The organism is Meiothermus hypogaeus, from assembly GCF_003574035.1.
In the GTDB taxonomy this organism is placed as follows: domain Bacteria; phylum Deinococcota; class Deinococci; order Deinococcales; family Thermaceae; genus Meiothermus; species Meiothermus hypogaeus.
In genome coordinates this window covers 1-53,191 of record NZ_QWKY01000010.1, presented here as the reverse complement: position 1 = coordinate 53,191, position 53,191 = coordinate 1, and the positions used below count along the sequence as shown (strand labels likewise).

Genomic DNA, 53,191 nt, shown 5'->3' with positions numbered 1-53,191 from the left:
GATGTGGTGGTTCAGCACCTCTTTGCGCGCTCAGATGCCTGCTGTCGGCAGCGACGAGGTTTTCGCGCATGGGAGCTTCAGGGAAGTGAGTGGGGTGCGGCTCGAGACCTGGCTCTACAACACTCCCCTAGCCTCTTTGGTCTTTGGGGCCGAGCTGGTGGGCTTGTTTTTGCTGGGGATGTACCTGGCCCCGCGCTGGCAGACCTTTGGCCCGGCCACGCTATGGCGGGTGGTGGCTGTGGGGCTTTTGGTGGGTATTCCGGTAAATCTCTACAACGCCCAGCACCCCGACCTCCAACCCTTGCGCGGACTGGGCGGGCTGGCCTTTGCCCTCGTGTACGTGGCCCTCTTTCGTTTGTTCTGGCCCCGGCTGGGCTGGCTGCATAACTTGCAGTACGCAGGCCGGATGCCCCTCAGCAACTACCTGCTCCAGTCTGCCGTGATGAGTACAGTCTTCTATGGTTATGGGCTGGGGCTATACGGGCAGGTACACCCTCTGTGGTTTCCGCTGATAGCAGTAGGGTTTGTGGCCTTACAGGTAATCCTTAGCCGGTGGTGGCTGGGGCGTTTTGGCCGGGGGCCCCTCGAGGCCCTCTGGCGCAGTTTTACCTATCGCGTTGGGCCTCGGGCGTAGGAAAAGCCCGCCAGCAGTGAAAATCGTTGCAGAGCGAGAGGCGGTCTACGTCTTTTTGCTGCCGCTCACACCAGCCATACCCGTCCATTGCGTCTTCGTCGTCGTAAATCGGCTTGAAATATAGGCAGTGGTCGCAGATGGGCCGGCAATCATCCCCACAAAGAACCATGTTCAGTACCGTTTGCTTGCTTTTACCGCCGTCCCCGAGGCCGTCACCATCAGCATATTGCCCTGTCCCACGGTCTCGTAGTCCACGTCAATGCCAATAACGGCATCGGCCCCACGGGCCATGGCCGCCTGCTCGAGCTCCCCCAGGGCTATCTCGCGGGCTTTGCGCAGCTCGGCCTCGTAGGCCCCGCTCCGCCCGCCCACAATATCGCGCACCGAGGCCAGTAGGTCGCGGAAGATGTTGGCCCCCACAATGGCCTCGCCAAAGACCACGTCCAGGTACTCGGTGATCTGGTAGCCCTCGAGCTGGCTCGAGGTGCTCAGGATGAGTTTCCGCTGCATCTGTGAACCTCCAGTCTTGAGCATAGCGCACCCAGGGCCTCGACCCTTTCAGAAAGCCTTTGCCTGGTTATGTCCTGGCTTGCGCCCGGCCTCAAAATGCGCACCGCGTTTTTGGATATAATCCACTCAACATGAAAGTAGCCCTCTTCGTCACCTGCCTGGCCGATCAGTTCTTCGCCGAGGCCGGGGTGGCCGCCGTAAAGCTTCTTCGTCACCTAGGCTGCACCGTCGAGTTTCCCCAGGGTCAGACCTGCTGCGGCCAGCCCGCCTACAACGCCGGCTACTGGGCCGAGGCCCGCCAGGTGGCCGAATACACCCTGGGGGTGTTCGAAAACGCCCAGTACGTGGTGCTGCCCTCGGGCTCCTGCACCACCATGCTGCGGGCTTTCTACCCCGAGCTTTACCGCGAGCAGCCCCGCATGTTCGCCAGGGCCGAGGCCCTGAGCCACAAGACCTTTGAGCTTGCGGAGTTCATCGTGAAGGTGCTGGGGGTCAGCCATCTGGGCCAGGGCCTGCAAGGCCGGCGCATCGCCTACCACCACGGCTGTCATGCCCTGCGCGAACTCGGCGTCAAGCAAGAGCCTCTCACGCTCTTGCGCAATGCCGGGGCCGAAATTGTGGACTGGGCCGCCACCGAAGAGTGCTGCGGCTTTGGCGGGTTGTTCTCGGTTAAGCTGCCCGAGGTGGCCCTGAGCATGGCCGACCGCAAGCTTTCCACCCTGCCAGCCCAAAGCCAGATTGATTTCCTTACCAGCGCCGATGGAGGCTGCATGCTTCATCTATCGGGCCGCATCGCAAACCGGGGTCTGGCCCTAGCGGTCAGGCCCCTGGCTTCGGTTCTGTGGGAGGCCACGCAATGAAAGTCACCGCCAACCAGTACCCCCAGGAAGCCGCTCGAGTGTTGCGCGAGGAGCCCCACGTGCGCGACTCGGTCACGGGGGCCACCCTGAACTTCGACAACAAAAGACGACAGGCCTATGCCGAGGTGGATGCCGAAACCTGGCGGCACTGGGCCGAAGGCGTCAAGAACCACGTGCTCTCCAACCTGGACAGGTACCTGTTGGAAGCCGAGGCCAAACTCCAGAAAAACGGCGTGCAGGTGCACTGGGCCGAGGACGCCGACGACGCCCGGCGCATTGTGGCCGACATTGCCCGCACAGGCCAGGTCAGGAAGGTGGTCAAGGCCAAGACCATGGTTTCGGAGGAACTGGGCATCAACCCCTTGCTCGAGGGGATGGGGGTGGAAGTACTCGAGACCGACCTCGGCGAGTACATCATCCAACTGCTGAAGCAGCCCCCTTCACACATCGTGGGCCCGGCCATTCACCTGAACCTGGAGCAAATCCGCCAGCTCTTCCACGAGCGCTTCCAAACCCCTCTGGACGCCAGCCCCGACCACCTGGCCGCCGTGGCCCGCAAGCTCCTGCGCGAAGGGTTCCTGAGGGCCGATATGGGCATCTCGGGGGGCAATTTTGTGGTCGCCGAGACCGGCACCCTGGCCCTGATTGAAAACGAGGGCAACATCCGGCTCTCCACCTCGGCCCCACGCATCCACGTGGCCTTGGTGGGCCTGGAAAAACTCCTGCCCCGCTTCTCCGATCTTTCGGTCTTCCTTTCGCTCACCGCCCGTGCTGCTACCGGACAGCGGCTCGGCACCTTTGTCTCGCTCATCCAGGGGCCGCGCCAGCCCGGTGAACCCGACGGCCCCGAAGAGGTGCACGTGGTCTTTGTGGACAATGGGCGCAGCAGCGTGCTGGCCGACCCCGAAGCCTGGGAGACCCTGCGCTGTCTGCGCTGCGCCGCCTGCCTGAACGCCTGCCCGGTCTACCGCCAGACCGGCGGCCACGCCTACGGCTACGTCTACAGCGGGCCCATTGGGGCCATCCTGTCCCCAGGGCTGCTGGGCCTGGAAGAGACCAAACCCCTCCCCTACGCCTCCTCGCTGTGCGGGGCCTGTTTCCAGGCCTGCCCGGTGCGGATTCCCATCCCCAAGCTGCTGCTCACCTGGCGCAACCGGGCGGTGGAAGAAGGGCTGACCCCTCGGTTTGAGGCCGCCGCCATCAAGGGCTATGCCCTGGCCATGACTCAGCCCTGGGCCTACCGCCTGGCCTCCAGAGCCGTGCGCTTCTTGCCCGAAAAAGCCCTGGATAACACAGTGGTGCCGGTGCTCAAAGCCTGGACGGAAGGCCGGGCAGGTTTGAAGCCCAGCCCCAAGAGCTTTCGGCAGATGTGGGAGGATGGGGAAGTGTAGTTAGGAGTCGATGGTCTACGGCCTATGGTCTAGTGCCTGTAGTGATACCAAAAGAGCCCTAGGCTTCACATTTCCCGGAAAAACCTCCGCCCCGAGACCCCTATGACCCGCGCCAAAATCTGTGGTATCACCCGCCTCGAGGACGCCCTCCTGGCCGAAGAGCTGGGGGCCTGGGCCCTGGGCTTCATCCTGGCCCCTGGCACCAAGCGCTATGTGGAGCCCGAGCATATCCGCCCCATTGCGGAGGCGCTGGGGCCTTTTGTGGTGCGGGTGGGGGTGTTTGTCGACACCCCCCCGGAGGTGGTTCTCGAGCAGATGCAGACGGCCCGGCTCCAGGTGGCCCAGCTTCACGGGAGCGAACCCCCCGAGTGGGCCGAGCATATCCGCCGGTTCCTTCCGGTCATCAAAGCCTTCAAGCTCTCCGGCCCGGCTCAACCCGAGTGGCTTTCCTATCCTGCCGACGCACTCTTGCTGGATGGGGTCAGTCCTGGGAGCGGGCAAAGCTATCCCCTCGACTGGGTTGTACCCCTGAAGCCACACCCCCGGCTCATCATTGCCGGAGGCCTGACCCCCCACAACCTGCAACCCATACTCGACTTGAAGCCGTATGCGGTGGACGTAAGCAGCGGGGTGGAAGCAGCGCCCCGCCTCAAAGACCCCTTCAAGCTGCGGCGGTTTTTGGCTCAGGTAGCGGCGAGCGGCACCAGCCGGAACCAGTAGACATAGCGGCGCTCGAGCTCCTCCCATCGGTATTCAACACTTTCCACCACAAATAGGCCCCGATCCTGCCAGCAATTGGGATTCTTGCGCTCATAAACGCGCATCGGGGTCTGGGTGGCGAGGGCCTCGAGCAAAATCCGGTTCCCCCGGGTGGGCTGCTGGTGGCCCGCAAGCCCCTCGCCCGGGTACAGAATGGCGCCGTCGGGCAAGAAGCGGTTGCGGTAGCCCGACTCACCCCGGTCTACCAGCAGGCTATGCTGCCCAATGCCCCGCAGGGTTTTGTGTTGGGCAAGCACCTCTTTCCAGGTCATCATGCTTGACACCCAGTAGGCCAGCCGCTATTATCCTATGTGCCCGTTCGGACGACTCCGACGCTGCGCAACAATCTGCTCCGGTGGTGTAGTTGGTTAACATACCCGCCTGTCACGTGGGAGATCGCGGGTTCAAGTCCCGTCCGGAGCGCCACCAAGCCGCCTGCGGGCGGCCTCTTGCCAAGGTAGCTCAGTCGGTAGAGCATGCGACTGAAAATCGCAGTGTCGGCGGTTCGATTCCGCCCCTTGGCACCAATCCAGGACGAGAAAAACCGGAGTCGCTCAGACTCCGGTTTTCTCTTTGACCCTACGGTTTGACCCAAATAAACTTCAGGCCTTGGCGCGGGGGCCCAGCAAGTCCTCGGGGTCAAGGATCCAGCCCCGGCGTTCGTGCTCGAGCACATGCCGGTACACCCCCAGGGTGATATTGGGGTTAGCGTGGCCCATCCGCTCAGCCACAAGCTCGAGGGGCGCACCGTTGGCCAGCATGTGTGAGCCGTACGAGTGCCGGAGGTCATGGACTCTGAGGGGTGGGATGCCCAGCCGCTCGGTGAGGCGCTTCAAGGCCCAGTTGGGCGCATGGGGATTGAGCGGTTTACTGGGGTCATTGCCGGGCAGCAACCAGCTACCCGGCTTGGGCTCTCCCAGCCGCTCGGTGTACCAGAGGTGGTAGGTCTTCAGCCGCTCCAGGGTGGCGTGAGGAATCGGCACGGTGCGGGCGGAGGTGAGGGTTTTGGGTAGGGTCAACACCCCGCGCTTGCCGTCATCCGTCCAGGCCCGCGTGACGGTCAGGGTTCCCCCCTCGAGGTCGAGGTCACCCCACTGCAAGCCCAAGCACTCACCCCGGCGCAGCCCACAGGCCAGCATCAGCCGGAGGGCCAGGGCGGTTCGGGGGTCTTTGTGCTGGTCGAGAGCCGATAGCAGGGCGGCTATCTCGTGGGGCTCGAGGGCTCTACCGGCCTTGCTCTGACCTCGGGGGGTCTTGATCCGCACCGGGTCCACCGGATTCCTGAACACCAGTTCCATATCCAGGGCATCCCGGAACACCTGCCACAGCCGTTGCCGCACCATCTTCACGGTGCGCAGGCTGTAGCGCCCCATGAGCCCATCCAGCACCTCCCGGATGTGGGCGGGCTTCACCTCTTGTAAGGGCCTCGAGCCCAGGGGGTCAGGGGCCTCGGGGTCTTGGAGTGAGGGGAGGGCATAGCCCAGTTCGAGCCGGTAGAGTTCAGCGGTGCGCGGGCGTACCTCTTTGCCCTTGCGCTCCAGCCACAGCCGGGCGTAGCCTGCGGTGGTGCTCCGGTCGCGGGTGAACTGGCCCCGCTCGGCCCTGGTCTTGAGGTCACGCGCCTTGCGTTCGGCCTCGGCGGCGGTCTTGCCGTAGACACTGACCTGCACCGGTACGCCGTTCTCTCGCAGGGTCAGGCGCACCTCGAAGCGTCCATCCTTGCGCCTACGGGGTTTGTTCGTCAGTCGTGGCATCCTCCACCTCCAGGAGTCCCAGAACCCGTAAGCCAGCCGCTACTACCTCCCCACGGCGGCGGGTGTCGAGGGACAGAAAAGCCTTAGCCACAGCGGGGGTGCTCCTGAAGCGTCCCTGACTCGTGACTTCTCCCGGCCCCAGGGGAGTCAGGCCACCTAATGCTTTCAAGCGAACCTCGAGCGGGGGGATTCTACCTCTTGGCATAGGGGTATTATAGCATGTGGACACATGTAAAAGCGTACTTATCTTTATAAGCGCGTATTTGTTTCAGGGTTTCCTAGCGGTATAGGCCTCGAGGGGGATACTTCAAGCGCCTATCTTCCCGAAACAGCGTGCACGTTCTGTGTAAAAACAAGGGTTTTTGTCGTTCTGTACGCTAAAAACCATCGTGCACGCTGTGTGCACGAACGTGCACGCATAGGGGAGAAACACCGTTCTGGACGTACAAAAAAAACGTGCACGTTTTTACGAAAGTTGTGCACGCTCGGATACCCAATCGAAGAGAGGGCCAGGGGTCGCACGGGTCGGTTCTTTTTAAGCCCGACAAATTGCAACATTATGCCAGGGGCCACACGGTGGATACCTCCACCTCTCCCCGGTAGATGCGCACCTCGCGCGGGGTTGGGTATTGTGCCGCCCAGCGCTCCACCACCTGGTATAGCCACCCTGTGGGGACGGTCTGGCTGGTTCGGCTCACCCCCAGGTCGAAGCTCAAGGTGTAGTAGGCCTCCCCCACCTCGAGCAGAGCGGGCAGGGCCTCGAGCAGAGCAGCCCAGGTGGGGAAGCTCCAAAACGCGCCGGTTTGCGTCGATTTCATTCCGCTATGTTGCGATATACCCCCACCCCCCAACCCGTTAACTGCCCGTCCCAGCCGCAAGACCCGGCGCGCTCCGGTGTGCCAGGCTTCCACCTGGATGCCGTGCTCTAGGGCGTGGTGCTTCAGCCACAGGGATAGACTCACCGGGTTAGCGGGCCAGGGGTCCACCCGGTGGGGCTCGAGGTCGGAGTATAGCGAGGTGGGGGTTCCTTCCCAGGGGCCAGCCTCGAGCAGCCCCAGCAGGGCGCGGGATAGGCGGGGATACCTAGGCGGCATGGCCCACCCCCTCCCTGCGGCGCACCACTGCCAGGGGTTGGCTTCCTGCATACAGGGCCACCCGCTCTCGTGGCTCGGGGTAGTAGCGGCGCACCTTGCTCAGGGCCTCGAGCAGCCACCCTTCAGCGGTGTGGGTGGGCATACCGGGCCAGCGGGCGTGGGCCTCGAGGTCGGCCCGGCCAGGGCGTACCAGCCGGGCCACCACCTCCCCGTCTATCTCCACAGTCAGCAAGGGGTGGCCTATCGCCTCGAGCCGGTCTACCAGTTGGGGCAGCCGGGCGAAGAGGGCGGGCCAGGGGTTCATAGAATCTCCACCTCCCAGTCACCGCCCTCTTCCTCTCCCAGGTCTTGCGCTAAGGGGTCGTCCTCCCCCCAAGCCGGACGTGCGCGAACCTCTGGGTTTTGCGATGAGGAAGAGCTTTCTGGATGTGCACGGGGTTTTTTCGCTTCAGGAGCGGGTTTTTTGGGGGTGTGTGCACGTTCGTGCACATAGCGTGCACGATGGCTTTCATCGTCCTGGACGTTATTTATTGGGGTTTTTGAGGGAAACGTGCACGCTGTTTCGGGAAGATAGAGCGTGCAAATTTCTCCGGTGATGGGGTGGATGTAGCTACCCCCTTCCCGTAACTCCTGAGCCAGCTTTTCGGGCTCAGGGAGAAGGCGGAAGGATTCTTCTTCCAGGCGGGCCCCTTCCAGGGGTCGGATGGCCAGCCGGTTACCGTCCTTGTTTATGTCTATTAGCTCAGCCGCCTCGGCCTGGTCCAGCCACTTGTGTACCGTCCGTTTCGCCCAGCGTAGGTGTTTAGCCAGTTCTTTGGCGTAAACTACCACCGACTCCTGGGAAACGCCTTTGTCTTGCGCTTTTTCCACCTTCAGGGCGTGCACTTCGGCTACAGCCCGTGCCAACGCCAGAGCTTGAGGACTGATGGTGTGCACACTCCGGGCCATCGGGCGAGCAGCCAGGTGGTAGGCCAAGGCGTAGTCCTCGAGGGTAGCCACCAGGCAACCCCCCTGGGTCTCCCTCCGGGCGTGGTGTAGCCGGGTTATCACTTTTACCAGCGTCAGGTAGCGTACAAAATCCCTACGAAGCCGGGTCAGGTCCTCGGGCAGGTCTTTAGACTCAAGCAGCCGGGTGATGTGGGGGGCAAAGGGCACTATCACCTCGGCTTGGGGCAGGGCCTCGTAGAGGGCGTGCCAGGGGCGCACGTCTACCTCGGAGCGGGTACCCAGGGCTTCCCGCTCGGCCAGGGCGGCCACCACCGATAAGGTGTGCTCTTTGCTGTCGTCCATGTAGAGGGAGAAGGTGCGGGTCTCGTTGTCCTCTTTCGTCAGCCCTTGGGTCATCGTTGTGATGAGTCCTGTAGGGCCCGGTCGGTCTATTTCTCGGGCTACGAGTTTCCCGCTACCGTTTTTCTCCACGGTGAGATAGCGGATTCGCCCTTCCGACAGCAGGCTCCGAATCAGGTAGAGCACTTCTTCGGACTGCAAGCCGTCCTCCTCGTACAGCACCAGGTGGCGGTGGGAAAAGTCGAGGTCGGTGTACACCAGGGCCTTGCTGCTCATGGACGAGAGCTCGTAGTAACCCCTGGGGGGGATTAGCTTCAGTGCGTTTGAGACGAGAAAAGACTTACCCGACGAGCTTCGGCCTTTGACCAGCACCGAGATGGGAGTCTGAGACTTAGCGGATAGCAGGGCCAGATAAAGCAGACCCCGGTTTTCCTGCTCCCCCACCACCCCTAACGCCCCTATGGTCTCAATCGCTTTGTGGAGTAACGCGCGGTCTGCCGAGAGCTCCTGTGCGGCCTCGAGGGCCTCGGGGGTGAGGCTAGGGGCGGCCTCTTGCCGGGCCTCCTCCTCCCGCGTGGTGCGGTAGCGGGTCCAGTCTTTACGCAGCGCACCGACACTAACCCCGGTCTTCTTCTTGACGGCCTGGAACAGGGCTTCCGTTTCGGTATCCAGCAGCGCGGCCTCGTACATGCCCTTGAACAGTTCGGGCAGCAGCGCGGGCAGGGTCTCCGCTCGAGCCCCTTCCACCTTCTTGAGTAGGTCGGCAAAGGTCATACCCACCCCCTCAGCCGCTTATACACACGGCCCCGGTACGTGGGGGTCTGGTAAGCGTAGGAGTCTCCCAGGTTGATAGGGCGGGAGCGGCCCACCTCGAGCCCCCACCGCACAGCCGCTCGGGCCTCGGCCTCGGGTAGTCCGGCCTCGAGGGCAGCGGCTACTAGGGCCTCCTCCGCTTCCTGGGGGGCTAATCCGTGCGGCACCAATCCGCCAGCGGCGCGAGCGTAGCCAATCAGGGTGTTGTGCCGGGTACCCGGTTGAGCCGTTCTCACTCCCTCTGCGTAAGCGCCTAGCAGCGCGGTGAGCCTCCTGGGAGAGGCCCCTACCCCGACCTCCCTGGGTGGGGGGGGTGGGGGCTCGGGAAGGAGCCGGAGCAGCAGCCCCTCGGGGGCCAGGGGCAGTTCAGCCGGGGGCAGTAAGGGGACTTCCCAGCTATAGGCCCCGGTCGGTAGCTCGGTAGGGGCAGCCGCCAGATACGCTTTACCCATACCGCGCAAGTCCAGCCCCGGCAGCTTCCGGGCGCTGGTGCTGAGGCTTCCGATAACGCCCTGGGGCAGCTTCAGGAAGACATGCACCCCGCCCCGAGGGGTTCTCTGCCTCGGAGCCTCGGCTAGCTCGGGGTGTTCAGCCCGCAGCTCGTCCCAGGCCTGGGGGTCGTCGAAGTCCAGCACCAGCACCTCGGGCGGGGGCAGGATGCCCACCCCAGCCCCAGGCGCGGCCTGCCACCAGCGGTGCAGCGCCTCGGGGTCGTGAGTGGCATTCTTCAACCCGCTAGGCACTAAACGCCCGTAGGGGCGCTTCTCGCCCGGTTGCAAGGGCAGGACGGGGTAGCCCAGGCGGGCGTATTCGAGGGCGTACTCGAGTGTGCTATACTTTACGTAGCGCAGCACAGCCCACCCCCTACCGCTCCCCGCCCTGCCCGGCGGGGTTCTGTCCATCCTTCCCCTCAAGCCAGGCGCGTAAAGCGCTAGCGGGAATCAACCAGCGAGAGCCGAGTCTACGGGCGGGAAGTGCACCTTGTTTGATGTAGCGGTCAACAGAGTTGAGGTGGATACCAAGAAGCTCTGCCACTTCCTTGCGGGAGTAGGCGAGTTTTTTGCTGTCCTGCATGAGAAAACCTCCGCGTTCACGGAGGCCGGAATATCCGGCCTAGAGCCTGTAGCCGTGACGGGATGAACCCGTCGCCTACAGTCCTAGGCCGAGGGTGCGTTAGGTTGGATCGAGGGTATTAACTCGAGAGGGTTAGCCGAGGATACCGAGGAGCTATCCTCACGCGGGGGGTGGGTTGCGCCCAGCGCCAGGGCTCGAGCCTCGAGCTCCAAGGTCTGTGCATCATATGCTTCGGAAATTAGGTACTCAGCACGGTCAAGATATGTACCCAAAGCGTAGTCGAGGTTGATGCCAAGCCAGGCAAGTTCTTCTACATACGGATCAGGCGAGTTGATCAACTCATCCAGGGGGCCAGTCGCCCCACATCGCAGCAGAGCGGCAGCCACCAGCCCGTGCAGCAGCAGCAATTGTAGGCGGCCCCGATCTCTAGCGCGAAACAAATTGCGCACAGCCCAGGGGGTACGAATCGAGCGGGCCAGGTTAGCCGCCCGAGTAATGTTGTGGGTAGCTGTGGAGAAAACCCCTCTATACCCCTCTGAACCCATGAGCACATCATACCACATGTTGTAGGTGATTCAAAGTGAAAACCACTAGCTGTAGTATCCTATGATTCACTCTTGACCCAAAACCTGACCCAAATTGACCCTAAAAAATGACCCAAAACCGGAAGTGTTCTATTGTGTATGAAAGTGTGGAGAATCGGCTTCAGGGCGGCGCTTTTGTGGGTCGAAGTGTGGCATTGTGTTAGCCCGAAGCCACCTGAAAATCGCAGTGTCGGCGGTTCGATTCCGCCCCTTGGCACCAAGTCCAGCCAAAAAAAGCCGGGGTGAGGTCACCCGGGCTTTTTTTTCAGAACTCATATACAACCCCCCTCACACCCACCCCATCACCACTACCAACCCCAACCCCACCAAAATCACCCCGGCCACGCCATGCAACCGGCGGATATTGCGCTCGCGCCATTCGCCCGTGGCCTCCACCCCGATGCGGCCCCAGTAGACGCCCAGGGTAAGCAGTACCAGGGGGGCTACAAACACCAGGTTGTACAGCAGCAAATAGGGCAGGGCCTGAAGCTGGGTTGCGCGTTCGGCCATCAGGCCCAGCACAAACAGATAAGGCCCACCTGTGCAGGGTAACTCGAACAGGGTCACGGCCAGCCCGGTCACAAAGGCCATCGGGGGCGAGGTGGCCCTGCGAATCAGGCCAAACAGGGCGGGTCGCCAGCGGCGGGGAATCTCCATCACAAAACCAGCCCCGCCGTACCAGAAATAGTCCTTAAGGTTGGCTAGGCCAATCAGAATGGCCAGCACGCCCACCGCCGTCTTGAACCAGAGTGCCGCACTGGTCAGACGCAGGGCGGAGAAAAGGCCCAGACCAAAAAGCAGGTAGGCCAGAAACAAACCTCCGGTAAAGGCCAGGCCCGTGCGCAGCACCCGCCGTCGGTCTTCGGCATCCTCGAAGATCATCAGGCCGCCAAAAAGGAGCAGGATCACCGCTATGGCACAGGGGTTGATGGAGTCCACCAGGGCGGCCCCCAGCAGGGTCAAGAGGAAAGGGAAGCCCAGCGCGGGCGGGGCTTGGGCGGCAGCGGCGGTGAGGGTGGGGCAGGTTGCGCCTTGCTGGGTGAGCACGAGGCTCTCGAGGTGTTGCAACAGGGGCGTGTCCCCTACCAGGTAGCGCTCTCCAATGAAGGCCGCCGGTATGCCCTGCTCTCCCGGAGGAACCCCATAGCGCTCGAACAGTTCGTTCAGGCGTTGCAGGTTGGTTCGGTCGTGGTAGACCTCGAAACGTCGGATGTCCAACCAGACGTAGCGCTGCTCGAGGGCCCGCAGGTGGCCTTCGACCCGGGCACAGTGGGGGCAGCCTTCGCCCCAGAAGTAGTACAGACAGGTACGGGCCTGCGCAAAACCCAAAACCGCCACACCCAGAACCAGCCAGGCCACTGCACGCAGGTTGCGCATGGTATGCCTCCCCCATGTTCTACCCCCAAGGCCCCCTGGCTTGTGTCCCGCTTGACCGTTTGATAGAACCCCTGAAATTACCGCTCCATTACAGGTTTTCCGGGGCATTCGCACCTGGACAAATGGCGGTCAAGTAGTAGGCTTGAATCGTCAGGGTTACATACTTCTTTCTGTTGAGTGCAGGTCGCCTTGCGCACCTGGGAAAGGGGGTTTGCGTGGAGAGAGCACAAAGGGCTTCAAACGGCATTTCGCACGCTTTTGCCCCAGATGCTTGTGGTAGGGGTGTGAACTAGTAGAAAACCTGTGTAGTTCAATCTTTTTCCCTTCATCGCTGTGAAGGTCAAACCGCAAGTGTCTGGACAGCCTCTTCGGGAGGTCTGTATGAGAACCAGAAACTGGCTTTTGCTCGCACTGGGTAGTTTGTTGCTGATGGCCGGTCAGTGCGGCCAGCAGGTCAACAACCCACCCGAAAAGCCCACTGGCCTCGTCGCCATTCCGGGCGATAGGCAGGTGGTACTCAACTGGAACGCCAATACCGAGCCCGATCTCAAGGGCTACAACGTCTACTGGGGAACCGCTTCCGGCGCCTTGACCAACGTGGAGTATGTACCCAAGCCCGCCACCAGCAAGACCGTCACCGGCCTGACCAATGGCACCACGTACTACTTTGCCCTGGACGCTGAGGATACCGGCGGCCTCAAATCGGCCAGAACCGATGAAGTGGCTACCGCTCCAGTTGCGCCCGACACCACTGCACCCACCATCACCTCTACGGTACCCGCAAACGGGGCCACGCTGGTGGCACTGGACAGCAACCTCGAGGTCAACTTCAGCGAGGATATGGACGTGGGTACAGTCACGGTGAGTATCAGCCCTAGTTTCGACCTGGGCGACCCCACCTGGAACCCCGAGAACACCAGGGTCAGCTTCGACCCCGCCACCAACCTGAGCAGCGAAACCACCTATACCGTAACGGTGGAAGGCAAAGACCACGCGGGCAACGCCCTGGCGGGCAGCAAGACCTTTAACTTCACCACCGTGGGCAGCCCTCCAAGTGTGTTGAGCACCGCGCCGGCCAATGGCGACACCAACATTCCCGTTAACACCGATATCACCTTTAGCTTCTCCGAAGCCATGGATCGAACCACGGTAGAGGGGGCTTTCAGTAGCAGTCCGTCCATCACCTGTACCTGGAGCTGGACGCCCGACAGCAAGCTGGCCACCTGCAACCCCCCCACCGATCTGAGCTTCAACACCAACTACAGCGTTACGCTGGGTACGGGGGCCAAAGACCTGGCCGGCAACCCCATGGCTACCGCGTACAACTTTAGCTTCAGAACGGCCAGTGCGCCCGATACTACCAAGCCCACCGTTACCGTGTATTTTCCAGCGGACGGGGCTACCGGGATTGCCCGCAACATCAACATCGAGATCACCTTCTCCGAGCCCATGGACAAAGCCTCTACCCAGACCGCCTTCCAGATCACCAGCCCAGCGGGCGTGACTGGAACCTTTAGCTGGCCCAGCAGCAACCGCATGGTCTTCAACCCCAGCAGCGATTTCGCCTATGGCACCAACGTGACCTGGCAGGTAACCAACGCTGCCAAAGACCTGGCTGGCAACACCCTAGCCTCTACGGTAACCCACTCCTTCCGGGTGATTCGGCAGAAGACCGTGAACCTCGAGAGCCAGGCCGCGCTGGACGGTTTCGTTTACAATACCGGATCCGTGTACACTACCTCGATTGGCTTAGCGGTAGGCGATACCAGTGCCAACACCTCCATGCGGGGCTTCTTAAGCTTTGATCTCAGCCCGCTGGTGACCGATAGCGCTACCAACATTACCTCGGCAACCCTGTACGCCTATCAGTATCTGGTTATGGGAGCTCCGTACACCGACCTAGGTGGCAGTTTACGCGCTGAAAGTGTTAACTATGGCCCCAGCCTGGATGCCACCGACTTCGAGACGTCCGTACTTTCCTACACCTACACCCTCAGCACCAACGACACCGCTGGCTGGAAGAGCGTTTCGGTCCTCTCGAAGGTACGTGACGACTACACCAACCGGGTAGCCAGGGGCAACCGCTCGCAGTTCCGCCTGCGCTTCCCTACCACCACCAACGTGGATGGCGGAAGCGACTATGCTTATTTCTACACTGGCGATGCTTCGAGCTACAAACCGTATCTTCAAGTCACCTACGAGTACCCATAAGTTTGGTTCGGCGTTCGAACCAGAACCCCAATTCAACGGGGTTCTGGTTTTTTATCAAACTTTCAAAGGCCCCTGGGCTGTGCTGAGCGAGCGCCATAACTGCCCCAGCAGTTCGCGGGTCGCAATGCCCAGCGAGGCTTCGGGGTGGGTAATCCAGTGCACCCCCAGCGAGAAGCCGGGGTCTTCGATGAACAAAGCCCGCAAGGTGCCGGCCTCTACCTCGGGCTGGACAAAGGAGCGGGCGGCAACCCCCACCCCCAGCCCAGCAGCGGCAGCAGCCTTGACCCCAAACAAACTGCCGCACTCCACCAGACTTGCGGGCACAATGCCGTAGCGCTCGAGGAACTGCTCGAGGCGCAAGCGCAAACGCGAGTTGCGCTGGGGGACCAGCACCGGCATATCTTCCAGTAGCCCCAGGGCAACCCCCCCCATATCTGCCCAGGGATGCGAAGGGGCTACCACCAGCACGGCTTCATCGGTGGTCAGGCGGCGGGCCTCCAGGGGCTCCGGCAAGGCTTCGCTGCCGCCCAGCACCAGCGCGCCATCCAGGTCGCGCTGGTACACCTGGGCAATGAGCTCGAGGGTTGTGCCGTGCGTCAGTTGAAGCTCACTGCGGCCCTTTTGCGCCCTGGCCCAGTCCAAAAACGTCACCTGGTAACGCGGAATCAGACTCCAGGCCAGACCCACCTCGAGGCTGGGGATACGCTGATGCCGCTTTTCTTCGATAAAGCGGGTGGCCTGGGCCAGGCTCCTGTTGACCGCACAGGCGTAGGGCAGTAAGGCCTTTCCGGCTTCGGTCAGGGCAATGCCCTGGGGCGTGCGCTCATAAAGAGGCTGTCGCACGGCATCCTCGAGGGCCTTCAGGGTTTTGCTTACGGCGGGCTGGCTCAGGTTCAATACCTCGGCGGCGCGGCTCAGGCTGCGCAGTTCGGCCACCACGCAAAATACCACCAGATACCTAGGGTTCAGACGCATAGCTGATAGGGACAATCATACCCCGATGTGATGGAAAATATAACCAAAAGCTATTTGCTTCAACCAAAAGTTATACCTACCCTGGTCTGAAAGATGCCAAGTTCCAGGAGAGGTAGGTTTTCATGATTATAAGGGAGGAAAAAACAATTACGGTACGGAGCCAGGTCAAGGAGCAGCTCCATCACAAAATCCTGATTGTCGGCGGCGGGACGGCAGGCCTGACCGTGGCTGCCCAGCTAAGGCGCAAAGGGGTAGAGGATGTGGGCGTGCTCGAGCCCTCCGACAAACACTACTACCAGGCTGCCTGGACGCTGGTGGGCGCGGGAGCCTATCGCCCCGAGGCCACGGTGCGACCTGAAGAACACCAGATTCCCCAGGGGATTCGCTGGATTCAGGACGCTGCCGAGGAAATTGACCCTATCAAGCAGGTGGTACGCACCCGTGAGGGGCGTGAGGTTGGCTACGACTTTCTGGTAGTTGCAGCAGGTATCCAGCTCGACTGGCATAAGATCGAGGGCCTGGAAGAAACCCTTGGGCAAAATGGGGTGAGCAGCAACTACCGCTTCGACCTCGCACCCAAAACCTGGGCCTTCATGCAGCAGCTAAAAGGGGGCGTGGCCCTTTTCAGTGCCCCCAGTACACCGGTCAAGTGCGGTGGAGCCCCCCAAAAAATCATGTACCTGACCGCCGACTACGCCCGACGTCGTGGTTTTGCCAGGGGCCTCGAGGTGGTCTTCGGTTCGGCAGGAACGACCATTTTTGCCGTACCAGAAATAAAGGCGGTGCTGGATCGGGTGATCGAGCGCTATGGCATCGATACCCGCTTTCATCACGAACTCGTAGCGGTTGATGGTCATAAAAAAGAGGCCACCTTCGAGCTGACCGCCAACCATCCCAAGGTCAAAGCAGCACCAGAAGCCCCCAAGCCTCGCATCACGATTCCTTTTGATTTCCTCCATGTGGTCCCCCCCCAAAGCGCCCCCGATTTCATCAAACAAAGCCCACTGGCCGACCCCAGCACCCCACTAGGCTGGGTAGAGGTGAATAAGCACACCCTTCAACATGCCCGTTTTCCCAACGTCTTTAGCCTGGGCGATGCCAGTAGCCTGCCCACCTCCAAAACCGGTGCGGCCGTGCGCAAGCAGGCCCCAGTGCTGGTTGAAAATCTCCTTTCGGTTATGAAAGGTCAAGAACCCTCCCGGCAGTATGACGGCTACACCTCCTGCCCGCTGGTTACCGCCTACGGCAAAATGTTTTTGGCCGAGTTCCTTTACGATAACAAGTGGCACCCCACCCTGCCCATCAACACCCAGAAGGAGCGCTACGACATGTGGCTCCTGAAGAAGCATGGCCTGCCTTTCATGTACTGGAATCTGATGCTAAAGGGGCAGGCCTGAATATCGTGGGGGGGTATTTGACAAAATACCCCCCAGGGATATATTCTACGAGCCAGGAGGTTCGTGCATGCTTTTCAAGCAAATCTACGAGGAAGGACTGGCGCAGGGTAGCTACTTTATCGGTTGTCAGTCGGCCGGTACTGCGGTGGTGGTCGACCCCCGGCGCGATATCCAGGTGTACCTGGACGAAGCCCAGAAGAACGGTATGCGAATCGTGGCCATCACCGAGACCCACATCCACGCCGACTACCTTTCGGGAGCCCGCGAGCTGGCCAGGGCCACCGGGGCCAAGCTCTACCTGAGTGACGAAGGCGACGAAAACTGGAAGTACAAGGGCCTCGAGGGCTTCGATTACCAGCTCGTGAAGGATGGCGACCAGATCAAGCTGGGCAACATCACCCTCACCGTGGTACACACCCCCGGCCATACCCCCGAGCACATCAGCTTCCTGGTGCAAGATGGTGCTGCTGCCACAGAACCCGGCTTCTTCCTGACCGGCGACTTTGTGTTTGTGGGCGATATTGGCCGCCCCGACCTGCTGGAAGAGGCCGCCGGCATTATGGGCACTGCCGAGCCCGGCGCACGCCGCATGTTCAAGAGCCTCAAGGAAAAATTCCTCACCCTGCCCGACTACGTGCAGGTCTGGCCCGGCCACGGTGCGGGCAGCGCCTGCGGCAAGGGGCTGGGGGCCGTGGCCAGCACCACCGTGGGCTATGAACGCCGCTTTGCCTGGTGGGCCGACTACCTGCGCAACAATGATGAAGAAGGCTTTGTGAAGGCCCTGCTTTCGGGCCAGCCCGAGGCCCCCTACTACTTCGCCCAGATGAAGCGGCTCAACCGCGACGGCATGCCAATTCTGGGCGACCTCAAAGAGCCGCACCTCTTCACCTTAGAGCAGTTCCAGCAAAAGCTGTCCGAAGGCGCTTTGCTGGTAGACACCCGCGACAAGCTGGCCTTTGCCGGGGGGCACCTCAAAGGGGCCATCAACATCCCGGCGGGCAAGAGCTTCTCGACCTGGGCCGGCTGGCTGCTGCCCTACGACCGCGACCTGATTCTGCTGGCCGGCCCCGAGCGGGTGCCCGAGCTGGTCAAGCAGCTCATCCGTATCGGGCTGGACCGGGTGGTGGGCTATATTCCCAGCCTCGAGGGTTACGTGCAGGGTGAGCTCGAGACCGTGCCGCAGATCACCGCCGCCGAGACCAAGGCCCGCTGGGAAAAAGGCGAGGTAGCCATCCTGGACGTGCGCGGAGCCGACGAGTACCTGGCCGGTCACATCCCTGGTGCCCTGAATATCCACGCTGGACGGGTGATGAACAACCTGAACCGCATTCCCAAGGACAAGCCGGTGGTGGTGCATTGCCTGGGCGGCGACCGCTCCTCCACCGCCATCAGCGCCCTGCTCTCGGCAGGCTTCAGCAACCTGATCAACCTCACCGGTGGCATCCGGGCCTGGCAGCAGGAAGGCTTCCCGGTAGAGAAAGGCCCGGCCCGCGAGCTGGTGGAGGCCTAGTACAGGACTGAACCCTACAAACGAGCCCCTGGCTCTGGCTGGGGGCTCCCCCACGAAACCGAGAATATGAACCTGAGCGTCAAAACTGCCTATCAAACCCTGGAGCGCTTTCAAGTGGTGGACATCCGCGAACCCGAAGAATGGGCCAGCGGCCTCCTGCCGGGGGCCCTGCGCCTGCCGATGTCCCGGCTCGAGGCCCTGGCCCCTTTGTACCTGGGGCACGACAAGCCGGTGTTGCTCTACTGCCGCAGCGGCAACCGCTCACAAGAAGCGCTCAAAACACTACAAAACCTGGGCCACAAAAAGGTCTGGCACCTCGAGGGGGGTATCAAGGCCTGGTGCGAAGCCGGCATCCCCTGCGCAAGCCCCGTCTAGGGAGGAAAACCATGCTCACCGTTCCATACAAAGACATCAACCCACAAGAAGCCCGTCGGTTGCAGGAGCAAAAGGTGCTGTTTGTGGATGTGCGCGAACCTGAAGAGTTTGCCCAGGTGCGCATCGAAGGCGCCGAGCTGATTCCGCTATCCGAGTTCGCCGGGCGCTTCTCGGAGATTCCCAAAGATCAACCGGTGGTGCTCTACTGCCGCAGCGGCAACCGCAGCGCCCAGGCGGCAGGCTGGCTCTCGGCTAAGGGGTACAGCAACCTGCTGAACCTGGATGGGGGCATCATGGCCTGGTACCAGGCCGGGCTGCCGCTGGATACAGAGCCCCTGGAAGCAACCTACCACGACACCGCCTTCACCGAGCTGACCCCCCACGAGGCCCAGCAGTGGATTCAGGAGGGTGCGTATGTGGTAGATGTGCGCGAACCCTACGAGTACGCCATGGGGCACGTACCCGGCGCCGTGAACATTCCCCTGGGGCGCTTTACCGCAGAGGTGGGCAAGCTGCCTAAAGACCGCAAGCTGGTTGTGGTCTGCGCCTCGGGGGGCCGTTCGTCCCAGGCCTCGGAGTACCTGGTGGGGCACGGCTTTGCCAAAGAAAAGGTGGGCAACCTGGAAGGCGGCACCTACGGCTGGATGAGCGCCGGGTTTGAGGTGGAACGTTGATCGGCTGGCTCAAAAACCTGTTGGGCGGCGGGGCGGCGGTGGGCCGCCTCAGCCCTGCGGAGGCCTACGAAAAGGCCAAAACCGGGGCCCTCATCCTGGATGTACGCACCCCCCTGGAGCGCAAGGAAGCCAAAATCCCCGGCTCACAGAGCCTGCCGCTGGATAAGCTGGCCCTCGAGTGGGAGAAACTGCCCAGGAACAAAGAGATTATCTGCCAGTGCCGAAGCGGAAGCCGCAGTGCCAGCGCGGCCCGCTTTCTGGCCGGCAAAGGCTTCCAGGTCTACAATCTGGTGGGCGGCCTCGAGGCCTGGAAGCGGCACAAGCTACCGGTGAAGTGATGCACGACGTATTCCCCAACGAGCTTTCCCTCTGGCAAAAACGAGGGGCCTTGCTGATAGATGTGCGCTCGCCGGAAGAGTATGCCAGCGGGCACATCCCGGGCTCGCGCAACCTCCCCCTGGAACAGCTCCTGGACGGTCTGGCTACCTTGCAGAGTCCTATCGTAACCATCTGCGCTACCGGCAGCCGGGCCGGGTTGGCAGCGGAGGTGTTGGAATACGAGGGTTTTGAGGTAGGTAAGCTGGTGAGCGGTATTCAAGGGTATGCGGCCCAGGGATATGGGCTCGAGCACTCCACATCCCCTACTCCCAACAGCACAGCAGTTGAGGCCCCATTCAAGCCCGAGGAGGCCCCATGCTCCTAGCCTGGTTTGGCGCGATTCTGATTGGCCTGGCCCTGGGCATGCTGGGCTCGGGGGGCTCCATCCTGACGGTGCCCATTCTGGTCTACCTGGTGGGTGAACCCGACAAGCTGGCCATTGCCGAGTCGCTGGCCATTGTGGGCCTGATTGCCCTGGTGGGGGCCCTGCCCTATGCCATCAGGGGCCTTATTGACTGGCGCAACGTGCTGTTTTTTGGCCTGCCCGGTATGGCCGGCACCTACCTGGGGGCCTATTTTTCCCAGTGGGTGCCGGGGGTCTGGCAACTGGGGCTGTTTGCGGTGGTGATGCTGCTGGCCGCTTACATGATGTTCCGCCCGCCCCGGCTCGAGGTCAGCCCCCAAAAGCGCTCCTATATCAAAATCATTCTGGATGGTCTGGCGGTGGGCGTCCTGACCGGGCTGGTGGGGGTGGGTGGGGGTTTCCTGATCGTACCCGCGCTGGTGTTGTTGGGCGGACTCCCCATGCACCTGGCGGTGGGCACCAGCCTGCTGGTGGTGGCCATGAAGTCGGCCAGCGGCTTCTACAAATACTTGCACCTGCTGCCAGCGCAGGGCTATACGGTTCACTGGGACATTGTGCTGATCTTCGCGGCGCTCGGCATTGTGGGTAGCCTCCTGGGGGGGCGCCTCGCCGCCTCCATACCCCAGCTAACCCTGCGGCGCGGCTTTGCTGGGTTTCTGGTGGTAATGGGGGTCTTTATTCTCTGGCAGAACCTGCCCAGGGTGCTGCACGGGTAGACCGCTGTCAAACACCCCCTTTACTTCCACACCATCGCTGGGTGGGGGCTTTCCATTAAAAAGCCACTGAAAAGCTACGGTTTCGACCGGCGTAACGGTTATAACGCGTTGCTAAAGGCTATTTTGCACACCTGTTCCACAATTGAATCATAATATACCACTTATGAACCTTTTGGACTGGCTCCGGAGTTGGGGCCGCAAACAACCCCAGGAAGCCCCCAAACTAGATGAAGGCGAGCAGCATTTTCTGGGCCTGGATGTGCAGGCCGTCATCAATGCCCACCTGGCCTGGCGCAAGCGGCTCGAGGACTGCATTCTGGGCCGTTCCAACGAAGAGCTCGACATTGGTGTAATCATGCAGGACAACCAGTGCCTCCTGGGTCAGTGGCTCTATGGCCAGGCAGCCCGTAGCACCCTGGCCCTGCACCCCGAGTTTGCCACGTTACGCGAAGCGCACCGCTCGTTTCACCTCTATGCAGCCCGGGTGGTACAAACCCTACGTATGCGCGGGGTGGAGGCGGCTCAAGCCATGCTCGAGGCCGACTTCGACCGGCTATCCAAAGACATCGTGTTCAACCTTGCCGCCCTCGTGCACAAAGAGCGTACTCTGAACTAAACCCGCTCGCAAAAGCAGCGCATCCAGGCTGGCGCTGTTTGCTTTACCCCGTCCCCCAGGTTGCGGGACGGGGAACAACCGCCCGGCTAACCACGCCAGATTCACTCGTACCCGGCCAAGGCCAGGTCATCCTTTAGGGACTCCACCTCCACCTTGCCGGCATACAGGTTGACGATTTTTCCCTCGCCGTCCAAAACAAAAGTCCAGGGCTGGCCCAGTACCTTGTAACGGTTGGCAACGGCCACCGGGTTATCCCCCCCAGGCTGGGCCAGCAGGGGAAGGAAGCGGGGGTAGTTTTTCATGTAATCCCGCACCACCTGTTCGGTATCGCGCGGCTCGCGGCTGATCACCACAAAGGGCACCTTGTATTCCTGGGCAAGCTGGTGCAGTTTGGGAAACTCGGCCCGGCAGACAGGGCACCAGCTGGCCCAAAAGGTAATCACCACCGGCCGGCCTTTGAAGCTGGCCAGGGAGTATGCCTTCCCCGACGCATCGCGCAAGCGAAAGTCCGGGGCTACCTGTCCCGGCGAGGCTGCCAGAACAATTGCGAGCAAAGCTAAGATTGCCAACCAACGGTTCATGTTTTCCCCCTGATCAATCGATACCTATAGCGGGTATTTAGCTATAAATTAAATAGCATATAGACCGCACTGACAAGGGATGGGGATTCAATCTTGAAAGGAGCATCGCAGCAAGCCTGCAAAATGCGCTTTCCTGCACCGTCACCAAAGCACCCCACTCCTGCAGGTTCGGGCCTCAAATGGTAATAAGGATTATATCCTAAAGCAATAAGCCCTTGTATCATAAATAAAAAGGCCTCAAACACTGTAATCAGCTTTCTGTGCAGTATTTCTTTGATTCAAGACCGCTTAGCGCAGAGTTGACGTCCATACCCCCAGGTAGTATTAATATGTAATCGAAACCTACGGTGCACGTATGAGATACATGCTGTTGGTACTGGTTGGATCTTTACTTATGGTCAGCGCCCAGGAAGTGGACTTTGACCGCTGGTATCCCTATGGCCAGGCCAGCCAGTATGCCCAGTCACAGGGGCGCATTTTGATGGTCTATTTTTGGAGCCATGCCTGCCCGTATTGTGATCAGATGAATACATTTGTGCTCTCTGACGAGGCGGTCTCCAAAGCCTTACGCCAGCGTTTTGTGGTAGCCAGCGTGGACAGCCAGAGCCCTGAAGGGCGTGCCCTTAGCACACAAATGCGGGCTTTTGGTACCCCTAGTTTTGTCTTCTTCGTACCCCAGGGGGGTACGTGGAAAGAGGCGGGCCGGCTATTCGGTAGCCGCACCCGTGCGCAGTTTCTGAGCGAACTTCGGCAGATCTGTGCGAAAGTGGGAGGTGAAGGTTGTGGATAGAAGGACATTTCTAAAGGCGTCGGCCGGTGCGGTCGCCGGAAGCATGTTGGCCAACCAACTGACTTCGGCGCTGGCCCAGGGGGGCCTCGAGGGCGAAGACATTGCCAACCTCGAGAAAGGCTTGCAACAGGTGCTGGGCAAGAGCTTTAAGGATCTAACCCCCTCGCAGCAGGTTAAGCTGGTCGCGCCTACCATCGCTGAGTCGGGTGCGAACGTACCGGTAGAAATTGAGGCCAGCCTGCCGGCTGATCAGGTCAAGGCCATTCACTGCTTCAGCGATAAGAACGCCAATCCCCTGCTCTTCACTGTTGTGTTGAACGGGGTCTTGCCCTATTACGCAACCCGTGTGCGGGTAGCCGAAACAGCTCCGGTTCGGGCAGTGGTCGAGACCAAGGACGGTAAGTTCTTGATGGCTTCGCAGTCGGTGCGGGTCACGGTAGGTGGTTGCGGTTAAGGAGGCGTGCAATGGCGATCAACATTTTGGTTCGTTTCAACCCGGCCAAACCCAAAGCCGGCGATGAGGTTCGCGTACAGATTGTGGTTCAGCACCCCATGGAACCCGGTACCCGCCGGGACGCCAGCGGTAAGCAAATTCCTGCCGATTACATCAACGAAGTCAACGTGCTGATGGACAACCAGCTCATTGCTCAGGTCAAGCCTGGCCCCGGCACCAGCGCCAACCCGCTGTTTGCCTTCAAGATGAAGGCCACCAAGGCCGGCCAGCTCAAGGTCACCTGCAAAGACCTCAACGGCCAAACCGGTGAAAAGACCGCAGACCTGACGCTGGCCTAGGAGGTTCGGATGGGTCGCTTCTGGCGTTTGGTAGGGGCGGCAGTTCTGGCCCTCTTCAGCCTGTTTGTGTTGGCCCAGGAAGAAGACGATCCGGTCAAGGAGGCCGAAAAACAAAAGAAGCAACTTCTGGAGCAGAGCGGAGGCATCCTGCCCAGCGACCTGTACGTTGAACAGGGCGAACAACTGTTCAAGGCCAAGCGTGGACCCAAGCAGGCCAGCCTCGAGGCCTGCGACTTTGGCCGGGGACCGGGGAAGCTTGAAGGTGTGGTGGGGCGGCTGCCCCGCTACTTCTTCGACACCCGCCGGGTGGAAGACCTCGACTCGCGCATCCGCACCTGCATGATCCGGCTCCAGGGCTTCCAGCCTCAGGAAATTAAGCGCAGCGAGGTGGTGGCGATTGCCTTTTACCTGGCCTCCCTTTCCCACGAGCAGCCGGTGACGGTGCGCCCCCTGATGCCTCAGGAAAAGAAGCTCTACGAGCTAGGGGAGCGGCTTTTCTACCTGCGGGCCGGCCCACGCGACATGGGCTGCGCAACCTGCCACGTCACCTATGTGGGCAAGCGGGCCGGCGTTCTCCCTTATTCCGATATCCTCAAAGATAAACGCGCAGCCAGCCACTGGCCAGCCTTCCGTTACTCCAACGACCAGGCCTGGACCATGGCCGACCGCATCCGGGCTTGCTACAGCAACCTGAGCATGCCTGCGCCCGACTTCTACTCCGAACCCATCATCGCCCTGACCCTCTTCATGAACGTGCAGGCCAACGGGGCGCGGATGGATCTGCCCGGTTTCATACGCTAGGGAGGTCTTGTGCGGCGATTCTATCTACCTACCCTGCTTCTCTTGCTCCTGGGCCTAGCCAGTGGTCAAACCGGCCAATCCTACATCGACACCGAACTCCAGCGGCTGATCCAGGCCGGGGGTCAGAACTACTCCAACACCCTGCTGCGGCAGGCCCCCGACCAGGCCCTTTGCTCCATCCACCGCAACAAGCTACCGGCCGAGGTGCTCGGCCCCTTCATCGAAGAGCAGCGCAAGAACATCAAATACCCCGCCGATGGCAAACTGATGGGCGACTGGAAACAGGGCGAACCCATCTTTAACACCCTGGCTCGAGGCAACTGCTTCTCCTGCCACGTGGGCTCCCCCCTTAACATTGGGGGTAATGTGGGGCCCAGCCTGGAAAAGTATGGTCAGCGGGGCACTTCCGAAGCCGTTCAGAAGTACACCTATGAGGTGATCTACAACACCTGGGCTTATTTCCCCTGCACCGTGATGTACCGTTTCGGGCACGGCGGTCTGCTCAAGCCGGAGGAGATTGCCCACGTGGTGGCCTACCTGCTCGACCCGGCCTCAGACTTCAACACCAAACCGGCGCTGAAGCGCTAACTTCTCGAATCTCATCGCTCCCCGGCGGACACCTGGGCCTGGGAAAGGAGGCGCTATGACCCGACGTGAACTGGTACAACTCTTACTGGCCCTGGGCATGACCTCCCCTAAAGCCTTTGCCCAGGCCATGGAACGCCCCGAGCAGCTGTACGACCTGCCCCCCTTCGGCAACGTCACCCTCCTCTTCAACACCGACATGCACGGCCAGCTGCGCCCCCACTACTTCATGGAGCCGCCCAACCTGCTGGCCGCCAAAGCCCTGGAGGGTAAGCCCGGCTACCTGACCGGCGAGGCCTTTTTGCGCTACTACGGCCTTCGGCGGGGAAGCCTCGAGGCCTACGCCTTCTCCTCGGTAGACTTCGCGGCGCTGGCCCAGCGCTTTGGGCCCATGGGGGGCGGGGCTTATATCGGTGCCCTTATCAAGCAGCAGAAAGCCCAGGCAGGCGAAAAACGCACCCTGGTACTGGACGGCGGCGATACCTGGACCAACTCCGGCATCTCCTTGCGCACCAAAGGGCAGGTGATGGTGGACTGGATGAACCGGGTGGGCTTCGACCACATGGTTTTTCACTGGGAGTACACCCTGGGCCGTGAGCGAGTGGAGGAGCTGGTCAAGGCGCTCAAAGCCCAGATTATCAGCTTTAACATTGTGGATGACCTCTTTGGCGACCCCATTTACCCGCCCTATGCCATCCACGAAATCGGGGGCTACAGCCTGGGCATCATCGGCTCCACCTTCCCGTATGTAAAGGTTTCGCACCCGGAGGAGTTTTCCGAGGGGCTTTCCTTTGGGGTTCGGGAAAACGAACTGCAGAAATATGTGGACGAGCTGCGCAGCAAGGGCGTAGACGCGGTGGTGCTGCTCTCCCACAACGGCGTGCCGCTGGACCTGGCGCTGGCCGGGCGCATCAAGGGCCTTGACCTGATCCTCACCGGCCATACCCACGACTTCACCCCCGCCCCCATCCGGGTGGGCAATACCTGGTTGGTAGCCGGTGGTTCGGCGGGCAAGGCGGTTATACGCATAGATCTGCAAATGAGGAAAGGCGGCATTGCAGACCTGCGCGCTAAAACCTTGCCGGTGGCCACCCAACTGATCAAGCCCGACCCAGAGCTCGAGGCCTTCATCCGCGAAGCCTACGCCCCGCACCTGGACTACCTGGATCAGATACTGGGCACTACCGAAACCCTTTTGTATAAGCGCGACTCCACCTATTCCACCCTCGACGAGCTGGCCGGTAGAGCGGTACAGGCCGCCTACCCGGAGGTGGATGTGGCTTTCAGCACCGGCACCCGCTGGGGTACGGCCATCCTGCCGGGCCAGCCCATCACCATGGACAAAATTCTGGCCTACACCGGCTTCACCTACCCCGAGGTCTACATATTTAAGCTCAAGGGCGACCGCTTGCAGGCAGTGCTGGAGGATGTGGCGGCCAACACCTTCAACCCCGACCCCTTCTACCAGCAAGGCGGCGACATGAGTCGGGTCTTCGGGCTCTCCTACGACCTGGCGGTCAATGCCCCCACCGGCCAGCGCGTCCGCAACGTGGCCATTCGGGGCCGCCGCCTCGACCCCAACCGGGAGTACACCCTGGCTTCCTTTGGTGGACGCCTGCAGCGCAGCGGCTCCCTGGTGGAAAAATATACCCCCCGCCCCATCTACGACCTGATAGCCGAGTACCTCAAACAGGTCAAAACCGTCCGCATCCCCCCGCGCCCCAGCATGCGGGTACTGGATCAGCGCTATGTGTTACCAGGATAAAAAGAAGGAGGCTTATAGGTGAAAACCAGATATTTTGTTGGGTTACTGGCCATGCTGCTCGTGGGGCTCACCCTGTCTCAGCAGGGACCCTTCCAGCAGCGCGTTCAGCAGGCCATCAACAGCGGCGGCAGCAAGTTTGCCGAAACAATGAAGCAAGACCGCGACCAGGCGCTGTGTTCGCAATACCGCGACAAACTGCCACCGGAGGAAGTGGGGGCCTTCCTCGAGCGCCAGCGGGCCCTCATCAAATACCCCGCCGACGGCAAACTGATGGGCGACTGGAAGCAGGGTGAGGCCCTGTTCACCAACCCCCGCAAGGGCAACTGCTACGCCTGCCACACCGGCGACCCCAAAGAGGCCGGGGCCGGGCGCATGGGGCCAGGACTGGTGGGCTATGGGCAGCGCGGCACCAGCGAAGCGGTGGTCAAGTACACCTATGACAAGATTTACAACGCCTGGGCCTCCATGCCCTGCTCGCTGATGTACCGGGCCGGCCACCACGGCATCCTGACGCCGGAAGAAACCGCCCACGTAACCGCGTTCCTGCTCGACCCGGCTTCGCCGGTAAACGCCAAGAGGTGATGCCATGCGCAACCGCAGCCTGTGGATTGGATTTTTGTTGGCGCTGGGGTTGGGCCTAAGCATCGCCCTCACCCAGCAGCAAGAGGTAGACCCCTACAAGGAAGCCGAACGGCAACGGGAGCTGTTCCGCCAGACCGCTGGCATTCTGCCCGGCGAACTGTATGCCGCCCAGGGCGAAGAACTCTTTGGCCAGAAGCGAGGCTCAAAAAACGTGAGCCTCGAGGCCTGCGACTTTGGCCTGGGGCCGGGGAAGCTCGAGGGCGCCCTGACCCAACTGCCCCGCTACTTTGCCGACACCCGGCGGGTAGAAGACCTCGAGACCCGCATCGTGAGCTGCATGGTGAACCTTCAGGGCTTCAAGCCCGAAGAAATCAAGCGCGACGACGTGAAGGCCCTCACCGCTTTCGTGGCCTCCAAGTCCAGCGAGATGCCCATCAACGTGGTGCCCAAAACTTCGCAGGAGATCGCCATGTACAACCTGGGCCGGGAGCTCTGGTACCACCGGGCCGGCGACCGCGACATGAACTGCGCCATCTGCCACGATAGCTACGCCGGCGGTAAAGTACGGCTCTCCCCGGTGCGCAGCCCGCGCCAGGGCCTCTCCAACGAGTGGCCGGCCTACCGCTTCGAGGCCGATAAACTCTATACCCTGCAAGACCGGATTGCCTTCTGCTACGAGTCGGTAAGCATTCACCCACCCGACCATTACTCCGAGCCCATGATTGCCCTTTCTATCTACATGCTGACCGAAGCCACCAAGGGCAAAAACAAGTTCACCGAGCTGCCGGGCTTTACCCGTTAGGAGGTGTATATGCGTAGAGGTTGGATACTGCTGGTGCTTCTGGGAAGCCTGGGCCTGGCCCAGGAGATGGCCCCTTCCTCGCTGCAGGAAATGGGTAATTTCATCAAGAAGATCAACCCGGCCAGCTACCTGCTCTACGCCGCCGAGGCCAAAGATTTTGTGGAGGTCTTTGAGCCTTTTATCCTGGACGTTCGCACCGCCGAGGAACGCTCGAGGGGCTTTTTGCCCGGCTCGGTGCATATCCACATCAGCCAGCTCCCCGACCGCCTGAGCGAACTACCCAAAGAAAAGGACAAACCCATCCTGGTCTACTGCGGCACCGGGCACGTGAGCGCGGTAGCCGCCGCCTATCTGCGGGCATTGGGTTACAAAGAGGTAAAAAACCTCAACGGTGGGTTTCGTAGCTGGCTCGAGCAGAATCTGCCTGTCCAAAAGCCATAGAGGAGGCATATGAAAATCAAGTGGTTTTTGCTATTCGGTTTTATCCTGTCCCTGTCGGCTCTGGCCCAATCACTGGAAACCACCCTGCGTGGGGTAAGTGTAGCCGATACCCAGGCCCGTGTCGAAGCGGCTGTGAGTGCCCAGGGGCTCAAGGTCGCCCGTACCCTGAACCTGGGCGGCCAGGTCAAAAACTTCAAGGCCGACTTCCCGGATTATCTGCTGATGGTTCTCGAACCCGAAGCCGGGGCGCTGGCTGCCGTGCAGGAAAACGTTATGACCGCCATCATCCTGCCGCCTACCATCTACGTGCACGCGGCCAGGCCGGGTGTGGTAACGGTGGGTACCTTCGACCCCGACCTGATGTTTGCCATGCTGGGGGTTAAGAACACAAAAAGCCGTCTGCTGGGGGCCAAGCTCAAAGCGGTGATTGCCAGCCTGGGCCTGCCCCGCAAGGTGGCCCCTGCCATGATGCCCGACCCCAGCTCGGGCATGATGCCGGCCCTTTTGTACATGGTGGAGGGCGGCAATGTGGATGAACTCACCCTGCTCATCGAGAGCGAGCTGGGCAACAATGGCCTCAACGTGTTGCCCTCGGTCAAGATGGGCAATGTGGTGGGCATCCAGCCTTGTAAAAGCGAGTGGGCCTACCACATGTTCATGACCCAGCCCGCCGGTGGCTTTGCCGCGCCTTGCCGTTTCTTCGTGGCGCCCATGCCCGGCGGAGCCCTGGTCGGGGCCATTGAACCCATGCTGATGGGCATCATGCCAGGGGTGGCCCAGAGCCAGACCACGATGGGGATGCTCCAGGAGGCCCGGCGGGTTATGAGCCAGATTCTGGAGGGTGTGGGTGGCCAACCCTATCGCCCCCAGCAATAAGTGATATAACCGCCCGTTATAGCTTTCGCAGGTCTGGACTGTATCTGATAAACTGAAGGCTAAGCCCAAGCTTGCGAAAGTTTCCGGAGGTGCAGTCTCCGGGATGGCTCGGGTTATGGGAGGAAGCATGAGCAAGGTAACACGTCGGAAGGTTCTCAAGGCAGGTGCGGTAGCGGGAGCCGCTGCAGCCAGCAGCGCTTTTGCCCAGGAGTTCTTCAGCAAGCCCAGCAGCGTGTTGGGGCCCGCCCGGGGCAACCGGGTGGTGATTATCGGCGGGGGCTGGGGGGGCGTCAGCACGGCCCGTCACCTGCGCCGTAAAAACCCCAACATCGAGGTGGTGTTGATCGAGAAAAACCCCGCCTTCATGTCCTGCCCCATGAGCAACCTTTACCTTGGGGGGGTCAAGGACCTCGACTTCATCGTCTTCGATTACGCCAATGTGGCCAAAGCCGGGGTCACCATCGTTAACGAACGGGCCATCGAGGTCAACCGGGCCGGCCGCTACGTGCGCACCACCAGCGGTATCATCTTTTACAACTACCTGGTGGTCTCGCCGGGCATCGACTACATGTACGAGGCCATCCAGGGCTACAACGAAGTCAAGCAGTTCATGCCAGTGGGCTTCAAACCCTGGGAGCACATCGCCCTCAAGCGCCAGCTCGACAACTTTGAAGGGGGCGACCTGGTGCTGGCCATTCCCAAGCCCCCCTACCGCTGCCCCCCTGGCCCCTACGAGCGGGCGGCCATGCTGGCGTACTACCTCAAGACCAACCAGATCAAGGGTAAGGTGATCGTGCTGGACGCCAACCCGGGTCCCATCTCCAAGGGCCCAGGCTTCACCGCGGCCTACAACGACCTGTACAAAGACTACATCCAGTACATCCCCCAGGCCGAGGTTACGGCCATTGACTACGCCAAGAAGGAGGTTAAAACCCCCCTGGGCGAGTTCAAGTTCGCACTGGCCAACATCATCCCGCCCATGAAGGCCGGAGAAATTGTGCGCACGGCCGGGCTGGGGGACCGCTGGGCCAACGTACGGCTGCCCTCGTTCCTCTCCGAGCGGGACGACCGGGTCTACATCATTGGCGACGTAATCGGCAACGTGCCCTACCCCAAGAGCGGGCAGGTGGCCTACAACGACGGCAAGATCATTGCCGACCACATCGCCCAGCGCATTGCGGGCAAGCAGGTAGCCGAGATTCCCAACCCGCTCCCCGACAACATCTGCTACAGCTTTGTGAGCAGCGAGGAGTCCATCTGGGTCTCGCACAAGCACAACTGGGACGAAGCCGCACGCCAGGTTCGGCAACAATCCACCGTAGACAACAACCGCTCTAAGCCCAACGGGGCCCTGGCGTTGGAATGGGCCAGGGGCCTGTGGGGCGATATGTTTGGCCCAGGCGCCTAAGCCTGCAATCCGGGGTGGAACGGGCCTCGTCCCCGTCCCACCCCTGCCATAGGAGAACTCACCGGATGAATCGTCGTAAACTGTTGCAACTCTTGAGCAAAGGGGCGGCTGCCGGAGCTTTCGTTAAGCTCTCTGGGGGCCTGGCCCAGAGCAAAATTCCCCAGGGCGCCACCGAGAGCATGAAGGTGCTGGGAGCTACCCTGCGCGAGTATGGTGAGCGCAGTGAGTTCGAGAAGGATGTTATTCGCTACATCTCGCCCAACCTGCGCAGCCGCCACACCGGCGCCGACTTTGCCCCATTGGAGAAGCTCGAGGGCGTCATCACCCCCAGCTCGCTGCATTTCGAGCGGCACCACGGCGGGGTGCCCAACGTGAACCCCGCCGACTACCGGCTGGTGATTCACGGAATGGTCGAGCGACCTTTAATGTTCACCCTGCAAGACCTCAAGCGCTTCCCCTCGGTGACCCGCACCTACTTCATCGAGTGTGCAGGCAACGGGCAAAACGGCTACCGCAACCCCCCCGACATGACCCTCACCGCCACCCGCAGCCGGGGGCTGGTCTCGAACTCTTCCTGGACGGGGGTACCCCTGTCAATTCTGCTCAAGGAGGCCGGCCTCAAGGAAGGAGCCCGCTGGTTGATTCCCGAAGGCCAGGACGCCGCCGCCTACACCCGCAGCCTGCCGCTGGAAAAGGCCCTGGACGACGTGTTGGTGGCCTATGCCCAGAACGGCGAGGCCATCCGGCCCGAGCAGGGCTACCCGGTGCGGCTGGTGGTGCCGGGCTGGGAAGGGAGCATCCAGGTCAAGTGGCTGCGGCGCATCCAGGTGACCGATACCCCGGTCATGAGCAAGGACGAGACCTCGGAGTACACCGATGTAATGGCCGATGGCAAAATCTACGCCTTCACCTGGGTGATGGATCCGGAGTCCATCATCACCTATCCCTCGGGGTTGCAGCAGATTCAGCGGGGCTTCCACGAAATTCGCGGCCTGGCCTGGAGCGGCCACGGACGCATTCGCCGGGTGGAAATTTCGCTGGACGGCGGCAAATCCTGGAAGCAAGCCAGCCTCGAGCCCGCCCCCGATGCTTTATCGGTGGTGCGCTTTAAGTACAACTGGGTTTGGGACGGTAAGGAAACGGTCATCATGAGCCGGGCCTGGGACGAAAAAGGTAACACCCAGCCCACCCAGGAGGAGTTTTTTGCCAAATGGGCCCGCAACAACCGCTACCACTACAACGCCATCCAGGCCTGGCGGATCGGCGCCGACGGCAAGGTAGTCAACGGCGACAAGACCTTAGCGGGTGCACCCGCCCAGCTCGGCGCAGTGGGCCGGGGCGGCTGTGGAGGTGAGTCCTGATGCGGCGCAAGTGGTTCTACCTGGCCCTTTCGGCCCTGGCCCTTTCGGCCCTGGTGCTGGCCCAGGGGCGCTACCAGATCGGCACACCCCTCAACGAGCAAGAGGTGCAGGAGTGGAACATCCGCCCCTCCATTCTGGCCAATGGCATAGGACTCCCTCCAGGCCAGGGTACGGTAGACGAAGGGGCCAAGGTCTATGCCACCCACTGTGCAGGCTGTCATGGTTCCAGCGGCGAGGGCGGGGCCTTTACCCGCTTGGTCTCCGAGCCCTTCCCCATTACCAAAGAAACCGACTCAGTGGACTTTGCCATTGGCAACTACTGGCAGTACGCCACCACCCTCTTCGACTACACCCGCCGGGCCATGCCCTTTGCCACCCCCGGCATCCTGAGCAACGATGAAGTGTATGCGGTGGTGGCCTACATTCTTTACCAGAATGGCGTTATTGACGAAAGCGAGCCCATGAACGCGCAAACCCTGCCCAGGGTGCAGATGCCAGCCCGGGCACTGCTGGAGCTTGATCCCGGCACCCAGAAGCGCTTCCCCTGGCTCAAGCTCCCCTAGAGGTATTTGCATGGACCGTCGCAATTTTCTCGATTTACTGGCCAGAGGCACCTCGCTGGGCCTTTTGCTCAAGTTCTCGCCGCTGGGGATGCTCGAGTTCGTCCGGGCCCAAAGCAGCGCCAACCCCTTCCCCAGGGCGCTGCTGGTAGACAAAGCCGGCAACCCCTTCAAACTGAGCAGCCTGAAGCCCCACGAGCCCTACGTTTTCACCTACCCCTTTGCGGCTACCCCCAACATCCTGGTCAATGTGGACGCTGAGCTCGCACCGGTAGACGTTAAAATGCCCGACGGCAAAAACTACCGCTGGACGGGCGGGGTGGGCAAGAGCAAAAGCGTGGTGGCCTACACCAGCATCTGCCCCCACGGCTACAGTTACGCTGCACCCAACCTGGGGGCCATGGGCTACTACAAACCCGAGGGGAACCGGGGGGCCCGCATGGTCTGCTGCTCGCACCTTTCAGCCTTTGATGTGACCAAAGGCGGCGAGGTGAAGGGCGGGCCGGCTCCCCACGCTCTGGCGGCGGTGGTCCTCGAGTACGACCCCGCCAAGGACGAAGCCTATGCCACAGGCTTCCTGGGCAACCCCCAGTTCGACGAGTTCTTCCGGGCCCAGGCCCAGAACCTGCGTGACTTGTTCCGCACCACCGCCCGGGCCCGCGAGGAAGTGGCCAAAGCCACCGTTCTCCCCTACGCCGAACACACTAAAGTGCCCACCACCTGTCCGGTGCTGGGATAAGTTTTTTTGGTCTGGTTCGGATAAACCCTAGCCGATGTTCAGGAGGGTCAGATGAGCGAGATCAACCGTCGTGAAGTTATAAAAACCCTTGGACTGACCGCTGCCGGCCTTGCTGTGGCGCAGTCTGGACAAGAAGCCCAGGCCCAGGCCACCCCGGTGGTTTGGTCGGATTACGTGGTCTTCCTCAACGCCAATGCCAAGGCCTACGTGGTGGATACCCGCACCGATCAGGTGGTGGCCAGCCTTGATACTGCTCGAGGCGCAACCCTGGGTAGCATGACCCCCGATGCTCAAAAGGTCTACGTAAGTGGGGCAGCGGAGGGGGAAACCCGGGTGGTGGTGCTCGACCTGCAAAACCTGCGCGTAGCCAAGGTGCTACAAACCGGCAACCGCCCCAAACATGGCCTGGTTAGCCCCAATGGCCAGCGGGTAGGGGTCGATCACTGGGGCTTGAGCGAGGGCAAACTCCGCCTGGTTTTTATCCGAACCGCCGACGACACCATCGAGCAGGTGCTGGAAATACCGGTGCAGAACCAGCCCAAGGGTGTCACCTCCATGCACAACGCCTGGAGTTGGGACAGCCGCTACTTTTACAGCGTAGATCGGGTGGACGACCGGCTCATTGTGGTAGACACAACCGACTGGTCCGTGCGCACCTTCCGCTCGCCCAGCGTACCTCACTACCCTTGTATTAGTCCGGATGGGAAGGAGCTTTGGCTCATTCATGAGGGCAATAATCAGGTTAAGCCCGGCATCGTGGTATACGACCTGACCAAACCCGACCTACCGGTGATAGCCCAAATGGATATGCCCCTGATCGGTGAAGAGGCCGTCGAAGCGCATCACGGCAACTTTACACAGGACGGTCGCTACTTTATGGCCCTGAACCGAGGCCCGGGCAACAACCTGCGAGGCCGGGAAGTGGCTTTTTACAGCGCCCGCAGCAAGCGTTTGCTTCACCGGGTGAGCTGCGCCAGCACGGGGGTAGGACACGCCTACAACACCCCCGATGGAAGGCGGGCTATTGCTACCAACTACGGCAACAACGTGATCACGGTGATTGACATTGCGGGCTTGCGAACACTTAAGGATCTGGTTATCGGCAAAGGCCGCATGGGACACGTGGTCTTTACCCGAGACGGCCGCTTTGGCTATGTATCCAATGCCGACGGCAACCTGTACAAGCTGGACATGCGCTCTCTACAGGTGGTCAAAACCATTGAAACCGGTCAGACCAGCGGGGGCGGCCAGGTGGTCAATGTCTGGACCAACCTGTTTGAAGAACTACCTCGAGCCTAACCCATGACCCTAAGCCTTCCCATCGCGTTTCTGGCAGGAATCCTCTCCTTCCTATCGCCCTGCGTGCTTCCTCTGGTGCCTACTTATTTGCTGTACCTGGGGGGCCAGCAGGGTCGCCCCATGCGCAATGCGGTTTTCTTTGTGCTGGGCTTTTCAGCCATCTTCTTCTTGCTGGGGTTGCCCTTCACCCTGCTGGGTGGATTGCTCTTTGAGCATCGTGACCTGCTGGGCCGCGTTGGGGGCGGGGTGCTGATTCTGCTGGGGCTTTATATGCTGGGCCTCAAGCCCAAGTGGGGCGTGAACCTACGCTATGAAGGCCCTACCGACCGCCCCTGGGGGGCTTTTGTGCTGGGCATCGTGCTGGGGCTGGGCTGGACGCCCTGCATCGGCCCCATTCTGGGGGGCATCCTGACCCTTACCGCAACCGGTGGGGGGGTGCACCTGCTGGTGGCCTACATCCTGGGGTTGGCCGTGCCCTTCTTGTTGGTGGCCTTTTTTGCCGAGCGGGCTCGAGCCTTCCTCAAGCGCGCATCCAGGCTTTCCCACGCGGTGGAGATTGTGGCCGGGGTGGTGCTGATTGCGGTAGGACTTCTCTTACTCACCGGCACCTACACCCAGCTCAATAGCTTCTTCCTTAAAATCACCCCTGAATGGCTGCAAGAGCGGCTGTGAGCGGAGGGGCGGCATGACCCCGGGAAAACCCAAGCTAGATGGCACCTTCACCGACCCCGAAACCCTGGAGGGGATTCTCCGGCGCCTCAAGCGCATTGAGGGCCAGGTGCGGGGCCTGCAACGCATGGCCGAGGAGGGGCGGCCCTTTGATGAACTTTTAGATCAGATTCACGCCACCCGCAAAGCCATGGACTCGGTGGCCAGCGTGGTGCTGGAAGAGTACCTGAACGCATGGGAGACCCAGGCCGCTGCAGGCGATACCGAGCTAAGCAAGGGCCAGATTGCCATGATTCTGCGCAAGATCATCTGATTGCGTTTCTCGCCAACCGAAGCGCGTTGCGGAACCGGTGGGGCCAGGTTTGCGCCCCACCGGTTTTCTTTGGCTCAACTGCGAGCCGTTGCTATTGACCAGTACTCTGCATCGTTCTAGTATGCCCTTATACACAAAGGAGGTATAGGTATGAAGTCTGTGGATCGTCGCGGGTTGATTCGGATGGCTGCTTGGCTGGGTGCCCTGCCTTTATTCCAGGCCCAGGCCAACGATAAGCTCAACTACAGCCAGTTCAAAAAAGAAACCCCTATGGCCGCCCTCTACCACTGCGACTACGGAGGCGCGGATCGCTTCGCCCAGACCTTGACCAACATGAGCAACCATCTGTCGGTCTACGACAACGACCCCTTCAAGCTCAAGCTGGTGATGGTAGCCCACGGGCAGGGGGTCAAGTTCTTCCTGAAAGACCTCGAGGGCCTGCCCCAGGCCTGGACAGCCGAAAAGTTCGATCAGGAGGCCATCTTCAGCCGCATCAAACAGTTGGCTTCCCTGGGGGTGGAGTACTACATCTGCCAGATTACCTTCAGCCGCAACAACATTCCTGAAAGCAAGCTGCGCTCGGACGATTTCATCAAGTGGGTGCCTTCGGGGGTAGGTGCAGTAGGTGAACTACAAGCCAAGGGTTTTGCTTACATCAAGGCAGGCTAGCCCAAATACCTCCCCCTAAACCAACAAAAGACCCGGACTTTCGTCCGGGCTACTATGCAAAGCATTTTTACTTGAGACCGAGCTTGTTGCGGGCTTCCAGCACCTGAGCTGCGGTCATGGTCTTGGCGCGTTGGGCCTTAACCTCGGCAGCGGTGAAGGCTTGCTGGCCTGTAGGGAATTTGTTGCCCCACTGGGTCGAGATATGGTTCAGCAGGCCGGCAATCTCTTCGTCCTTGAGCTGCGTATAGGCCGGCATAGCACCCTGGTACTTAGCCCCCTTGACGGTAATCTGGCCTTGCAGGCCGTAAAGCAGCACTTGTATCAAATACTCGCGGCCCCCTTTAGCTGCCAGAATCTCGGGCACATGGCCCGCCAGCGGTGGAAAAACCCCCGGGATGCCGGCACCGGTGGGCTGGTGGCAGCCCTGGCACTGGGCATAGAGGGGGCTGGCCTGGGCCGCAGCAGTCTGAGCACCAAACAGGTAGCCTACCAGGCCCCACAGCAAAACAACCGAAAGAAAGGAAATGTTGCGCTTGAGCAAGTTATATCACCTCCACTCTATAGTATGCGTCCTAAAAAACGGTTTGCAAGCCACCCCGGGTTATCTGAACGATAACTAAAGGTTATTTACCGGATTTTTCGGCCTGTACCAACCACAAGGCCGCCCCCAGAAGGGCAACCGCGCCAGCAAAGAAGAAGTAGTCCAGCGCCACCTTGGGCGAAAACGCCTGGGCTTTTTCGAAGAACTTCACCACCAGAATCATCAGGATGACCTGGCCCAGCTTGGTCTTGAGATCGCTGAGGCTACGTACCCGAAGTACGTTATTCAGGCTACCCTCGAGCCGGGTTACCTCGGCAATGAAGAGTTCGTAGAGACCCAGCGCAAAAATAATCAGCACCGAGGCCAGGAGAGCCAAATCTACCGCGCTCACCATCATGGGCAGGGCCTTTTCCAGGCTACCCGAGCCCAGCGCCCGCCAGACCTCGATCCCGGTCTGCACCGCAAAATAGACCGCCCCCGCCAGCAGCCCCACTACCGGTATCAGCATGACCCAGCGGGCCTGCCAGAGCACGCTCTGGATCAGCTGCTCTACGCGACTCATCAGAACACCGGCCCTAAGGACTCCCCAACGTTACATCCAGATAGCCATGTCGGCCAGCTAAGGGAGATTCTATCCATAGCATAAGGCTAGAGCGAGGTCTAGGCCCGCCCTACCGTGCCCATCAGTTCGAACTTTTCCTTAATGACCTGCTTCAGGTACTCGCGGCCCTTGCCCAGCAGTTTGCGCGGGTCGAACTCCCTGGCATTGCCCACCACCACCTCGCGGATACCAGCGGTAAAAGCCAGGCGCAGGTCGGTATCGATGTTGATTTTAGCGATGCCGTTGGGAATGGCCTTGCGCACGTCTTCGTCGTGGATGCCGGTGGGGTCGCCGAGGTCGGCCCCGGTGGCGCGCATTTTGTCCTTGAGCCACTGCGGCACACCAGAGGAGCCGTGCAGCACCAGGGGAATGGAGACCCGGGCGGCAATCTGCTCGAGCCGAGCGTGGTCGATGTAGGGCCGCCCCTTACCCTTGTAGGCCCCGTGGGAGGTGCCGATGGCAATGGCCAGGTAGTCGATGCCGGTAGCCTCCACAAAGCGCACGGCCTCCTCAGGGTCGGTGAGGAAGGCATCTTTGGCCTCCACCACGATGTTATCCTCGATGCCCTGCAAGCGGCCGAGCTCGGCCTCCACGCTTACCCCCACCGCATGGGCGGCCTCCACGCACTTTTTAGTCTCGTGCACGTTCTCCTCGAAGGGGTGGTGCGAGGCGTCTATCATCACGCTGGTGAAGCCGGCCCGCAGCGCCTGCAGCACCATCTTGTAGTCGGCCCCGTGGTCGAGGTGCAGCGCCACCGGCACGCTCACCCGGCTGGCCATATCGCGCACCAGGTTGGAGAGGTTTTCCAGCCCAGCATACTTGCGGGCACCGTCGGAAACCTGGATAAAGACCGGGGCCCTGAGGGCTTCGGCGGTCTCGAGGATGGCCTGAGTAGTCTCTAAGTTGTTGGTGTTGAAGCTGGGCACGGCATAGCCTTCGCGCCGTGCCTTGTCGAGAATGTCTTTACCTAGAGCCAACGGCATACACTTCTCCTAGCAGTTTTTCCATGTTTTCGGCCACCGGCCGGTTGTTGAACAGCGCACTCCCCACCACCACCACATCGGCCCCAGCCCGATAGACCGTGGCCACGTTCTCGGGCTTGATGCCCCCATCGACCTGGATCAGGCAACCGGGGTTCAGGTGATCGCGCAGGCCGCGCAGGCGCTGGATGCGCTCGGTGCTGGCGGGGATGTACTTTTGCCCGCCAAAGCCAGGGTTCACGCTCATCAGGAGGGCCAGGTCGAGTTCGGGCAGCAAGGGCAGCATGGCCTCCAGCGGCGTGGCCGGGTTGATGGCCAGTCCGGCCTTCTTGCCCAGTTCCTTTACTTGCTGCACCGCCCTGTGGGCGTGGGGCGTGGCCTCGGCATGTACGGTAATCCAGTCGGCGCCGGCCTGGGCAAAGTCCTTCAGGTAGCGCTCGGGCTCCACAATCATCAGGTGCACGTCCAGGGGTAGCCCGGTGACCTTGCGGATGGCTTCCACCACCAGCGGGCCAAAGGTCAGGTTGGGTACAAAGCGCCCGTCCATCACGTCGAGGTGAATCCAGTCCACCCCTGCCGCCTCGGCCTCCCGGATTTGCTCACCCAGGCGGGCAAAGTCGGCGGTGAGGATGGAAGGGGCCACCAGCAGTTTAGGCATAGGCCAGGGCTCCTTTTTGGATAGCCTGCTCGCGCATATGTACCAGATAATACGCGATGACGAGCTGGGTCAGGGCCAGTGGGTAGCTCTGCCCCCCTTTGTCCCAGAAGGTACCGATAAGTTCGGGGTTAAAGTGCTCGGCGTGCTGGCCGAGCTGCTCCCAGATAAGCCGCTCGAAGACCGCTGCCCGTTCCGGTTCCATACCCCCGGAAATATCCAGGATATCGGCTTCTTTGCGGGCCTCGAGCCTTATCACCGAGGGCTCGTCTTCGTAAGCCGAGTGCAGCACTTCGGTCAGGTCGAGCCGGGGCAGGCTGCGCTTGAGGGTGATGCGCACCGAGAGGGTGCTGGGCTTCTCGGGGTCGTAGCCCTCGGGCCGGTAAAAACGCACGACGATATCGGCATACTCCTTCTGGGGCCAGATGAAGGCTTTAGAGTCGGGCATCCGTCGCTCGATGTCGGCCACCACTTGCTCGGGGGTGTAGCCCCGCTTGGCCACGTCACGCTTGACCTTCCACTCCCGGCGCAGCTCTTCCTCGGGGTCGAGGTAGACCTTCAGGTGGTAGCGCTCGCGCATGGGCTGGGAGAACAGGGTGAGCAGCCCCTCGAGCACCACCGCCCGGGGAATCTGGCGGTTCCCCTCGGCGATGGGCCGGGGGGCCGGGATGTACACCGGCGGGTCGAAGGTACCGGTGGAATGGTTGTATACCGGCTTCAAGATGGGCTCGCCGAGCGACAACAGCCGCACGTGCTGCTCCATGATGTCCATGTAGTTGCAATCGGGGTTGAGGGGGGTGATTTTGAGTTCGGCCCGCTGCTTGCGGTCGTACTTGTGGTAGTCGTCCACGCAGATGTTGGTGGTGCGCTCCTGCCCCAGCAAACGAGCGATACCGCTGCTGATGGTGGTCTTGCCCACCCCCGAGTCACCTGCGATGCCCAGCATGAAAGGTCTATGGGGCATGGTGGCCTCCTTGCTCGAGTTCGGCACAATCTTTGAAGACCTGGCTGGCCCGGATGTCTTCCTCGGCGATGCGGCGCAGGTCGTCCGGGGTTACCTGCCCGCCCCGCTCGAACAAGCGCCGGGCCTGGCGCAGCTTGAAACGGTCTATGGCGTTGCGGATGGAGCGGGCGTTGGCAAAGTTGGGCAGGCGCATCCGGCAGGCCACATACTCGGCAAAGGCCTGCGCAGCAGCCTCGTCCAGGTAGTAGTTCTGCTCAGTGAGCATAAGCTGCCCGATGGCCACCAGCTCGGCCTCGGTGTAGTCGGGAAACTGAATGTGGTGGGCGATGCGTGAGCGCATGCCGGGGTTCAGGCTGAAGAACTGCTCCATCTTGTCGGCGTAGCCCGCCAGCACCACCACCAGGTCTTCGCGCTGGTTCTCCATCACCTGCAACAGGATTTCGATGGTCTCCTGGCCGTAGTCCCGCTCGTTTTCCGAGCGGTAGAGGCTGTAGGCCTCGTCGATAAACAAGACCCCGCCCATGGCCCGCTTCAGGATCTCCTTGGTTTTGGGGGCGGTGTGGCCGATGTACTGGCCGACCAGGTCGTCGCGGCTGGCGACCACCAGGTGGTCGCGGCGAATATAGCCCAGCCGGTGCAGGATGGTGGCCATCCGCATGGCCACGGTGGTCTTGCCGGTGCCGGGGTTACCGGTAAAGGCCATGTGCAGCACCGGGCGAGAACCGCCCAGGCCCAGCTCGCGGCGCAGTTTGTCCACCACCAGGTAGGCGGCAATCTCGCGGATGCGCCCCTTGACCGGAGCCAGGCCAATCAGCTCCCGATCGAGCCGCTCCAGCACCTCGGGCACCCCGGTTTCCTGGAGCAGGGCTTGCAGGTCGGCGCTGTGCAGGGTCTCGGTCATGGCAGGCCTCGCTAGTAGCGCTCTCCAGCAGGTTTATCGGTGGCGTAGGGCTCGAGGCCATACTTCTGCACCCGCCCATCCGACCACAGGGTGCGCTTCAGGCGGAAGCCCGGGTCGTCCTGGGTTGGCCGATGGGCGATGAAGCTGACCCGCTGGGCCTGCCACATGGGGCTGGGGTCGAAGCCGTTGATCTTGATGTAGTGGTTGGGGAAGGCTTCGCGGCACTTCTTGAACTCGAACATGGCGCCGGCCGCATCCTTCAGGTCGAACATGGGCAGGCCCCACATCAGCCAGTAGTTGTTGTAGGGGTGGGGGTCGTCGGTGTACTCGATGGAGACCGACCAGCCGTTGCGCAGGATGTAGTCAATCTGGCGCTCGATCTGTTCGTCGGTCAGGTCGGGAAGGAAAGAGAAAGTTCCTTGGTGGATACGCATAGGGCCTCCTTACATCGTGGGCGTGGGCAGTACATCGGCGGTGTCGGTGGAGGTGTAGTCGAAGGTGACGTCCTTCCAGAGTTCCAGGGCAGCCGCCAGGGCGGGCGAATTTTTGGCAGCTTCACGCAGAATCTGCGGACCTTCGCGCAGGTAGTCGCGGCCTTCGTTGCGGGCCATCACCATGGCCTCCAGGGCCACCCGGTTGGCCGTGGCTCCGGCTGCAATGCCCATGGGGTGGCCGATGGTGCCGCCACCAAACTGCAAGACCACGTCGTCGCCAAAGAGGTCCAAAAGCTGGTGCATCTGGCCAGCGTGAATACCCCCCGAGGCCACCGGCATCACCGCCGGCAGATAGCCCCAGTCCTGCTCGAAGAAAATACCCTTGATGGGGTCGGGCTTGACGTGCTGCAAGCGCAGGATGTCGTAGTAGCCACGGGTCAGGTTGGGGTCGCCCTCGAGCTTCCCTACCGCCGTACCGGCATGGATGTGATCCACCCCCAGCATCCGCATCCACTTGGCCAGCACCCGGAAGCTAATCCCATGCGACTTCTGGCGGGTGAAGGTGGCGTGCGAGGCCCGGTGCAGGTGCAGAATCATGCCGTTTTTGTGGCACCACTTGGAGACCGACTGTAGCGCGGTATAACCCATGGTCAGGTCCACCATCACGATGACCGAGCCGATTTCCTTGGCGTACTCGAGGCGCTCGTAGACCTGCTCCATGTCGGCGGCGGTGACGTTCATGTAGTGGCCCTTGCGCTCGCCGGTCATCTGCTCGGCCCGCATGACGGCTTCCTGGGCGTAGTTGAAGCGGTCGCGCCAGCGCATGAAGGGCTGGGAGTTGATGTTCTCGTCGTCCTTGGTGAAGTCGAGGCCGCCCGTCAGGGCCTCGTAGACCACCCGCCCGTAGTTGCGCCCGGAGAGGCCCAGCTTGGGCTTGACCGTCGCCCCCAGGATGGGGCGGCCATACTTGTTCAGCAGGTCGCGCTCCACGGGGATGCCGTGGGGGGCCCCCAGGAAGGTCTTGAGGTAGGCCACCGGCACCCGCAGGTCTTCCAGGCGAAGGGCCTTCAGCGCCTTGAACCCGAAGACATTCCCGATGATGGAGGAGGTCATGTTGGCAATCGAGCCTTCCTCGAAGAGGGCCAGGTCGTAGGCAATCCAGGCGAAGTACTGCTCGGGGTTGCCCGGCACCGGCTCCACCCGGTAGGCCTTGGCCTGGTAGCGCTCGAGGGTGGTCAAGCGATCGGTCCAGACCACCGTCCAGGTCGCGGTACTCGACTCCCCAGCCACCGCCGCCGCGGCTTCCTCGGCCTCCACACCTGGTTGGGGGGTAATGCGAAACAGCGCGATGGTATCAGTTTCTTTGGGCTCGTAGTCGGGCTGCCAGTAGCCCATCTCGCGGTACTCCACCACACCGCCCTTTTTGTACTTGGCCTCTTTATCCTGAATCACCCTGAACCTCCTTTAGTAAAGCTCTCCACTGATGGCTCGCAGTTTCTCCAACCGGTGGTGCGACTCGATATAGCGCAAAGTACCGGTGTGGCCTCGTATCACCAGGCTGTGGGTGATGGCGTGGTGGTCGCGGTAGCGCACCCCGCGCAAAAACTGCCCGTCGGTAATGCCGGTAGCGGCAAAGTGGGTGTCCTCGGCTGGGCACAGCTCCTCGAGGGTGTAGACCCGCTGGGTGTTGTATTCGGTATTCACCAAGGCCCAGCGCTCCTCTTCGCTCTGGGGGTCGAGCCGCATCTGCATACCTCCGCCCAAAGCCTTCACTGCCACTGCCGCAATCACCCCTTCGGGGGTGCCGCCCGTACCCATCAACACGTCGATGCCAGTATCGGGCAGCACTGCCGCCAATGCCCCGGCCACATCGCCGTCGGTGTGCAGGCTGACCCGCGCACCGGCATGGCGAATCTGGTCGATGAGCCGGGCGTGGCGGGGCTTGTCCAGCACAAATACCGTGAGCTCGCGCACCCGCTTGCCCAGGGCCTTGGCTATTGAGCGCAGATTCTCTTCCGGACTGGCCGCCAGGTTAATGGCCTCGCGGGCCTCGGAACCCACTACCAGCTTGGCCGCGTAAAAACCGGGCCCGGGGTTGAACAGCCCCCCCTTCTCGGCAGCGGCAATCACGCTGATGGCCCCAGGCCGCCCGTGGGCTACCAAACGGGTGCCCTCGATGGGGTCTACGGCCAGCTCGGTCTCGGGGCCTTCGCCGGTACCGAGTTCCTCGCCGTTATAGAGCATGGGGGCCTTGTCCTTTTCGCCCTCCCCGATGACCACCCGGGCCCGCATGGGAATGGTGCCGAGCAGCAAACGCATGGCGTCTACTGCGGCCTGGTCGCCGTCGTTCTTGTTGCCCAGCCCCACCCAGCGGGCCGCAGCCAGGGCCGCAGCTTCGGTGCTACGCAACAAATCTAGGGATAGGTTGCGCGTGGGGCGTTCTGTGACGATCATGCTCACCTCCTCTGGTACGCTTCAGGGTAGGAGCTTGTGATAAATAGTGCAAGTTTTTATTTCAGTTTTTTGATAATATCTACTTATGATTGAACGTCGCCCCTTCCCCAACCCCCAGGCCCTGCGGGTGTTTTTGTGCGTAGTGCAGGAAGGCAGCGTGGGCCGGGCTGCCCTGAGTCTGGGCATGACCCAGCCGGGCGTGAGCCAGCACCTGCGGGCCCTGGAAAACCAGGTGGGCCGCGCGCTGTTTCACCGCCAGGGCCGCCGACTGGTGCTGACCAAAACCGGCCAGGACTTGCTGCCCGAGGCCCGTCGGGCCGTGCAGGCGCTGGAGGAGTTTATGCAGGCCACCCAGGCGCTGGAGCGCCTCGAGCGCGGGCGGGTGGAGATTGGCGCTTCCACGACCATGGCGGTGTATGTGCTGCCCCGCTACCTGACCGAGTTCAAAAGGCTCTACCCCGATATTCGTATCAAGCTGGAGAGCGGTAGCTCCGAGCGCCTTACCCAGCGGCTTCTGCAGGGCGAGGTGGAGATGGCTGTGGTGGAGGCGGTGGAACACCTCGAGGGCTTTGATCGGCAGCTTTTTTACGAAGACGAGCTGGTGGTGATTGTACCGCCCGAGCACCCCTGGGCCCGAAAGGAAGAGATAGCCCCCGAGCACCTGGCCGAGGTTCCGCTGATTGTGCGGGAACCGGGGGCCATGACCTTCCGGGTGCTAGGCTCAGCCCTGGAACAGGCTGGCCTCGAGGTCAACCCTGTCTTTTACACCGACAACCACGAGGTCACCAAGCGGCTGGTGCTCGAGGGGGCCGGGGTGGGCATTGTCTCAAACGTAGTGGTGCGCCCCAACGTGAAGGTGGGCAACCTGCGGGCCTTGCGCATAAAGGGCATGGAACTCAGGCGGCTTTTCTGGCTGTTTTACCCCATAGAAGCGGGCAACCCGGCTGCCGAAGCGCTGCGGGCGATGCTGGCTTCGTAGGTTGAGTTGGCACTAAGCAGGAAATTTGGACCACGCAACCCACTCAGAACTGGAGAATTTTAGTCAACATTAACTATTTGAAAGCTGACAAAAGCCCGATCTCCTATGAGAAAACGCCTTGCCCAGCTTATTACCAACCAGGTTTTGACCAAAGGGGCCCTGGCCTGGCAGTCAGAATGGTCAGTCCCCCTGGTATCGCCCCAGCAGCCGGTGGTGAATCTGCCGAGTGAGCCACCACACCCCCAGCACCACCGCCGGAATGGCCAGCCCGGCGGCCAGCTCGGGCGAGAGGGGCAGGCCCGCTTCCTTGCCTGCTTTGAACAGGTAGTACAGCAAGCCCACCACGTAGTAGGAGATGGCCGCAATGGAGAGGCCCTCCACGGTGCGCTGAAGCTGGTACTGCATCTCCTGGCCGCGCCGGAGTTTGTTTAGCAGTTGTTGGTTCTGGGTTTCCAGGGCAATGTCCACCCGGGTTCGCAGCAGCGCCCCGGCCCGCTCGATGCGCTGGGAGAGGGCCATCAGGCGGCTGGCGGTGGACTCCACGGTGGCCATGGCCGGGCTGAAGCGGCGCTGCAAGAACTCCCCGATGGTCTGAGTGCCGGGGATGGGGGTCTCGCGCAGCTCGGCCAGGCGGGCCCGAACCAGGGTGTGGTAGGCGGCGGTGGCGCTGAAGCGGTAGCTGTGCTCGGCAATGGCGTGCTCGATGCGGGCGGCCAGGGCCTCGAGCTCATCCAGCAACTCGGCGTCGGCCCGGTTGGTATCGCGGATGCGGGCGGTAATCTGAGCGAGGGCCTGCTCCGACTCCAAAAGCTTCTCCCGCAAACCCCGCGCTACCGGAAAACCCAACAGCGCCATCATGCGGTAGGACTCCATCTCCAAAAGCCTTGCAGCGATCCGGCCTGCCCGGGTTTCGCTGGTGCCGGGCGGGGCCACCACCACCATGCGCTCGAAGCCGCTGGGGCGCAGGCGGAAGTCCGTTACGACGCAGCTATGCCCGCCCCGGCCCATCACCGAAGCCACCACCGGCCCAGCGCCCAACCAGGGGCGGGCTATATCCAGGGCTTCCTCTACCGGCCCGTGGAGCATAATCAGCTTGACCGCCGAAAGGGTGTGGCCGGGGATATTCCGAAGCCAGTTTGCATCCACGATCAGCTGGGCCCACAAGTCGGCCTCGGGGCTGGCCTCGAGGCCCGGCATGCTTTGCACCAGGGTATAGGTGCTGAACTCGGTATGCCGCTCCCAGCGCAACGTGCCCCCCGCCAGGCGCAGGCGCAGGTAGGTACCCGCGAGCTGGTCGAGCTCGAGCTCGCCCAAACCCGCCAGCCGGCGGAGGTGCTCGAGCTCCACCTCACGGCTCACCCCCTCGTGCCGCACGGCCACCTGCACCACCAGGGCAGGCAGGCGGATGCGCGGGGTGGGCCGGGCATGCAACTCGTTGTGAAGCTGCATCCGCAAGGGGTCGTCGGGCGGCAGAATGCCCGTTTCGCGGTGGGGTTCTACGGGGCGCATCATATGCTACCCATTATGCCCAGGCAACCCTCAGGCAGGGCCTCAATCCAGGTCGTTCTGGAAGGTCTCGTAGCCGTTTTCCTCCAACCAGGTCTTGACCTCATAGGGCGGGCGGAAGGCAGCGGGGTCGGGCAGGGGCCCTTCCATCCAGTGGGGCCGGGCCTCGGGCGGGGGCTCCTGGCTCCAGTAGAAGTAGTAGAGTCCCCAGTAGCCGTGCTCGTCCTGAAGCACCACAGCCTCGCCGTAACCGTCTACCATCTGCCTTATGGCCTGACGACGGGCTTCGCGGTAGGTGAGTTCGTCGTATTCGCGGGCGGTTTTGGACATCCCAGGCCTCCTACTTGCTTTCGTTTATGAAGAGGTGATAGCCGTTTGCCTCGAGCCAGTGGGCCATCTGGTAGGGCTCGAGAAACTCCATAAGGCTGGCTTTGGGACCTTCCACCCAGTCCGGGGGGTGCGAGGACACCGGTTCACGCAGGCCCAGCAGGCCAAAGAGGTAATAAAGGCCGTAGTAGCCGCCGATGCCCTCGAGCAACAACCCCTCCCCGTAACCATCCACCAGCACCTTGCGGGCCTTGGGCTCGGCTTCAGCATAGGGCAGGCGGCGAAAATGCTCGGAATTCACATGCCCTCCCCCAAGCGCAGCCTCAGGCCCTGGGAGCTGCCAGGTGGTGCCAGCCCCGCAGTAGATCCAAGGTGACCACCGTGGCGCAACTGCGCGGCCCCTCCACCACCTTTGCGGGAAGCTCCGGCTCGCCGAGGTGTTCCAGTACCGCCAGGGCCCCTTCGAAGCGCTGCTCGCGGGTGTAGTAGCTGTAGGTAATCAGGGTAGGAATCCCGGCTTTCTGGGCAGCAATCAGGCCGTTCTGGGAATCCTCTATAGCCACCGCTTCTTCCGGGGCAATGTCCAGGTTCTTTAGTGCCTGGAGGTACACGTCGGGCGCAGGCTTCTTCTGGGGCACCATATCGCCCGCCACAATGGTCTCGAACCAGCCCAGCACCTCTTGCCCGGCCTGGCGCAACAGCACCTCTACGTTGGGCAGCGAGGTAGTGGTGGCAATGGCCAGCCGCACCCCGCGCTCGCGGGCCTCGCGCCAGAGCCTCAGCACCCCGGGGCGGAAGGGCACCTCGCCTGCTTGCACAATCTGGTTGTACAGCTCGGTCTTGCGCCGGTGCAACCGGGCAATGTCCGCGTCAAGGAGCTTGGGGCACTCGGGGCAGTGGTAGAGGTAGTGGGCGATGCGCTCCTTGCCCCCGGTCACCCACAGGAGGCGCTCGTACATCTCCGGGCTCCATTCAATATCCAGGCCGGCCTCGGCAAAGGCCCGGTTAAAGGCCAGCCGGTGGCCCTCCTCGGTCTCGGCTATAACACCGTCTACATCAAAAATCAACGCTTGCATGGTTCACCTGCATTCCCCGCAGCATATGGCTCATAGCCGATAACTAAGGTGTGTGTGGCCAAGTGATGATTGGCCTCCACTAGCCAAAGACCAACGCCTCACCGCGCCGCTCCAGCAGCCTGGGCACCCGCTCGGAAAAGCCGAGTTGGGCGCAAAAATCTACATCTGCGGCCAACCCCTCGCGCGCCAGGGCCAAAGCCGCCTCGGAAGCCCTGAGCAACGGCAGGGCGGGTTTCTGCGCCAGGTGGAGGGCCATCTGGGCTCCGTCGCCTTCCGGCTCAAAGCCCTCGGCAAGGAGGCCTTGGGCCAGTACCCCCGCGGTGTAGAGGTCGTCTATGCCCACCTGGCCCTCCTTGCCCGCACACAGGATGGCCACGTCCGAGCCCAGCCGACCCGCCAGCTGGGTGGCCGCGGGGGCGTTCAGCAGCGAGGCCAGCAGCACTTCATGGGCCACCTGGGCGGCCTTGTGGGCCGCCTTGGTGCCGTTGGTTGTGGCGTGGATGACGGTGCGGCCCGCGAGTTCGGCCAGAGCGGCTTCGCGCGGACTGTTACCAAAATCGAAGCCCTCCGGGCGCAGCCCCCCCACCTCGCCCGCCAGCAGCTCGCCGTTGCGCTTGAGGGCGCAAGCGGCCTCCAGACCCGCCGTGAGCCAGAGGGCCTCGGCCCCGGCCTCCAAAAACATTACGGCCGTGCTGGTAGCCCTTATCACATCCACCACCAGCATCACCTCGGCCTGGGGCAGGGCCTGCGGGGGCAAGGGATAAACGCGAACTTTCTTCATAGCAACGGAGCTACCTCCCACGGGGGTTTCGTCTTTCCCGTCCTAGATGGGGCTTGTGCGGTTATTGCAGCAGCTCCAGCACCGCCCGCACCACCGCCCCGGGCCTAAAGCCCAGGTTCTCGTAAACTGCCGGGTAAGGGGCGCTGGCGCCAAAGTGATCCAGGCCCAGCACAGCATCGGCGTAGCGCTCCCAGCCAAAGCTGCTGCCCGCCTCCACCGCCAGGGTGGGCAGGTGCCGGGGCAGCACGGCCTCGCGGTAGGCGCGGGGCTGGGCCTCGAAGGCTTCCCAGCAGGGCAGGCTTACCACCCGCACCGGCACGCCCTCGGCCAGCAGTTGCTGCTGGGCCTCGAGCGCCAACGCTACCTCGCTACCGCTAGCCACCAGGGTGGCCCTGGCATCAGGGCGCTCGGACAGCACATATCCTCCCTTGAGCGTGCCCTCGGCGGAGGCCAGGCTACTGCGGTCCAGCACCGGCACGGCCTGCCGGGTGAGCACCAGGGCGGTGGGGCCTTGCTTGCGCTCCAGGGCCAGACGCCAGGCATAGGCGGTCTCGAGGGCATCGGCGGGCCGCACCACAAAAAGGCCCGGCATGGCCCTGAGGCTGGCCAGGTGCTCGATGGGCTGGTGGGTGGGGCCGTCCTCGCCGATGGCCACCGAGTCGTGGGTCAGCACGAAAACAGTGGGCGTACCCATCAGGGCCGCCAGGCGAATCGCGGGGCGCATGTAGTCCGAAAAAACGAAGAAGGTACCTCCGTAGGCCCGGTAGCCCCCGTGCAGGTTGAGGCCGTTGAGGATGGCCCCCATGCCGTGCTCCCGCACTCCGTAATGCACATAGCGTCCGGTGGGGTTTTCGCGCGAGAAGGACTGCATCCCCTGGGCCTGGGTGTTGTTTGAAGGGGTCAGGTCGGCGCTGCCGCCCAAAAGCTCCGGCAGGCGGGGGGCCAGGGCATCGAGCACCTTGCCCGAGGCGGCGCGGGTTGCAATCTTGCCGCTAAAGCTGGGGATGAGCTGTTCCCAGTCGAGGGGCGGCAGTTCGCCTTTCAAACGGCGCTCCAGTTCCCTGGCTTCGGCGGGGTAGACGCTGGCATAGCGCTCGAGGCGGATGTTCCAGTCGGCCTCGAGGCGCTGCCCCCGCGCTATGGCCGCCCGGAAGTGATCGTAGACCTCGTGCGGTACCTCGAAGGGGGGGTGGGGCCAGTGCAGGTTTTGCCGGGTGGCCTCGAGGGCCTCGGGGCCCAGGGGCTCGCCGTGCACCTTGTGGCTCCCGGCCTTGGGGGAACCCGCCCCAATCACCGTGCGCACGGCAATTATGGAGGGCCGGGCATCTACCTGGGCGGCCCGGATGGCCAAGCGCAAAGCCGCCATATCTTCCCCATTTACCCGCTGGGTATGCCAGCCGTAGGCGGCGTAGCGGGCCAGCACGTCCTCGCCGAATGAAAGCTCGGTCTGACCGTCGATGGAGATATGATTGTCATCCCAAAGCACAATCAGCTTAGAAAGCCCCCAGTGCCCGGCCAGGCTGCAAGCCTCCCCCGATACCCCTTCCATCAGGTCGCCGTCCGAAGCCAGCACATAGGTGTAATGGTTCACCACAACGTGCCCTTCGCGGTTGAACTCGGCGGCCAACTTGTGCTCGGCCAACGCCAGCCCCACCGCCGTGCTGATGCCCTGGCCCAGCGGCCCGGTGGTTACCTCCACCCCCGGGGTGTGGCCGTACTCGGGGTGGCCGGGGGTTTTGGAACCCCACTGGCGAAAGCGCTTGAGTTCGTCGAGGGGCAGGTCGTAGCCGGTCAGGTGCAGCAGGGCATACAGGAGCATGGAACCGTGCCCCGCCGAGAGCACAAAACGGTCGCGGTCGGGCCAGTGCGGGTTGGTGGGATTGTGTTTTAGAAAATCGGTCCAGAGCACATAGGCCGCCGGGGCCATGCCCAGGGGCATGCCCGGATGGCCGCTTTTGGCCTGCTCTACCGCATCGGCTGCCAACATCCGGATGGCGCTGATGGCCTGGGTCTCGATTGCGCTGAGGGTGCTCGCCATGTGTCTCCTTTCACAAGGTGGGTCTCAGAAAGGAGTGTAGGCTCAGAAATCCACAAGCATCAAGCCTGGTTTTGTTTTTTTTGATAAGTGTTTTTTATTTCAGGCTTCGGCCCGCGCATTGACCGTTGCCAGATTCGGTTGGTTCTTCGGAGAAAAGCGAAGAACCAACCGGGCCGAGGCGTGCGGCGCAGGGGCGGGGGATACCACCCCATAGCGAAGACCTTATGTAAAGCGCGCTATAACTAGCCCCTGGGGGGGCGCAATGCCCCCAGGCCGGCCCAGGCCCGCAGCGAGTAAAACATCACCCAGAGCCAGAACACCCCGAGCAGCAAGAGCAGTGCCCAGGCCAGGCCAGCCAGGAAGGCCGATTCGAGCCCTCTGGAAAGGGCCAGTGTGGCCAGGGTAAAGGCCCCCAGCGGAAACACAAACCCCCACCAGCCCGGGGCAAAGTGGAGCTGTGCCCGGCGGCTCTTTGCCAGGAGGGTCTCGAGCAGAAGCAATAGGCTAAAAGCTAGCCACCACAGCCCCAGGCCCCAAACAGCCAGCGCTATGACCGGCCAGACCGGCAGCCAGGCCTCGGGCACCAACCCAACCTGTGCGCCCCCCTCGAGCCAGCGCCAGGGGGCCAGCACCAGAAGGCCCACCGGTGCAAGGCCGATAAAAACTGAGGGCAGAAAGTGGGGCTCGAGCCGGTCATGCCCATAGAGCCGTTGCAAAAAGCTGGGCAGCACAAATAAAAACAGGAAAAAACCAATGCCCAAAAAGAGGCCGCTCACCACCCAGAGCTCCTTTTGCCAGACCTTGGGAAAGGTGGAAAGCCAGAGCCCCCCGGCCATGGGCACCAGCAGCGCCGAGACCGGCGGGATAAACCAGGCCCCGTTGGCAGCCTCGAGGGGCAGCCTGAGCCGGGTACTCACCACATACACCACCAACAGGCCCACCGCAAAGATGAGCGGTGTCCCCAGCAAGAAAAGCCCCTGGCCCAGGGGCTGCGACCAGGGCCCCAGGGGCAGCGCCCGGGTAGCCAGGCTCAGCACCAGTAGGGCAATAGGCAGGGTAGGGAGCATCTGCGAGAACAGGGGGTGCTGCAGGTCGGCAAGGGCGGCCTGAGGGTAGCGGAAAAGCTTGGCCAGGTAAAGGCCCAGGAGCCCCACCAGGGCCACAAGGGCCAGCGCATAGACCGGCACGGCCAGCCTAATCAGGCCGAACTGGGCCAGAGCCAAAGCCAGCGCCCCGGTGCCCATTACCGAGGCAAACCAGGCCGGGTTCAGGAAGCGTACGCTGGGCGCTGTGGAAACGGCGGCTTCCATGGCAATCCCCCTAATGCACGGCCGCATGCTCCTGCTCGGCCAGGTAGCGCTCGGCCATCATGGCTGCGCGGGTGCCGGCCCCCACGCTGGTGGAAAGCTGGCGATAGATGGGATCGGCCACGTCGCCGGCGGCAAAGAGCCCCGGTACCGAGGTAAAAATCTCGTCCTTCACCGCCACGTAGCCATCCGGGCGCAACTCCACCAGGCCCTTCAGGAAGCCGGTGTTGGGTTCGTGCCCAATGAAGATAAAGACCCCGTCGGTGGGGTAGTCGTAGACCTGGCCGGTCTTGAGGTTCTTGAGGCGCACCCCGGTCACGGTCTCTTCGCCCAGCACTTCCTCTACCACGGTATCCCAGATGAAGTGCATCTTGGGGTGGGCCAGGGCCCGGGCCTGGGCGGTCTTGTTGGCCCGCAGAACGTCGCGGCGGTGCACCAGGGTAACCTTGCTGGCAAACTTGGTAAGGAATAGGCCCTCTTCCACCGCAGCATCGCCCCCACCCACCACCACCACTTCCTTGCCCCGGTAGAAGAAGCCGTCGCAGGTCGCACAGGTGCTCACACCCCGGCCATAGAACTTCTCTTCACCGGGCACGCCCAGTTTTTTGGGGTTGGCCCCGGTGGCCAGAATCACCGTGCGGGCACGGTAGTCTTGCTCGTAGCCCTTGACCACAAAGCCCTCGAGGGATTTCTCTATGCCCTGGGCCTCGTCCATGGCAATCTCGGCCCCAAAGCGCTTGGCCTGCTGCACCATGCGCTCGGAAAGCTCGGCCCCGCTAATGGGTTCGGGAAAGCCGGGGTAGTTTTCGACCTCCTCGGTCTGGGCAATCTGGCCGCCGGGCAGGCCTTTTTCCAGAATAAGGGTCTTCAGGTTGGCCCGGCCGGTGTAAATGCCGGCGGTAAGCCCAGCAGGTCCGCCCCCAATAATCACCACGTCGTAGAGTTGGCTCATAGCAAGTTCTCCTTTTGCCAGCTTAACGCTGGCGCTTCAGCGCAAAGTATAACATACCCCTGGGGGATATGCGACCTGGGACGTTTGCCCCTACTGGGGGGGTAGCTATAATGATTCCAAGTATGTCTGCTGTGGCCCAAGCCCGCCGCCCGCTCTGGATTTCCTTCCTGGTGGGGCTGGTGCTGGTGGTCTCGAGCCAGTATGCGCTGCGGGACCCCCAGACGCAGGTACTTCCGGTGGCTTTCCTGCCGGATGTGTTTATTTGCAGTTTCCAGGGGGGGTCTTCCCACGCCCAACCCACCCCCACCC

61 protein-coding genes, 2 tRNA genes and 1 pseudogene (1 of these 64 cut by a window edge) are annotated in these 53,191 nt (G+C 62.0%); 35 read left to right on the top strand and 29 right to left on the bottom strand.

Annotated elements, in window-relative coordinates; all coding sequences use genetic code 11:
- On the top strand, positions 1-634 hold the 3' portion of the coding sequence (locus tag Mhypo_RS04375; RefSeq protein ID WP_119340088.1) for a DUF418 domain-containing protein. Its footprint begins 449 nt before the window's first position; 634 of the gene's 1,083 nt are visible here — the last part of the coding sequence; the start codon falls outside the window, past its left edge; its stop codon occupies positions 632-634.
- 171 nt (positions 635-805) lie between these two features.
- Here Mhypo_RS04375 and Mhypo_RS04370 read toward each other — a convergent pair whose 3' ends face one another.
- Positions 806-1,144, bottom strand: a complete 339-nt coding sequence (locus Mhypo_RS04370; protein WP_119340087.1) for a heavy metal-binding domain-containing protein — start codon at positions 1,142-1,144, stop codon at positions 806-808.
- A 131-nt stretch (positions 1,145-1,275) separates the two neighbouring features.
- On the opposite strand from Mhypo_RS04370, the gene Mhypo_RS04365 reads away from it, so the two are divergent.
- From Mhypo_RS04365 to Mhypo_RS04355, 3 genes are all read left to right on the top strand, one after another.
- Complete coding sequence (locus tag Mhypo_RS04365; protein ID WP_119340086.1) at positions 1,276-2,004, top strand: (Fe-S)-binding protein; 729 nt, start codon at positions 1,276-1,278, stop codon at positions 2,002-2,004.
- Positions 2,001-3,395 carry a LutB/LldF family L-lactate oxidation iron-sulfur protein gene (locus tag Mhypo_RS04360; RefSeq protein WP_119340085.1) on the top strand — a complete coding sequence of 465 codons (1,395 nt, stop codon included), beginning with the start codon at positions 2,001-2,003 and terminating at the stop codon, positions 3,393-3,395. Before Mhypo_RS04365 ends, Mhypo_RS04360 begins: the two co-directional genes overlap by 4 nt.
- A 102-nt stretch (positions 3,396-3,497) precedes the next feature.
- Entirely contained in the window at positions 3,498-4,115 is a 618-nt protein-coding gene (locus Mhypo_RS04355; RefSeq protein ID WP_119340084.1) for a phosphoribosylanthranilate isomerase, read from the top strand.
- On the opposite strand, the gene Mhypo_RS04350 is transcribed toward Mhypo_RS04355, so the two are convergent.
- Positions 4,079-4,429, bottom strand: a complete 351-nt coding sequence (locus tag Mhypo_RS04350) for an SRA domain-containing endonuclease (RefSeq protein WP_119340083.1) — start codon at positions 4,427-4,429, stop codon at positions 4,079-4,081. The genes Mhypo_RS04355 and Mhypo_RS04350 overlap by 37 nt on opposite strands.
- 74 nt (positions 4,430-4,503) lie before the next feature.
- On the opposite strand from Mhypo_RS04350, the gene Mhypo_RS04345 reads away from it, so the two are divergent.
- Both Mhypo_RS04345 and Mhypo_RS04340 read left to right on the top strand, forming a co-directional pair.
- Positions 4,504-4,580 (top strand) — tRNA-Asp (locus tag Mhypo_RS04345).
- A gap of 25 nt (positions 4,581-4,605) precedes the next feature.
- Positions 4,606-4,681 (top strand) — tRNA-Phe (locus Mhypo_RS04340).
- A 75-nt stretch (positions 4,682-4,756) separates the two neighbouring features.
- Here the strand turns inward: Mhypo_RS04340 and Mhypo_RS04335 are convergent.
- From Mhypo_RS04335 to Mhypo_RS04300, 8 genes are all read right to left on the bottom strand, one after another.
- Positions 4,757-5,908, bottom strand: coding sequence for a tyrosine-type recombinase/integrase (locus Mhypo_RS04335; protein ID WP_119340082.1), 1,152 nt, complete (start codon positions 5,906-5,908; stop codon positions 4,757-4,759).
- Positions 5,880-6,113 carry a hypothetical protein gene (locus Mhypo_RS17885; protein ID WP_147075574.1) on the bottom strand — a complete coding sequence of 78 codons (234 nt, stop codon included), beginning with the start codon at positions 6,111-6,113 and terminating at the stop codon, positions 5,880-5,882. The genes Mhypo_RS04335 and Mhypo_RS17885 overlap by 29 nt, the downstream gene beginning before the upstream one ends.
- Positions 6,114-6,465: 352 nt before the next feature.
- Positions 6,466-7,002 carry a hypothetical protein gene (locus tag Mhypo_RS04330; RefSeq protein ID WP_119340081.1) on the bottom strand — a complete coding sequence of 179 codons (537 nt, stop codon included), beginning with the start codon at positions 7,000-7,002 and terminating at the stop codon, positions 6,466-6,468.
- The gene (locus Mhypo_RS04325; RefSeq protein ID WP_119340080.1) at positions 6,992-7,306 is read right to left on the bottom strand and encodes a hypothetical protein; all 315 of its coding nucleotides are present in this window, start codon (positions 7,304-7,306) and stop codon (positions 6,992-6,994) included. Before Mhypo_RS04325 ends, Mhypo_RS04330 begins: the two co-directional genes overlap by 11 nt.
- Positions 7,303-9,063: a hypothetical protein gene (locus tag Mhypo_RS04320; protein ID WP_119340079.1), complete on the bottom strand. Its 1,761-nt coding sequence runs from the start codon at positions 9,061-9,063 to the stop codon at positions 7,303-7,305. The genes Mhypo_RS04325 and Mhypo_RS04320 overlap by 4 nt, the downstream gene beginning before the upstream one ends.
- Positions 9,060-9,956: a bifunctional DNA primase/polymerase gene (locus Mhypo_RS04315; protein ID WP_307724526.1), complete on the bottom strand. Its 897-nt coding sequence runs from the start codon at positions 9,954-9,956 to the stop codon at positions 9,060-9,062. Before Mhypo_RS04315 ends, Mhypo_RS04320 begins: the two co-directional genes overlap by 4 nt.
- A 10-nt stretch (positions 9,957-9,966) precedes the next feature.
- On the bottom strand, positions 9,967-10,176 hold the full coding sequence (locus tag Mhypo_RS04310) for a helix-turn-helix domain-containing protein (RefSeq protein WP_119340077.1): 210 nt from the start codon (positions 10,174-10,176) through the stop codon (positions 9,967-9,969).
- Positions 10,177-11,048: 872 nt separating this feature from the next.
- Positions 11,049-12,137: a GAP family protein gene (locus tag Mhypo_RS04300; protein ID WP_170148213.1), complete on the bottom strand. Its 1,089-nt coding sequence runs from the start codon at positions 12,135-12,137 to the stop codon at positions 11,049-11,051.
- Positions 12,138-12,518: 381 nt separating this feature from the next.
- On the opposite strand from Mhypo_RS04300, the gene Mhypo_RS04295 reads away from it, so the two are divergent.
- Positions 12,519-14,348: an Ig-like domain-containing protein gene (locus Mhypo_RS04295; RefSeq protein ID WP_119340074.1), complete on the top strand. Its 1,830-nt coding sequence runs from the start codon at positions 12,519-12,521 to the stop codon at positions 14,346-14,348.
- Between the two features lie 54 nt (positions 14,349-14,402).
- On the opposite strand, the gene Mhypo_RS04290 is transcribed toward Mhypo_RS04295, so the two are convergent.
- On the bottom strand, positions 14,403-15,323 hold the full coding sequence (locus tag Mhypo_RS04290; RefSeq protein WP_119340073.1) for a LysR family transcriptional regulator: 921 nt from the start codon (positions 15,321-15,323) through the stop codon (positions 14,403-14,405).
- 122 nt (positions 15,324-15,445) lie between these two features.
- Here Mhypo_RS04290 and Mhypo_RS04285 point away from each other — a divergent pair, with 122 nt between their 5' ends.
- The 8 genes from Mhypo_RS04285 to Mhypo_RS04250 all read left to right on the top strand — a co-directional run bounded on the left by Mhypo_RS04285 (position 15,446) and on the right by Mhypo_RS04250 (position 21,353).
- On the top strand, positions 15,446-16,720 hold the full coding sequence (locus tag Mhypo_RS04285) for an NAD(P)/FAD-dependent oxidoreductase (protein WP_119340072.1): 1,275 nt from the start codon (positions 15,446-15,448) through the stop codon (positions 16,718-16,720).
- A 67-nt stretch (positions 16,721-16,787) separates the two neighbouring features.
- A complete protein-coding gene (locus Mhypo_RS04280; RefSeq protein ID WP_119340071.1) occupies positions 16,788-18,230 on the top strand; it encodes an MBL fold metallo-hydrolase in 1,443 nt (480 codons plus the stop codon).
- Between the two features lie 66 nt (positions 18,231-18,296).
- A complete protein-coding gene (locus Mhypo_RS04275) occupies positions 18,297-18,605 on the top strand; it encodes a rhodanese-like domain-containing protein (protein ID WP_119340070.1) in 309 nt (102 codons plus the stop codon).
- A gap of 11 nt (positions 18,606-18,616) precedes the next feature.
- Entirely contained in the window at positions 18,617-19,279 is a 663-nt protein-coding gene (locus tag Mhypo_RS04270) for a rhodanese-like domain-containing protein (protein WP_119340069.1), read from the top strand.
- A complete protein-coding gene (locus tag Mhypo_RS04265) occupies positions 19,276-19,617 on the top strand; it encodes a rhodanese-like domain-containing protein (RefSeq protein ID WP_119340068.1) in 342 nt (113 codons plus the stop codon). The genes Mhypo_RS04270 and Mhypo_RS04265 overlap by 4 nt, the downstream gene beginning before the upstream one ends.
- Positions 19,617-19,982, top strand: a complete 366-nt coding sequence (locus Mhypo_RS04260; protein ID WP_119340067.1) for a rhodanese-like domain-containing protein — start codon at positions 19,617-19,619, stop codon at positions 19,980-19,982. Before Mhypo_RS04265 ends, Mhypo_RS04260 begins: the two co-directional genes overlap by 1 nt.
- Positions 19,973-20,737, top strand: a complete 765-nt coding sequence (locus tag Mhypo_RS04255) for a sulfite exporter TauE/SafE family protein (protein WP_119340066.1) — start codon at positions 19,973-19,975, stop codon at positions 20,735-20,737. The genes Mhypo_RS04260 and Mhypo_RS04255 overlap by 10 nt, the downstream gene beginning before the upstream one ends.
- Before the next feature lie 163 nt (positions 20,738-20,900).
- Entirely contained in the window at positions 20,901-21,353 is a 453-nt protein-coding gene (locus tag Mhypo_RS04250) for a CZB domain-containing protein (protein ID WP_119340065.1), read from the top strand.
- A 101-nt stretch (positions 21,354-21,454) separates the two neighbouring features.
- On the opposite strand, the gene Mhypo_RS04245 is transcribed toward Mhypo_RS04250, so the two are convergent.
- A complete protein-coding gene (locus Mhypo_RS04245) occupies positions 21,455-21,934 on the bottom strand; it encodes a TlpA family protein disulfide reductase (protein WP_119340064.1) in 480 nt (159 codons plus the stop codon).
- A gap of 355 nt (positions 21,935-22,289) precedes the next feature.
- Between Mhypo_RS04245 and Mhypo_RS04240 the strand changes: the two genes are divergently transcribed.
- The 18 genes from Mhypo_RS04240 (at position 22,290) to Mhypo_RS04155 (ending at position 36,386) form a co-directional block, all read left to right on the top strand.
- Complete coding sequence (locus tag Mhypo_RS04240) at positions 22,290-22,724, top strand: thioredoxin family protein (RefSeq protein ID WP_119340063.1); 435 nt, start codon at positions 22,290-22,292, stop codon at positions 22,722-22,724.
- 43 nt (positions 22,725-22,767) lie between these two features.
- A complete protein-coding gene (gene soxY, locus Mhypo_RS04235; RefSeq protein WP_371862124.1) occupies positions 22,768-23,178 on the top strand; it encodes a thiosulfate oxidation carrier protein SoxY in 411 nt (136 codons plus the stop codon).
- An 11-nt stretch (positions 23,179-23,189) separates the two neighbouring features.
- Positions 23,190-23,516: a thiosulfate oxidation carrier complex protein SoxZ gene (soxZ, locus tag Mhypo_RS04230; protein WP_119340061.1), complete on the top strand. Its 327-nt coding sequence runs from the start codon at positions 23,190-23,192 to the stop codon at positions 23,514-23,516.
- Between the two features lie 9 nt (positions 23,517-23,525).
- Positions 23,526-24,317: a sulfur oxidation c-type cytochrome SoxA gene (soxA, locus tag Mhypo_RS04225; RefSeq protein ID WP_119340060.1), complete on the top strand. Its 792-nt coding sequence runs from the start codon at positions 23,526-23,528 to the stop codon at positions 24,315-24,317.
- Between the two features lie 9 nt (positions 24,318-24,326).
- Positions 24,327-24,905, top strand: a complete 579-nt coding sequence (soxX, locus tag Mhypo_RS04220) for a sulfur oxidation c-type cytochrome SoxX (protein WP_119340059.1) — start codon at positions 24,327-24,329, stop codon at positions 24,903-24,905.
- Between the two features lie 55 nt (positions 24,906-24,960).
- Positions 24,961-26,667, top strand: a complete 1,707-nt coding sequence (gene soxB, locus Mhypo_RS04215) for a thiosulfohydrolase SoxB (RefSeq protein ID WP_119340058.1) — start codon at positions 24,961-24,963, stop codon at positions 26,665-26,667.
- A gap of 51 nt (positions 26,668-26,718) precedes the next feature.
- On the top strand, positions 26,719-27,249 hold the full coding sequence (gene soxX, locus Mhypo_RS04210; protein ID WP_119340104.1) for a sulfur oxidation c-type cytochrome SoxX: 531 nt from the start codon (positions 26,719-26,721) through the stop codon (positions 27,247-27,249).
- 4 nt (positions 27,250-27,253) lie between these two features.
- Positions 27,254-28,051: a sulfur oxidation c-type cytochrome SoxA gene (gene soxA, locus Mhypo_RS04205; RefSeq protein WP_119340057.1), complete on the top strand. Its 798-nt coding sequence runs from the start codon at positions 27,254-27,256 to the stop codon at positions 28,049-28,051.
- A gap of 9 nt (positions 28,052-28,060) precedes the next feature.
- On the top strand, positions 28,061-28,492 hold the full coding sequence (locus Mhypo_RS04200; RefSeq protein ID WP_119340056.1) for a rhodanese-like domain-containing protein: 432 nt from the start codon (positions 28,061-28,063) through the stop codon (positions 28,490-28,492).
- A 9-nt stretch (positions 28,493-28,501) separates the two neighbouring features.
- Positions 28,502-29,368 (top strand): DUF302 domain-containing protein, encoded by an 867-nt coding sequence (locus Mhypo_RS04195; protein ID WP_119340055.1) that lies wholly within the window; start codon positions 28,502-28,504, stop codon positions 29,366-29,368.
- 127 nt (positions 29,369-29,495) lie between these two features.
- Positions 29,496-30,776: an FAD-dependent oxidoreductase gene (locus Mhypo_RS04190; RefSeq protein ID WP_119340054.1), complete on the top strand. Its 1,281-nt coding sequence runs from the start codon at positions 29,496-29,498 to the stop codon at positions 30,774-30,776.
- A 65-nt stretch (positions 30,777-30,841) separates the two neighbouring features.
- Positions 30,842-32,137 carry a sulfite dehydrogenase gene (gene soxC, locus Mhypo_RS04185; RefSeq protein ID WP_119340053.1) on the top strand — a complete coding sequence of 432 codons (1,296 nt, stop codon included), beginning with the start codon at positions 30,842-30,844 and terminating at the stop codon, positions 32,135-32,137.
- Positions 32,137-32,700, top strand: coding sequence for a c-type cytochrome (locus Mhypo_RS04180; protein ID WP_119340052.1), 564 nt, complete (start codon positions 32,137-32,139; stop codon positions 32,698-32,700). The genes soxC and Mhypo_RS04180 overlap by 1 nt, the downstream gene beginning before the upstream one ends.
- A 10-nt stretch (positions 32,701-32,710) precedes the next feature.
- A complete protein-coding gene (locus Mhypo_RS04175; protein ID WP_119340051.1) occupies positions 32,711-33,436 on the top strand; it encodes a Rieske (2Fe-2S) protein in 726 nt (241 codons plus the stop codon).
- A 51-nt stretch (positions 33,437-33,487) separates the two neighbouring features.
- Entirely contained in the window at positions 33,488-34,735 is a 1,248-nt protein-coding gene (locus tag Mhypo_RS04170; RefSeq protein WP_119340050.1) for a YncE family protein, read from the top strand.
- 3 nt (positions 34,736-34,738) lie between these two features.
- On the top strand, positions 34,739-35,407 hold the full coding sequence (locus Mhypo_RS04165; RefSeq protein WP_119340049.1) for a cytochrome c biogenesis CcdA family protein: 669 nt from the start codon (positions 34,739-34,741) through the stop codon (positions 35,405-35,407).
- Positions 35,408-35,420: 13 nt separating this feature from the next.
- Entirely contained in the window at positions 35,421-35,717 is a 297-nt protein-coding gene (locus Mhypo_RS04160; RefSeq protein ID WP_119340048.1) for a metal-sensitive transcriptional regulator, read from the top strand.
- A gap of 150 nt (positions 35,718-35,867) precedes the next feature.
- Entirely contained in the window at positions 35,868-36,386 is a 519-nt protein-coding gene (locus Mhypo_RS04155; protein ID WP_119340047.1) for a DsrE family protein, read from the top strand.
- 67 nt (positions 36,387-36,453) lie between these two features.
- Here the strand turns inward: Mhypo_RS04155 and Mhypo_RS04150 are convergent, their stop codons facing one another.
- The 9 genes from Mhypo_RS04150 to glpX all read right to left on the bottom strand — a co-directional run bounded on the left by Mhypo_RS04150 (position 36,454) and on the right by glpX (position 43,916).
- Positions 36,454-36,879, bottom strand: a complete 426-nt coding sequence (locus tag Mhypo_RS04150; RefSeq protein WP_371862125.1) for a c-type cytochrome — start codon at positions 36,877-36,879, stop codon at positions 36,454-36,456.
- 130 nt (positions 36,880-37,009) lie between these two features.
- A complete protein-coding gene (locus Mhypo_RS04145; RefSeq protein WP_119340045.1) occupies positions 37,010-37,489 on the bottom strand; it encodes a YqhA family protein in 480 nt (159 codons plus the stop codon).
- A 98-nt stretch (positions 37,490-37,587) separates the two neighbouring features.
- Positions 37,588-38,511 carry a class II fructose-1,6-bisphosphate aldolase gene (gene fba / locus Mhypo_RS04140; RefSeq protein WP_119340044.1) on the bottom strand — a complete coding sequence of 308 codons (924 nt, stop codon included), beginning with the start codon at positions 38,509-38,511 and terminating at the stop codon, positions 37,588-37,590.
- Positions 38,492-39,166, bottom strand: coding sequence for a ribulose-phosphate 3-epimerase (rpe, locus tag Mhypo_RS04135; RefSeq protein WP_119340103.1), 675 nt, complete (start codon positions 39,164-39,166; stop codon positions 38,492-38,494). Before rpe ends, fba begins: the two co-directional genes overlap by 20 nt.
- A complete protein-coding gene (locus tag Mhypo_RS04130) occupies positions 39,159-40,127 on the bottom strand; it encodes a phosphoribulokinase (protein ID WP_119340043.1) in 969 nt (322 codons plus the stop codon). Before Mhypo_RS04130 ends, rpe begins: the two co-directional genes overlap by 8 nt.
- The gene (cbbX, locus tag Mhypo_RS04125; protein WP_119340042.1) at positions 40,117-41,028 is read right to left on the bottom strand and encodes a CbbX protein; all 912 of its coding nucleotides are present in this window, start codon (positions 41,026-41,028) and stop codon (positions 40,117-40,119) included. Before cbbX ends, Mhypo_RS04130 begins: the two co-directional genes overlap by 11 nt.
- Positions 41,029-41,039: 11 nt before the next feature.
- The gene (locus Mhypo_RS04120) at positions 41,040-41,462 is read right to left on the bottom strand and encodes a ribulose bisphosphate carboxylase small subunit (RefSeq protein ID WP_119340041.1); all 423 of its coding nucleotides are present in this window, start codon (positions 41,460-41,462) and stop codon (positions 41,040-41,042) included.
- Positions 41,463-41,471: 9 nt separating this feature from the next.
- A complete protein-coding gene (locus Mhypo_RS04115; protein WP_119340040.1) occupies positions 41,472-42,914 on the bottom strand; it encodes a form I ribulose bisphosphate carboxylase large subunit in 1,443 nt (480 codons plus the stop codon).
- A 12-nt stretch (positions 42,915-42,926) separates the two neighbouring features.
- Positions 42,927-43,916 (bottom strand): class II fructose-bisphosphatase, encoded by a 990-nt coding sequence (gene glpX, locus Mhypo_RS04110; protein WP_119340039.1) that lies wholly within the window; start codon positions 43,914-43,916, stop codon positions 42,927-42,929.
- Between the two features lie 85 nt (positions 43,917-44,001).
- Between glpX and Mhypo_RS04105 the strand changes: the two genes are divergently transcribed.
- Positions 44,002-44,895 carry a LysR family transcriptional regulator gene (locus Mhypo_RS04105; protein WP_119340038.1) on the top strand — a complete coding sequence of 298 codons (894 nt, stop codon included), beginning with the start codon at positions 44,002-44,004 and terminating at the stop codon, positions 44,893-44,895.
- A 180-nt stretch (positions 44,896-45,075) separates the two neighbouring features.
- On the opposite strand, the gene Mhypo_RS04100 is transcribed toward Mhypo_RS04105, so the two are convergent.
- From Mhypo_RS04100 to trxB, 8 genes are all read right to left on the bottom strand, one after another.
- The gene (locus Mhypo_RS04100; protein WP_119340037.1) at positions 45,076-46,407 is read right to left on the bottom strand and encodes a DUF3422 family protein; all 1,332 of its coding nucleotides are present in this window, start codon (positions 46,405-46,407) and stop codon (positions 45,076-45,078) included.
- Positions 46,408-46,446: 39 nt separating this feature from the next.
- The gene (locus Mhypo_RS04095; RefSeq protein WP_119340036.1) at positions 46,447-46,731 is read right to left on the bottom strand and encodes a hypothetical protein; all 285 of its coding nucleotides are present in this window, start codon (positions 46,729-46,731) and stop codon (positions 46,447-46,449) included.
- 10 nt (positions 46,732-46,741) lie between these two features.
- The gene (locus Mhypo_RS04090; RefSeq protein WP_119340035.1) at positions 46,742-47,029 is read right to left on the bottom strand and encodes an annexin VII; all 288 of its coding nucleotides are present in this window, start codon (positions 47,027-47,029) and stop codon (positions 46,742-46,744) included.
- 22 nt (positions 47,030-47,051) lie between these two features.
- Positions 47,052-47,804 carry an HAD family hydrolase gene (locus Mhypo_RS04085; protein ID WP_119340034.1) on the bottom strand — a complete coding sequence of 251 codons (753 nt, stop codon included), beginning with the start codon at positions 47,802-47,804 and terminating at the stop codon, positions 47,052-47,054.
- A 79-nt stretch (positions 47,805-47,883) separates the two neighbouring features.
- The gene (locus Mhypo_RS04080; RefSeq protein WP_119340033.1) at positions 47,884-48,585 is read right to left on the bottom strand and encodes a 2-phosphosulfolactate phosphatase; all 702 of its coding nucleotides are present in this window, start codon (positions 48,583-48,585) and stop codon (positions 47,884-47,886) included.
- Between the two features lie 61 nt (positions 48,586-48,646).
- The gene (gene tkt, locus Mhypo_RS04075; protein ID WP_119340032.1) at positions 48,647-50,623 is read right to left on the bottom strand and encodes a transketolase; all 1,977 of its coding nucleotides are present in this window, start codon (positions 50,621-50,623) and stop codon (positions 48,647-48,649) included.
- A 242-nt stretch (positions 50,624-50,865) separates the two neighbouring features.
- The gene (locus tag Mhypo_RS04070) at positions 50,866-51,933 is read right to left on the bottom strand and encodes a TDT family transporter (RefSeq protein WP_119340031.1); all 1,068 of its coding nucleotides are present in this window, start codon (positions 51,931-51,933) and stop codon (positions 50,866-50,868) included.
- 10 nt (positions 51,934-51,943) lie between these two features.
- Complete coding sequence (gene trxB / locus Mhypo_RS04065; RefSeq protein ID WP_119340030.1) at positions 51,944-52,882, bottom strand: thioredoxin-disulfide reductase; 939 nt, start codon at positions 52,880-52,882, stop codon at positions 51,944-51,946.
- Between the two features lie 122 nt (positions 52,883-53,004).
- Here trxB and Mhypo_RS04060 point away from each other — a divergent pair.
- Positions 53,005-53,191: pseudogene (locus tag Mhypo_RS04060) on the top strand (hypothetical protein); the annotation flags it as partial.

What these genes read in the sequence shown, in the direction of transcription:
- cbbX (WP_119340042.1), bottom strand. Translation starts at nt 41,028, where the DNA reads ATGACCGAGACCCTGCACAGCGCCGACCTGCAAGCCCTGCTCCAGGAA.
- Mhypo_RS04100 (WP_119340037.1), bottom strand. Translation starts at nt 46,407, where the DNA reads ATGATGCGCCCCGTAGAACCCCACCGCGAAACGGGCATTCTGCCGCCC.
- Mhypo_RS04370 (WP_119340087.1), bottom strand. Translation starts at nt 1,144, where the DNA reads ATGCAGCGGAAACTCATCCTGAGCACCTCGAGCCAGCTCGAGGGCTAC.
- Mhypo_RS04165 (WP_119340049.1), top strand. Translation starts at nt 34,739, where the DNA reads ATGACCCTAAGCCTTCCCATCGCGTTTCTGGCAGGAATCCTCTCCTTC.
- Mhypo_RS04365 (WP_119340086.1), top strand. Translation starts at nt 1,276, where the DNA reads ATGAAAGTAGCCCTCTTCGTCACCTGCCTGGCCGATCAGTTCTTCGCC.
- soxA (WP_119340057.1), top strand. Translation starts at nt 27,254, where the DNA reads ATGCGCAACCGCAGCCTGTGGATTGGATTTTTGTTGGCGCTGGGGTTG.
- soxA (WP_119340060.1), top strand. Translation starts at nt 23,526, where the DNA reads ATGGGTCGCTTCTGGCGTTTGGTAGGGGCGGCAGTTCTGGCCCTCTTC.
- Mhypo_RS04200 (WP_119340056.1), top strand. Translation starts at nt 28,061, where the DNA reads ATGCGTAGAGGTTGGATACTGCTGGTGCTTCTGGGAAGCCTGGGCCTG.
- soxB (WP_119340058.1), top strand. Translation starts at nt 24,961, where the DNA reads ATGACCCGACGTGAACTGGTACAACTCTTACTGGCCCTGGGCATGACC.
- Mhypo_RS04130 (WP_119340043.1), bottom strand. Translation starts at nt 40,127, where the DNA reads ATGCCCCATAGACCTTTCATGCTGGGCATCGCAGGTGACTCGGGGGTG.
- Mhypo_RS04080 (WP_119340033.1), bottom strand. Translation starts at nt 48,585, where the DNA reads ATGAAGAAAGTTCGCGTTTATCCCTTGCCCCCGCAGGCCCTGCCCCAG.
- Mhypo_RS04170 (WP_119340050.1), top strand. Translation starts at nt 33,488, where the DNA reads ATGAGCGAGATCAACCGTCGTGAAGTTATAAAAACCCTTGGACTGACC.
- Mhypo_RS04355 (WP_119340084.1), top strand. Translation starts at nt 3,498, where the DNA reads ATGACCCGCGCCAAAATCTGTGGTATCACCCGCCTCGAGGACGCCCTC.
- Mhypo_RS04175 (WP_119340051.1), top strand. Translation starts at nt 32,711, where the DNA reads ATGGACCGTCGCAATTTTCTCGATTTACTGGCCAGAGGCACCTCGCTG.
- Mhypo_RS04120 (WP_119340041.1), bottom strand. Translation starts at nt 41,462, where the DNA reads ATGCGTATCCACCAAGGAACTTTCTCTTTCCTTCCCGACCTGACCGAC.
- Mhypo_RS04325 (WP_119340080.1), bottom strand. Translation starts at nt 7,306, where the DNA reads ATGAACCCCTGGCCCGCCCTCTTCGCCCGGCTGCCCCAACTGGTAGAC.
- Mhypo_RS04145 (WP_119340045.1), bottom strand. Translation starts at nt 37,489, where the DNA reads ATGAGTCGCGTAGAGCAGCTGATCCAGAGCGTGCTCTGGCAGGCCCGC.
- Mhypo_RS04155 (WP_119340047.1), top strand. Translation starts at nt 35,868, where the DNA reads ATGAAGTCTGTGGATCGTCGCGGGTTGATTCGGATGGCTGCTTGGCTG.
- Mhypo_RS04160 (WP_119340048.1), top strand. Translation starts at nt 35,421, where the DNA reads ATGACCCCGGGAAAACCCAAGCTAGATGGCACCTTCACCGACCCCGAA.
- glpX (WP_119340039.1), bottom strand. Translation starts at nt 43,916, where the DNA reads ATGATCGTCACAGAACGCCCCACGCGCAACCTATCCCTAGATTTGTTG.
- Mhypo_RS04300 (WP_170148213.1), bottom strand. Translation starts at nt 12,137, where the DNA reads ATGCGCAACCTGCGTGCAGTGGCCTGGCTGGTTCTGGGTGTGGCGGTT.
- Mhypo_RS04330 (WP_119340081.1), bottom strand. Translation starts at nt 7,002, where the DNA reads ATGCCGCCTAGGTATCCCCGCCTATCCCGCGCCCTGCTGGGGCTGCTC.
- Mhypo_RS04350 (WP_119340083.1), bottom strand. Translation starts at nt 4,429, where the DNA reads ATGATGACCTGGAAAGAGGTGCTTGCCCAACACAAAACCCTGCGGGGC.
- Mhypo_RS04070 (WP_119340031.1), bottom strand. Translation starts at nt 51,933, where the DNA reads ATGGAAGCCGCCGTTTCCACAGCGCCCAGCGTACGCTTCCTGAACCCG.
- Mhypo_RS04240 (WP_119340063.1), top strand. Translation starts at nt 22,290, where the DNA reads ATGAGATACATGCTGTTGGTACTGGTTGGATCTTTACTTATGGTCAGC.
- Mhypo_RS04335 (WP_119340082.1), bottom strand. Translation starts at nt 5,908, where the DNA reads ATGCCACGACTGACGAACAAACCCCGTAGGCGCAAGGATGGACGCTTC.
- Mhypo_RS04270 (WP_119340069.1), top strand. Translation starts at nt 18,617, where the DNA reads ATGCTCACCGTTCCATACAAAGACATCAACCCACAAGAAGCCCGTCGG.
- Mhypo_RS04320 (WP_119340079.1), bottom strand. Translation starts at nt 9,063, where the DNA reads ATGACCTTTGCCGACCTACTCAAGAAGGTGGAAGGGGCTCGAGCGGAG.
- Mhypo_RS04195 (WP_119340055.1), top strand. Translation starts at nt 28,502, where the DNA reads ATGAAAATCAAGTGGTTTTTGCTATTCGGTTTTATCCTGTCCCTGTCG.
- Mhypo_RS04245 (WP_119340064.1), bottom strand. Translation starts at nt 21,934, where the DNA reads ATGAACCGTTGGTTGGCAATCTTAGCTTTGCTCGCAATTGTTCTGGCA.
- soxC (WP_119340053.1), top strand. Translation starts at nt 30,842, where the DNA reads ATGAATCGTCGTAAACTGTTGCAACTCTTGAGCAAAGGGGCGGCTGCC.
- Mhypo_RS04290 (WP_119340073.1), bottom strand. Translation starts at nt 15,323, where the DNA reads ATGCGTCTGAACCCTAGGTATCTGGTGGTATTTTGCGTGGTGGCCGAA.
- Mhypo_RS04285 (WP_119340072.1), top strand. Translation starts at nt 15,446, where the DNA reads ATGATTATAAGGGAGGAAAAAACAATTACGGTACGGAGCCAGGTCAAG.
- soxX (WP_119340104.1), top strand. Translation starts at nt 26,719, where the DNA reads ATGCTGCTCGTGGGGCTCACCCTGTCTCAGCAGGGACCCTTCCAGCAG.
- Mhypo_RS04280 (WP_119340071.1), top strand. Translation starts at nt 16,788, where the DNA reads ATGCTTTTCAAGCAAATCTACGAGGAAGGACTGGCGCAGGGTAGCTAC.
- rpe (WP_119340103.1), bottom strand. Translation starts at nt 39,166, where the DNA reads ATGCCTAAACTGCTGGTGGCCCCTTCCATCCTCACCGCCGACTTTGCC.
- Mhypo_RS17885 (WP_147075574.1), bottom strand. Translation starts at nt 6,113, where the DNA reads ATGCCAAGAGGTAGAATCCCCCCGCTCGAGGTTCGCTTGAAAGCATTA.
- Mhypo_RS04275 (WP_119340070.1), top strand. Translation starts at nt 18,297, where the DNA reads ATGAACCTGAGCGTCAAAACTGCCTATCAAACCCTGGAGCGCTTTCAA.
- Mhypo_RS04250 (WP_119340065.1), top strand. Translation starts at nt 20,901, where the DNA reads ATGAACCTTTTGGACTGGCTCCGGAGTTGGGGCCGCAAACAACCCCAG.
- Mhypo_RS04190 (WP_119340054.1), top strand. Translation starts at nt 29,496, where the DNA reads ATGAGCAAGGTAACACGTCGGAAGGTTCTCAAGGCAGGTGCGGTAGCG.
- Mhypo_RS04095 (WP_119340036.1), bottom strand. Translation starts at nt 46,731, where the DNA reads ATGTCCAAAACCGCCCGCGAATACGACGAACTCACCTACCGCGAAGCC.
- fba (WP_119340044.1), bottom strand. Translation starts at nt 38,511, where the DNA reads ATGCCGTTGGCTCTAGGTAAAGACATTCTCGACAAGGCACGGCGCGAA.
- soxZ (WP_119340061.1), top strand. Translation starts at nt 23,190, where the DNA reads ATGGCGATCAACATTTTGGTTCGTTTCAACCCGGCCAAACCCAAAGCC.
- tkt (WP_119340032.1), bottom strand. Translation starts at nt 50,623, where the DNA reads ATGGCGAGCACCCTCAGCGCAATCGAGACCCAGGCCATCAGCGCCATC.
- Mhypo_RS04255 (WP_119340066.1), top strand. Translation starts at nt 19,973, where the DNA reads ATGCTCCTAGCCTGGTTTGGCGCGATTCTGATTGGCCTGGCCCTGGGC.
- Mhypo_RS04105 (WP_119340038.1), top strand. Translation starts at nt 44,002, where the DNA reads ATGATTGAACGTCGCCCCTTCCCCAACCCCCAGGCCCTGCGGGTGTTT.
- Mhypo_RS04295 (WP_119340074.1), top strand. Translation starts at nt 12,519, where the DNA reads ATGAGAACCAGAAACTGGCTTTTGCTCGCACTGGGTAGTTTGTTGCTG.
- Mhypo_RS04310 (WP_119340077.1), bottom strand. Translation starts at nt 10,176, where the DNA reads ATGCAGGACAGCAAAAAACTCGCCTACTCCCGCAAGGAAGTGGCAGAG.
- Mhypo_RS04085 (WP_119340034.1), bottom strand. Translation starts at nt 47,804, where the DNA reads ATGCAAGCGTTGATTTTTGATGTAGACGGTGTTATAGCCGAGACCGAG.
- Mhypo_RS04180 (WP_119340052.1), top strand. Translation starts at nt 32,137, where the DNA reads ATGCGGCGCAAGTGGTTCTACCTGGCCCTTTCGGCCCTGGCCCTTTCG.
- Mhypo_RS04260 (WP_119340067.1), top strand. Translation starts at nt 19,617, where the DNA reads ATGCACGACGTATTCCCCAACGAGCTTTCCCTCTGGCAAAAACGAGGG.
- soxY (WP_371862124.1), top strand. Translation starts at nt 22,768, where the DNA reads ATGTTGGCCAACCAACTGACTTCGGCGCTGGCCCAGGGGGGCCTCGAG.
- Mhypo_RS04360 (WP_119340085.1), top strand. Translation starts at nt 2,001, where the DNA reads ATGAAAGTCACCGCCAACCAGTACCCCCAGGAAGCCGCTCGAGTGTTG.
- trxB (WP_119340030.1), bottom strand. Translation starts at nt 52,882, where the DNA reads ATGAGCCAACTCTACGACGTGGTGATTATTGGGGGCGGACCTGCTGGG.